Annotated in this window: 40 protein-coding genes (1 of these 40 cut by a window edge); 20 read left to right on the top strand and 20 right to left on the bottom strand. The window is 28.8% G+C overall.

The window, feature by feature from the left end; all coding sequences use genetic code 11:
* The first annotated feature begins 14 nt into the window (after positions 1-14).
* From J3U20_RS02070 to J3U20_RS02055, 4 genes are all read left to right on the top strand, one after another.
* Positions 15-3857, top strand: a complete 3843-nt coding sequence (locus J3U20_RS02070) for a dockerin type I domain-containing protein (protein ID WP_160542196.1) — start codon at positions 15-17, stop codon at positions 3855-3857.
* A gap of 14 nt (positions 3858-3871) precedes the next feature.
* The gene (locus J3U20_RS02065; protein WP_160542195.1) at positions 3872-12511 is read left to right on the top strand and encodes a CARDB domain-containing protein; all 8640 of its coding nucleotides are present in this window, start codon (positions 3872-3874) and stop codon (positions 12509-12511) included.
* 242 nt (positions 12512-12753) lie between these two features.
* Positions 12754-14148: a DHA2 family efflux MFS transporter permease subunit gene (locus J3U20_RS02060; RefSeq protein ID WP_160542194.1), complete on the top strand. Its 1395-nt coding sequence runs from the start codon at positions 12754-12756 to the stop codon at positions 14146-14148.
* A gap of 300 nt (positions 14149-14448) precedes the next feature.
* Positions 14449-15960, top strand: coding sequence for a YARHG domain-containing protein (locus J3U20_RS02055; RefSeq protein WP_160542193.1), 1512 nt, complete (start codon positions 14449-14451; stop codon positions 15958-15960).
* Positions 15961-16048: 88 nt separating this feature from the next.
* On the opposite strand, the gene J3U20_RS02050 is transcribed toward J3U20_RS02055, so the two are convergent.
* The 9 genes from J3U20_RS02050 to J3U20_RS02010 all read right to left on the bottom strand — a co-directional run bounded on the left by J3U20_RS02050 (position 16049) and on the right by J3U20_RS02010 (position 26372).
* Positions 16049-16843, bottom strand: a complete 795-nt coding sequence (locus tag J3U20_RS02050; protein ID WP_160542192.1) for a thymidylate synthase — start codon at positions 16841-16843, stop codon at positions 16049-16051.
* A gap of 16 nt (positions 16844-16859) precedes the next feature.
* Positions 16860-18329 (bottom strand): RNA polymerase factor sigma-54, encoded by a 1470-nt coding sequence (gene rpoN / locus J3U20_RS02045; protein WP_160542191.1) that lies wholly within the window; start codon positions 18327-18329, stop codon positions 16860-16862.
* A 440-nt stretch (positions 18330-18769) separates the two neighbouring features.
* Complete coding sequence (asnS, locus tag J3U20_RS02040; RefSeq protein ID WP_160542190.1) at positions 18770-20218, bottom strand: asparagine--tRNA ligase; 1449 nt, start codon at positions 20216-20218, stop codon at positions 18770-18772.
* Positions 20219-20331: 113 nt separating this feature from the next.
* The gene (locus J3U20_RS02035) at positions 20332-21546 is read right to left on the bottom strand and encodes a serine hydrolase domain-containing protein (RefSeq protein WP_160542189.1); all 1215 of its coding nucleotides are present in this window, start codon (positions 21544-21546) and stop codon (positions 20332-20334) included.
* A 125-nt stretch (positions 21547-21671) separates the two neighbouring features.
* Positions 21672-22847, bottom strand: a complete 1176-nt coding sequence (locus tag J3U20_RS02030) for a class I SAM-dependent methyltransferase (RefSeq protein ID WP_160542188.1) — start codon at positions 22845-22847, stop codon at positions 21672-21674.
* A 149-nt stretch (positions 22848-22996) separates the two neighbouring features.
* Positions 22997-24091 (bottom strand): AI-2E family transporter, encoded by a 1095-nt coding sequence (locus J3U20_RS02025; RefSeq protein WP_160542187.1) that lies wholly within the window; start codon positions 24089-24091, stop codon positions 22997-22999.
* A gap of 301 nt (positions 24092-24392) precedes the next feature.
* Complete coding sequence (locus tag J3U20_RS02020; RefSeq protein ID WP_160542186.1) at positions 24393-24746, bottom strand: FtsB family cell division protein; 354 nt, start codon at positions 24744-24746, stop codon at positions 24393-24395.
* Positions 24747-24749: 3 nt separating this feature from the next.
* Positions 24750-25370, bottom strand: a complete 621-nt coding sequence (gene udk / locus J3U20_RS02015) for a uridine kinase (protein WP_160542185.1) — start codon at positions 25368-25370, stop codon at positions 24750-24752.
* 72 nt (positions 25371-25442) lie between these two features.
* On the bottom strand, positions 25443-26372 hold the full coding sequence (locus J3U20_RS02010; protein WP_160542184.1) for a dihydroorotate oxidase: 930 nt from the start codon (positions 26370-26372) through the stop codon (positions 25443-25445).
* A 361-nt stretch (positions 26373-26733) separates the two neighbouring features.
* Between J3U20_RS02010 and J3U20_RS02005 the strand changes: the two genes are divergently transcribed.
* From J3U20_RS02005 to J3U20_RS01985, 5 genes are all read left to right on the top strand, one after another.
* Positions 26734-27108 carry a CD225/dispanin family protein gene (locus tag J3U20_RS02005; RefSeq protein WP_160542183.1) on the top strand — a complete coding sequence of 125 codons (375 nt, stop codon included), beginning with the start codon at positions 26734-26736 and terminating at the stop codon, positions 27106-27108.
* Positions 27109-27165: 57 nt separating this feature from the next.
* Positions 27166-27591 (top strand): DUF2752 domain-containing protein, encoded by a 426-nt coding sequence (locus J3U20_RS02000; protein WP_160542182.1) that lies wholly within the window; start codon positions 27166-27168, stop codon positions 27589-27591.
* Between the two features lie 123 nt (positions 27592-27714).
* On the top strand, positions 27715-29754 hold the full coding sequence (gene metG, locus J3U20_RS01995; protein ID WP_160542181.1) for a methionine--tRNA ligase: 2040 nt from the start codon (positions 27715-27717) through the stop codon (positions 29752-29754).
* A 168-nt stretch (positions 29755-29922) separates the two neighbouring features.
* Positions 29923-30483, top strand: coding sequence for a hypothetical protein (locus tag J3U20_RS01990; protein ID WP_160542180.1), 561 nt, complete (start codon positions 29923-29925; stop codon positions 30481-30483).
* A 381-nt stretch (positions 30484-30864) separates the two neighbouring features.
* Positions 30865-31815 (top strand): endonuclease, encoded by a 951-nt coding sequence (locus J3U20_RS01985; protein ID WP_160542179.1) that lies wholly within the window; start codon positions 30865-30867, stop codon positions 31813-31815.
* Between the two features lie 17 nt (positions 31816-31832).
* Here J3U20_RS01985 and J3U20_RS01980 read toward each other — a convergent pair whose 3' ends face one another.
* On the bottom strand, positions 31833-32183 hold the full coding sequence (locus J3U20_RS01980) for a hypothetical protein (protein WP_105297502.1): 351 nt from the start codon (positions 32181-32183) through the stop codon (positions 31833-31835).
* Between the two features lie 145 nt (positions 32184-32328).
* Here J3U20_RS01980 and J3U20_RS01975 point away from each other — a divergent pair, with 145 nt between their 5' ends.
* Positions 32329-33006: a hypothetical protein gene (locus J3U20_RS01975; protein ID WP_160542178.1), complete on the top strand. Its 678-nt coding sequence runs from the start codon at positions 32329-32331 to the stop codon at positions 33004-33006.
* A gap of 787 nt (positions 33007-33793) precedes the next feature.
* Here the strand turns inward: J3U20_RS01975 and tig are convergent.
* Positions 33794-35152, bottom strand: a complete 1359-nt coding sequence (gene tig / locus J3U20_RS01970; RefSeq protein WP_160542177.1) for a trigger factor — start codon at positions 35150-35152, stop codon at positions 33794-33796.
* Positions 35153-35612: 460 nt separating this feature from the next.
* Here tig and J3U20_RS01965 point away from each other — a divergent pair, with 460 nt between their 5' ends.
* Together J3U20_RS01965 and J3U20_RS01960 are read left to right on the top strand one after the other, a co-directional pair.
* Complete coding sequence (locus tag J3U20_RS01965; protein ID WP_160542176.1) at positions 35613-36374, top strand: DUF3822 family protein; 762 nt, start codon at positions 35613-35615, stop codon at positions 36372-36374.
* The gene (locus J3U20_RS01960; protein WP_160542175.1) at positions 36371-36925 is read left to right on the top strand and encodes an RsmD family RNA methyltransferase; all 555 of its coding nucleotides are present in this window, start codon (positions 36371-36373) and stop codon (positions 36923-36925) included. The genes J3U20_RS01965 and J3U20_RS01960 overlap by 4 nt, the downstream gene beginning before the upstream one ends.
* 108 nt (positions 36926-37033) lie before the next feature.
* Here the strand turns inward: J3U20_RS01960 and J3U20_RS01955 are convergent, their stop codons facing one another.
* Positions 37034-37816 (bottom strand): nitrilase-related carbon-nitrogen hydrolase, encoded by a 783-nt coding sequence (locus J3U20_RS01955; RefSeq protein WP_160542174.1) that lies wholly within the window; start codon positions 37814-37816, stop codon positions 37034-37036.
* 301 nt (positions 37817-38117) lie between these two features.
* Here J3U20_RS01955 and ahcY point away from each other — a divergent pair, with 301 nt between their 5' ends.
* Complete coding sequence (gene ahcY, locus J3U20_RS01950) at positions 38118-39431, top strand: adenosylhomocysteinase (protein WP_160542173.1); 1314 nt, start codon at positions 38118-38120, stop codon at positions 39429-39431.
* Positions 39432-39796: 365 nt separating this feature from the next.
* The gene (locus J3U20_RS01945; RefSeq protein ID WP_160542172.1) at positions 39797-41008 is read left to right on the top strand and encodes an acetate/propionate family kinase; all 1212 of its coding nucleotides are present in this window, start codon (positions 39797-39799) and stop codon (positions 41006-41008) included.
* A gap of 78 nt (positions 41009-41086) precedes the next feature.
* Here the strand turns inward: J3U20_RS01945 and J3U20_RS01940 are convergent, their stop codons facing one another.
* The 3 genes from J3U20_RS01940 to J3U20_RS01930 all read right to left on the bottom strand — a co-directional run bounded on the left by J3U20_RS01940 (position 41087) and on the right by J3U20_RS01930 (position 43624).
* On the bottom strand, positions 41087-41329 hold the full coding sequence (locus tag J3U20_RS01940; RefSeq protein ID WP_160542171.1) for a hypothetical protein: 243 nt from the start codon (positions 41327-41329) through the stop codon (positions 41087-41089).
* A gap of 97 nt (positions 41330-41426) precedes the next feature.
* Complete coding sequence (locus tag J3U20_RS01935) at positions 41427-42296, bottom strand: cupin-like domain-containing protein (RefSeq protein WP_160542170.1); 870 nt, start codon at positions 42294-42296, stop codon at positions 41427-41429.
* Positions 42297-42325: 29 nt separating this feature from the next.
* On the bottom strand, positions 42326-43624 hold the full coding sequence (locus tag J3U20_RS01930) for an aminopeptidase P family protein (protein ID WP_105297512.1): 1299 nt from the start codon (positions 43622-43624) through the stop codon (positions 42326-42328).
* A gap of 327 nt (positions 43625-43951) precedes the next feature.
* Between J3U20_RS01930 and J3U20_RS01925 the strand changes: the two genes are divergently transcribed.
* The 3 genes from J3U20_RS01925 to J3U20_RS01915 all read left to right on the top strand — a co-directional run bounded on the left by J3U20_RS01925 (position 43952) and on the right by J3U20_RS01915 (position 48301).
* Positions 43952-45412, top strand: coding sequence for an aminoacyl-histidine dipeptidase (locus J3U20_RS01925; RefSeq protein ID WP_160542169.1), 1461 nt, complete (start codon positions 43952-43954; stop codon positions 45410-45412).
* 253 nt (positions 45413-45665) lie between these two features.
* Positions 45666-46952: an adenylosuccinate synthase gene (locus J3U20_RS01920; protein WP_160542168.1), complete on the top strand. Its 1287-nt coding sequence runs from the start codon at positions 45666-45668 to the stop codon at positions 46950-46952.
* Positions 46953-47533: 581 nt separating this feature from the next.
* Positions 47534-48301 carry a hypothetical protein gene (locus J3U20_RS01915; protein ID WP_160542167.1) on the top strand — a complete coding sequence of 256 codons (768 nt, stop codon included), beginning with the start codon at positions 47534-47536 and terminating at the stop codon, positions 48299-48301.
* A 69-nt stretch (positions 48302-48370) separates the two neighbouring features.
* On the opposite strand, the gene J3U20_RS01910 is transcribed toward J3U20_RS01915, so the two are convergent.
* Positions 48371-48913, bottom strand: coding sequence for a plastocyanin/azurin family copper-binding protein (locus tag J3U20_RS01910; RefSeq protein ID WP_160542166.1), 543 nt, complete (start codon positions 48911-48913; stop codon positions 48371-48373).
* A 351-nt stretch (positions 48914-49264) separates the two neighbouring features.
* Here J3U20_RS01910 and J3U20_RS01905 point away from each other — a divergent pair, with 351 nt between their 5' ends.
* Positions 49265-50113, top strand: coding sequence for a fructosamine kinase family protein (locus tag J3U20_RS01905; protein WP_160542165.1), 849 nt, complete (start codon positions 49265-49267; stop codon positions 50111-50113).
* A 36-nt stretch (positions 50114-50149) separates the two neighbouring features.
* Here J3U20_RS01905 and tatC read toward each other — a convergent pair whose 3' ends face one another.
* Positions 50150-50971: a twin-arginine translocase subunit TatC gene (gene tatC / locus J3U20_RS01900; protein ID WP_160542164.1), complete on the bottom strand. Its 822-nt coding sequence runs from the start codon at positions 50969-50971 to the stop codon at positions 50150-50152.
* A gap of 39 nt (positions 50972-51010) precedes the next feature.
* Positions 51011-51973, bottom strand: a complete 963-nt coding sequence (locus J3U20_RS01895) for a KpsF/GutQ family sugar-phosphate isomerase (RefSeq protein WP_370457898.1) — start codon at positions 51971-51973, stop codon at positions 51011-51013.
* A gap of 84 nt (positions 51974-52057) precedes the next feature.
* Between J3U20_RS01895 and recQ the strand changes: the two genes are divergently transcribed.
* Positions 52058-54253: a DNA helicase RecQ gene (gene recQ / locus J3U20_RS01890; RefSeq protein WP_160542162.1), complete on the top strand. Its 2196-nt coding sequence runs from the start codon at positions 52058-52060 to the stop codon at positions 54251-54253.
* A gap of 131 nt (positions 54254-54384) precedes the next feature.
* On the opposite strand, the gene J3U20_RS01885 is transcribed toward recQ, so the two are convergent.
* Both J3U20_RS01885 and J3U20_RS01880 read right to left on the bottom strand, forming a co-directional pair.
* Entirely contained in the window at positions 54385-54999 is a 615-nt protein-coding gene (locus J3U20_RS01885) for a deoxynucleoside kinase (RefSeq protein ID WP_105297521.1), read from the bottom strand.
* Positions 55000-55010: 11 nt separating this feature from the next.
* The gene (locus J3U20_RS01880; RefSeq protein WP_160542161.1) at positions 55011-55844 is read right to left on the bottom strand and encodes a hypothetical protein; all 834 of its coding nucleotides are present in this window, start codon (positions 55842-55844) and stop codon (positions 55011-55013) included.
* A gap of 226 nt (positions 55845-56070) precedes the next feature.
* Between J3U20_RS01880 and prmA the strand changes: the two genes are divergently transcribed.
* A protein-coding gene (gene prmA / locus J3U20_RS01875; protein ID WP_160542160.1) for a 50S ribosomal protein L11 methyltransferase crosses the window boundary here: on the top strand, positions 56071-56892 show its 5' portion. The gene runs 9 nt beyond the window's last position; only the first 822 of its 831 coding nucleotides appear in the window; it begins with the start codon at positions 56071-56073; its stop codon lies off the right edge, out of view.

Raw genomic sequence — 56892 nt, 5'->3', positions numbered from 1 at the left:
AAAGTATAAAAAATTTGGAGTACTTAAATTATTTAAGTTTATCCTCATATTATATAGAAAAAGATTTTCAGGGAACGGATTGGAGTGTTTTATCGGGATTAAAGAATTTAGAAAGCTTATACTTATATGGAAGCAAAATAGGGGGACCAATCCCTGAAAGTTGGGGAGAATTACAGAAATTAAAATATCTTAATATAGGTTATTCAAGTGTATATCAAATGAATTCTACTATAGGAAATATGGAAAATTTAATAAGATTAGAATTAGATGGGAATCAAATACAAGAATTACCCCCATCAATTTCTAAATGTAAGTTGGAATATTTAGATCTTTCATATAATAATTTCAAAAAAGTACCCAAAGAACTGGAAGAGATCAAAAGCTTAAAGACAGTAAAATTTTATAGTAATCAAATTTCATCCATAGAGGGATTTTTACCTTATAGCATAACGGATTACAATTTAAGAAAGCAAACCATTACTTTACCTTTATTCACATATAAAGGGGAAGATGTAGAAATAAATTTACCCCAACTATTTTTATATAATAGATTAAAAAACGACTTCAGTCAAAAACCATTACTTCGTATTTATTTAAGAGGTAGTCAAATAGTAGAATACCTGCCGGTGTCAGAAAAAGGAATAGTAACTATACCCAAAGAATTATTATCAACAATTAAAAAAGGAGATGATCTATATTTATATCAAGAAACGTATACACAAAATAATACCTACATGGGAGACAATTATCTACGATTTTCCCAAGTAAATATAGAATTACCGAAAGTACCTGAAAAAGAATACCAAGCCTTGGTAGATATTTACAACCAATTGAACGGCTCGAATTGGAGTGGCTCATATCAATGGAAAAAATGGGATATATCGGAGAATAATTTACATGAGATACCATGGAGTGGAGTAACAGTAGAGAATGGACATGTCACCGGACTTAGTTTATATTATTTTTATAATGTAAAAGGCAAACTGCCGGAAAGTATTATAAACCTTGAATACATAAAAATTTTAAATTTTAATTCCTATTACTTGGATGCTATAGATATAAGCAATTCAAATTTGGAAGTACTATCGAAATTAAAGAATTTAGAATATTTAAATTTATCAAGATGTAAAATACAAGGAGTTTTACCTGAAAGTTGGGGAGAAATGGGGAAATTAAAAACATTGATTATAAGTAAGAATAATATAAGTCAATTATTTTCCACCATAGGAAATATGATCAGTTTAACAACCTTAGAAGTTGATGGAAATCAAATACAAGATATACCAAAATCATTAATTCAAGATCATTGGGCAATTTCAAATTTAAATTTTAAAAATCAAGCTATTAAAATTTCAGAATTAGAAACGGGCACTAATGAATTGATTATCGAACTTCCGCAAATTTGTGTTTTCTCCATAAGTAATGGATCTTCAAACCTTAATGGAAAATATATTTTTAATATATATATTAATAATGTAAGAAAGGGATCAACTTATTCTAATAACGGAATGTTATATTTTAAGGATATAGCTTCGTGGGGAGTAAAATATGGAGATAAGGTAAGAATTGAACAAACGGAAGGATATGCACAAGGCACAAACATATATTATGATAAATTAACTTTCGGTAGACAGGTGGAAGCTACTGAATTTGAAATTTTAAAAAAGTTTCATTCTTCTACATTAGGATTTCTATGGAAAAATAAATGGGATGTGTCGAAAAATAACCTACATATAGAAAATTGGTATGGTGTAGGAATTAAAGATGGACATATAATATCCATTTCTTTACCAAATAATTTGTTGATGGGAACTATTCCTGAGGAAATTTCAGGATTGAAATATCTTGAAGTTCTAAATTTAAACTCAAATGAAATCGAAGGGGAATTACCCATATCATTAGGTAATTTAAAAAAATTAAAGATTTTAAATGTTTTAAGTAATAAAATATCCGGAAACATTCCTGCCTCATTGTCGGAATCAAAAGAACTAAAAAAATTGATTTTATCTAATAATAATTTTTCCGGGAATATTCCTTCAATAGTGTTAAATGAATTAAAAGAAATAAATGAGCTTGATTTATCGAATAATTCTTTTACCGATATTGATCATCCATTAACTTTTAACAATGCAGATATACGAAATCAAGAGAGCAGCAAAGATGAATATTTAGAATTAAAAGATGATAAAATTATCGTTAAGCTAAATAAAATTAATTTATACGATACTAAAAATTCTGATTTCAAAGCTAAAAATACATTTTACTTACAGGCTAATAATTTAAATATTTCCAAAAGTACAGCTAAAGACAGTTTGATCATTTTCTCAGATATAAATATATCAGAAATACCCGATAATGCTTCCATAGCAATTTGGCAATCAGACGGTTCTGCGTCAGGTTCACATAACAGATATAAAGGCATTGTACGACAATCTACCACTCCGGTCTTTGACGAAGAATATCGAGCTTTGGTGAAGCTATACCAAAAAACAAACGGTGATCAATGGAAAGAAAAATGGGATATTTCATCAAATAATCTACATATACAATCTTGGAAAGGGATAATTCATAATGAAGGACATATCATTGAAATAAATCTTTCCGACAATAATTTAAACGGAATAATTCCGAAAGAAATAGCAGATTTACCTAAACTTAAATCGATAAATCTTTCTTCTAACCGTATAAATGGTATTGAAAAAATAATTCCATCAAATGTTACAGTCATTTTGGATCGTCAAACTATTGATTTAGGAAAATTACCATTATCTGATCAAACTGTGATAAAAGATACAAGCATAAATCGATACGATCATAAATCACAAAAATTTATTAATCAAAGTTATTCGATCACTATTGGTGATTTCAGTAAGAATATAACTATACCAGAGAAAGGTATAAAATTAGTAGACTTAATTCAACGATGGAATATTCCAACCAATCAAGAGTTAATCTTAAAACAGATATCAGGCACAACAAAATATAGTAATATAAGCTATATTTTGACATATAAAGACGGAGATTCAAATATGGATGGTGTAGTTAATGTTCTTGACATACAAACAATTTTAAATTATTTGCAATCTATTTATCCTAAATATTTTAATTATTCCGCTTCTGATATAAATAAGGATTCTGATATAAATTTACTGGATGTATTACTATTAGTAAATCAGATTCAGAGTAATACTTTAGAAAAAAATCCTCAAGTTAAAAATGAAGTTACTTCTCGAAACTTGACTAATAATTTAAGTATTGAAAACAATATTTTATATTTAGAAAATTTTGATCAAACGGTTTCAGCTTTTGATATTCGATTAAAAGGTGGATTAAATGAAAATATAATATCCTTACTAAATCCAAAAGATTTTACTTTACATGTTTCTAAGAATCATGAACTAATTAGTATACTATGCTTTAGCACTAAAGATGGACTTAAAGTTGGAAAACATCCCATAGCTCAAATTCCTTCAGGAAGTAATATAGTATCTGGACTATTGTCCAATGAAAAGGCCGAAGAAATTGTGTTCCAAATTAATGGTAAATTATTAAATATTGAGGATACTAATGAAGCTAATGATTTATCGAATAAAGTAACTAATACACCTAATCCTTTTTCAGAGAAAACTTTTATAAAGTATTATCTTCCGGATAATGCATTAGATGTTCAATTAACTTTATATGATCTTCAAGGAAGGGTAGTAAAGGTTGTAAAAAATTTGCCGGTAAACCAAGGAAATTGTGAGTATACTTTATTCAAAGGCAACCTCACGCCAGGTGTATATATCTATTTTTTAGAACAAAAATTTAGAAATTATAAGAAAACATATAAAAGAAAAATCTTAGTAACCGATTAATAAAAATAATGATTATGAAAATAAAAACGCTATTTAAAATCATTTTTACATTATGGATAACTATGTTATCTGCTCAGAATAGTTTACAAATTCCGAGTGTATCAGCAAGTATAGGTGAAAAAACGAAAATAAATATAGATTTAACTAATAGTGATCCTATTATTGGTGTAGAATTTACATTAGTTGTTCCGAAAGGTTTAATTGTATATGATAAAGAAAGTATTTTGAAGCAAGATCGTAAAGGAGAAGATCATGTACTATTTACTAATTTGGATAAAGATGGGAATTATCATTTCATGGTATTTTCCTATACTAATAAAGTCTTTAAAGGAAATAGAGGTACTCTTATTGAAATTCCTATTGAAATACCAATTACTTATAAAGACGGGCAATCTTTTGATATTTTATTAAAAAATGTTATAGTAAGTTCAACTAAAATTCAGGATGTAGGTTCTAACCATCAAGGAGGAAAATTGCTAATTAAAAAAGATTTTTCTCCCGATTTAGAAGTTTCTGAAGTTACAACTTTAGGGTCAGAAGCTGTACCCGATAAAACACTAACAGCTTCGTGGAAAGTTAAAAATTTAGGAAAAAAAATTGCCGTAGGAGGTTGGACAGAACAAGTGTATCTTGTTTCAGAGATAACCGATCAAAAATATTTATTAGGTTCAATTTTTTATAAAAATGATTTAAATCAAAATGATAATATTATAAGGCAAGGAGAATTTAAATTACCTAAAATTATCGGTTTTGATGGAAATTGTAAATTAGAAGTAAATATTATAGCTGAATCATCTGTAAAAGAACCTGATTCAGATAAAGAAAACAATAAAGCACTTTCTGCTAATTCAATATTTTTAAATAAAGTATTATTTATTGAAACTGATAAAAATAAAATTCTTGAAAATTCTGAAGATAAAATTAAAATATTGTTAAACCGAAGCGGAGATATATCAAAAGATCAAACTTTTACTATTCAAAGCTCTATAGAAAATCAGTTTGCACTTCCGGAATCCGTTACCATTAAAAATGGAGCATCTACAGCAGTTATCTATGCGAAACCCATAGATAATACGAATATTGACGGCGATAGAACAGTAAGGATTACATTTTCAGGGAATGATTATAAAGAGACTTTTTTTGATATAACAATTATAGATGATGAAATACCATCATTTAATATAACTGCTTCTTCTAATAATTTAAATCCGGGAGATAAAAGTAAAATTACCTTGCATTTTATGCAAGTTCCTTCTACTGATATTAAAGTTAATTTAGAAACAGATTACAATAAACGATTAAAAATCCCCGATGAACTGTTGGTAAAAGCAGGAATGAAAGAAGTTTCATTTGATGTTGAAGCAATTGAAACCAAAGTTCCAGAAGCCGAACTTTCAGCGAAAATCACAGCCCGTGCAGTTGGTTATAAACAAGAGAGTATTGATATAAAATTAAATAAAGCTAACATTCCAACTTTTGAATTTATCATATCTCCTACAACAATATCTGAAGGAGATGGGACTTACGCAACTACAGCAATTATTAGAAGGTTAGATAATACGGAAAGTAATGCTACCCTTTTAATAAATACAGATATAGCGGATGCTTTACTTATTCCTTCAAAACTAGTTTTTACACCCGGACAAACTCAAAAGAAATTTTCAATAGGAGTAGTAGATAATTCTATAGTTGACAGTACCAGAGTAGTTACCGTTACTGCATCCCTATATATTCCAGGTTGTGGATGTAGTGGTGCATCTAGTGGAATATCGGGGACAGAATATAAAAGTAAAGTAACAATTTTAGATAATGATGGCTTATCCTTAACAGTTAAAGCCAATCCATCTACAGTAAAAGCAGGAATTAAAAAAGCAGCAAAAATTATTATATCTCGAAATACGGTAAGAAATGAAGATCTTACTAAATCACTTTTAGTAAAACTTTCATCTGATTCGCCAACAATTTTGGAAATTCCACAAACGGTTGAGATACCTTCAGGAAAACAATCTGTTGAAGTAACAATTAATACATTAATTGACCCAACGATTAAAGGAGATCAAACGATTAGGATACAGGCAGAAGCGCAGGATTATAATTCCGGGTTCGGTTGGATATTAGTTACCGATCAAAATAAGCCTGATGCAATTATAAATTCAATTATTGCCCCGGAAACAGTAGAGGGAGGGCAAGTTACAGAGATATCAATCGAAATTAAAAATCAAGGATTTTCTGTGCTTCCTAAAGGAATGAAAATAGAATACTATTTATCAACAAATACATCGATAAAAGATTTAAAACCTTTTGATGAGGCGGTAATTGAAAATGAAATCAATCCCGGTAAAAGTATAGATTTTAAACATATAATTCAATTACCGGATCGGGCAGGTTCTTTTAACTTAGTGGCAGTTCTAAACTCAGATAAGAATATAGAAGAATTAACATATACTAATAATGAATCCTATAAAGAAATAGAGTTAAAACCTTCTTATACAGCGGATATACAGGTTGATAGAAAAGTTTATAAACCGGGGGAAATCATAACCATGAAAGGTTCGGCAAAATATATTAATGGAAGTTTAGCCGCTAATAAGCCTATTGAAATAAGCATAAATAACGGAGGTTTTGTAAGATCGTTTGCTATAAAAACCAATGCCACAGGAAATTTTGCCTATGATTTTGCTCCTCTCAAAGGAGAAAACGGATTTTATGAAATAGCCGCAGGCTATCCGGGAATGAAAGTTAAGGCACAAGATGATTTCAATTTGTTAGGAGTAGAGTGGGTTAATAAACCGTCGGACTATTTGAAATGGGAGGTCACCGAAGGACAAAGATTGGAAGGAGAGTTTAAATTGAAAAATAATACTCGAACAACACTCACTAATATACAAGTGAAATTACCAACTGCTGCTGATTTTAAACTGGAAACTAAATCACTAAATCTAAATGCCGGTGAGGAAGGCGTTTTAAAATACACCCTTATTCCTAATGCAGCATCGTCAGTAAGAAAATATTATGAAATAAGAGCAGAATTTATTTCAGATGAAGGGGCTAAAACTCCTTTTACCTCTTGGTATTATTGTCATACGGAAAAAGCTAAGCTCATAGTAGATCCTGTAACTATAAACACGAGTATGGTCAAAGGAAAATCGAGATTATATGAAGTAAAAGTTGTAAATATAGGTTCAACCGAAGCTAAAAATATAAAAATAGATGTTCCTAAATTGGAATGGTTAAAATTGAAATCTCCTGAGAAAATTGATAAATTAGGAGCCTCAGATACATTAAACATAGTATTAGAATTAAAACCAACGGATAAGCAACAAATAAATGTACCTTTAAAAGGAAGTATAGCTCTTAATTTATCTAATGGTAATGGGATTAGTATTCCTTTTACTATTGAAACTGTATCAGAAAATAAAGGAACTTTACAAATTGATGTTGTTGATGAGTATACCTACAATACAGAAAAAGCGCCTCATGTGCAAGGAGCTAAAGTGATTGTTCGTCATCCATATACAGGTGTCATAGTTGCACAAGGAATTACCGATAGTACCGGAATATTTTCTGCTGAAAATATTCCGGAAGGTTGGTATTCGGTCTTAGTATCCGCTAATAAGCATGATTCTTATCAAAATAATATTCAGATTGAATCTGGAAGAACTAAAAAGATATCAGCTTTTATAACTTATAAAGCAATATCATATTCATGGAATGTAAGTCCTATAGAATTAGGTGATAAATATCAAATAGATGTTGATGTTCAATTTGAAACTAATGTTCCGAAACCAGTAGTAATAATGAATTTACAAGATAAAATAGTTAATTTAGAAGAAGGACAATGTTTTGCAACTAATATTATTTTAACAAATCATGGATTAATACAGGCTGAAAATATTAAAATTAATGTTCCTGTAAAAAAAGGATATACATTTCAGATTCTTACAAGTTCAATAGATATTCTTAAAGCAAAATCAACAGTAACCATTCCTTTAATTGTTTGTAAAAAGAAACAAAATAATTCCGGTGGTAATGGCGGTAATGGTGGCAATGGTGGCAATGGCGGCAATGGCGGCAATGGCGGTAATGGCGGCAATGGTGGTAATGGCGGTAATGGTGGTAATGGTGGTAATGGCGGTAATGGCGGTAATGGCGGTAATGGTGGTAATAATGGCAATGGTGGAAACGGAAGTACGGAAAATGATGATTGTGTTATAACACTAATCGGAGGAGAATATGAATATAATTGTGATAAATATACAGGAATTAAAGAAGCTATAAATTCAATAAATGTTTTTGAGAAAACTTACCCATGTCCGGATCCTAAAAAAGAAGAATCATTAAATATAGGTGGTCCGAGTGGTAATGATTCTAGTCATTATCCTGGTGGAGGAAATGGAGGAAATTTATTAGAAGGTTTATATCATTATAATCCTTGTACGAATTGTATAAAGGAAATGAAAGAATTCGTAATCACTAGTTCGAAAATATATATTGATATTGTTAAACATATACTACATGTTCCTGATTTAGATGATGAGGATGAATCAATTAATCCACCTGTTTCACCAAATCCACCTGTTTCGCCAAATCCACCTATACCAAATCCAAATCCACTAAAGAATAAAATTAACTCAGAGAGCTTAACATCAATTTTTAAATGTTTAGTTAATTTTGATAAAAAGGAATTATCAATAAAGTTAAATGTTTGTAATTTAGATGCTTATGAGTGTTTGGTGAAAGAGATCAAACAAACTAAAGGTATAGTTAAATATCTAGAAGTTATAAAAAAAATCCACAAGATTTATGAGAAATTTAGTATTTATAAAGATTGTATGGATTCTAGAATAGTCAAAGATATTACTGAAACTAGCGAAACTTTGAGAGAAATAACTCAAACTGATACTACAGTAATTCAAAAAATATATAAACAATTTGAATTAAAGTTAAAAAATGGTTATGATTTAGCTCAGAATAAAATAACTGAAAAATGTAAAGAACTTAATTTAATTAGAAAATATGCTAATAAATCCGAAGGAGACCCAGGTAATATTGAGTTTGCTGATTTATGGATTAGAAGTATTGAGGCATATTATGAAAATAAATATGTTGATGAAGAACTTATTGATTTTAAAAAGTTGGAAAATACATTGATATCAATAAAAAAACTTTATGAATATGCATATGAAAAAGGTTATGGTGAAAGAGTAGATTTAGACAATCCTAATAATCCCGTAACTCAAATAATTGAAAGTACCTTAAATGAAATATTGAAAGAAAGGGACAAATTAGAAGAACAAAAAAATTCAGTATGCGCAACAATCAGTGTTCGTTTTTCGCAAAAAATGACCATGACCCGAGAAGCATTTGAAGGAACTTTAGAAATAAATAACAGTTCTTCTAAAGAAATAAAAGATATTAATTTAAATTTGGTAATCACTGATGAAAATAACAAAGATGTAACTCATTTATTCCAAATTAATAAGGACGAATTTTTAAACGGATCTGGAATAGTAGGAGCTAATTCAAATGGTATAGGAACAGTTATCTATATTCCGACCAAAGAAGCAGCGCCTACCGTATCAAAATCATATTCGTTTGGTGGAACCTTATCTTATTTGGATCCGGAGACCGGAGAAAAAGTATCAGCAAAATTATTTCCGGTAACCTTAGAAGTAAATCCAAGTCCCGATTTAGTATTGCATTATTTTATGCAACGAGATATTATCGGTGACGATCCATTAACGGAAAAAGTAGAGCCAATGGTGCCGGCAGAAATGTCTTTATTAATTAAAAATGAAGGCTATGGAACCGCAAAAAATGTTCAAGTACAATCCATGCAACCGGAAATAATCGAAAATAGAAAAGGCTTATTGATAGATTTTGAAATGATCGGCAGTAGAATGAACAATCAACCGAAGCAATTAGGATTGTTAAATATCGATTTCGGTTCAATTGCGCCGCAAAAAGCTATGGTTGGTCAATGGTGGTTTACCAGCACTTTATTAGGACATTTTGTAAAATACGATATTAAGGTAAAACATTTAAATAGTTATGGAAATAAAGATTTAAGTTTGATCAAGGAATACCATATACATGAATTAATTAAAAGTGTAAAAGCATACGGCAAATGTCAAGATGATATTTCTGATTTCTTGGTAAATGATATTCCAGATTTAAATGATACGCCGGATATGATTTATTATTCTAACGGTGAAAGTGAGGAAGTTTCTCAAGTTTCTGCCGCTAAAGTAACTAACGAAATATCACCATCGCAAGTTACTACACAGTTAAGCATTACACCTTCTTTCATTGGTTGGAATTATGGAAATATTACCGATCCGGGTAAAGATTTGTATAAGTTAATTAAAGTTATTCGTAATTCAGATAATTTAGAATTACCTATTGAAAATTTCTGGCAAACTTTTGTAACCTTAAGAGACGGAAAAGATCCTAAATATGAAAATAAACTTCATTTCGTAGATAAAGTAGAGAGAACCACTACCTATACACTATATTATACGCCCATAGACATGAATGTTCCGAAAGTAGTGTCATTTGCGAATATTCCTGAGCAAACCACTACACAACCCGTTGAGTATGTGGAAGTACATTTTAACAAACCCATACAGAAACAAACATTTAGTTATAAGAATCTACGTCTAATACATCAAGGAGCAGAAATTAAATTATCACAAGATAATGTTAAAATAGGTATAACTAATGATTCTGTATTTGTTGTGGATTTAAAAGCATTAACTCGTACTTCAGGATATTATGAATTAACGGTTCAATGTGCGGGAATTAAAGATCTTAAAGGAAATGAAGGAACAGAAGGAAAATCAGTTTCTTGGACTCAGGTCATCGGAGAATTGGGAATTATGCAGTTTACCTCAGATCAACTTAATTCACAACCCTTAAACAGTATAGAAATCATTTTCAATAAAAAAATAGCTTCGAAGCAATTTAATAAAGAAAAAATTTCTTTAAATGGAAAACCTTTGGAAAACATTACAATAACTAATCTAGCCGGAGGCATAAAATATACAATAAGTGGTTTGAATGAATATAATGTCGAAAACGGTAATTATGAATTAGAGGTAAATTTACCGGAAATGGTAGCAGAAGATGGATCAAAAGGTTTGATAGTACAAAAATTCTCATGGAAAGTAGATAAAAATCTTCCGGAAGTTGATCAATTTGAGCTTCAATATCAAGGTGCTGTACATGCGCAAAATGTAACGGATGTTCTTATAACCATTAACAAACCGATCACTTCTGAATTTTTGCCTGAATGGGTTCAGTTAATTAAAGGATCTGAAAATCAAAAAGCTTTAATTACGGTAACTAAACAAGATGAAATACATTATTTAATTTCAGGATTAGGTAACTATACTCAGTCAGAAGGATCTTATAAGCTACTAGTAAATCAAGAAGGATTTATAGATGAATTTGGAAATTATGGTACCGGTTCTGTAAATAAAAATTGGACGGTTCGTTTCGAAAAACCTCTGTCAGTAATTAATATGCACTTAACACCCGATAGAGGTATATCATTAACAGATAATATCACTTCCGGAGATGATGTTATGTTGCAGATGGAAACCGTTGAAGATCATAGAAAAGTTATTATATATATGGGTACTATATCCGATGAAACAATAATTCAAGAAATAGTTCAAGATAATAAAGGATTGATAGAGATACCCATAGGTAACATTAAAGGCAAAAATAAATTCATAGCGATAGTTTACGACTCATATGGAAATGCTAGTAGTCCTGTAGTATTAGATACTTACATTGACGGAAACGAACTTTCAGCTAATTTCTTGCAAATTACAAAAAGAACTGTTTCATGTTCAGAGATAGAACATATCAAATTAAATTTTACTGAAGATATAGTAAAATCGGATTTAAATGTTGATGCATTAGTGATCGAATCAGCAGGGATAAAAATATCAGGTAAAGATTTAATAATAAATTCAATATCTGACAGAGAGTTTGAAATTTCGAATTTGGAAAGTCTAAAAAATAACGGTGATATAAGTTTAGGCGTTAATTTGAATTATCTCCATAAAAAAATTAGCGGATTGCAAGGAAACGGTATAGCATCTATACAATTAGGTGAAATCCAATACTTTGAATCAGAAATTTCCGGTTCTGAAACCTCAACAGTCAATGCGGTTGAAAACTATGTAGCCGCTTCAGACATGAATTCATATAAATGGACAGTTACCGGAGGTGAGATTGTTAATGAAAATAAAAACGTACTATCAGTAAAATGGAAGGAAAAAGGAGATCAAACTATTACGTTGGAATATCAAACACCAACATTCTGCAACAAGTCAACATCAATAAAAGTAAAAGTAGATAATTCTTTATCCATTGATGAAATTGAAATAACTGATACTAAAACGTTAAAATTAGTACCGGTTCCTAATAAAGGGATTTTTACCTTGTTGATGAAAGGTAAAGAAGGAAATTTCAATTTGTCAATTTATGATTTAAGCGGACGAAAAATTTATAGTGAAGAAAAAATAAAAGTAACTGATAACTTTAAGAAACTAATTAATATAAGTCCAATTCAGAGTGGAGTATATTATCTGATTTTACATAATAGTAAAGAAGCATATAAACTTAAATTTACAGTAGAATAATTGATTTAATCTCACAAAAAAGCCCTTTTAAAAAAGGGCTTTTTTTATAGATTATAAATTATAAAAAATTAAACAGAGATAAAATTATGTGAAATATAAAAATGTAAACTTATTGTGATGTTTAACATATTTTTTATAAATGTATTTCCAGTACAAATTTTGTATAGTTAAAACTATAACTTTACCGAATACAATGTATATATAGAGAGGTTTGTAAAATTATTTTGTGATTTACATAAAAAATGACAGAAAGAAAAGTTTCAAAATATTTACCATGGATAGCTGCAATGGCTATATTTATGCAATTTCTGGATTCAACCATATTAAATACAGCCCTTCCTTCCATAGCAAAAGACTTACATAAATCTCCCCTCGAAATGCAATCGGTATTGATAGCTTATGTATTAACGTTAGCATTACTAATTCCTTTAAGCGGTTGGCTTTCAGATAAATTCGGATCTAAAAATATATTTATTATTGCTATTGCTGTTTTTACCATAGGATCTTTCTTATGTGTAGTTTCTGTATCTCTGAAAATGTTGGTTTGTATGAGAATTGTGCAAGCCATAGGAGGATCTATGATGGTTCCCGTTTCAAGATTAACGTTGATCTATTCCTATCCTAAACACCAACTTTTGAAAGTTATAAATTTTATTACTATTCCCGGATTAATAGGACCGGTTATTGGTCCAACTTTAGGAGGTTGGTTGGTTGAAATTGCTAGTTGGCATTGGATATTTTTAATTAATATCCCTATAGGTATCATAGGAATTTTGGTTGCCTGGAAAGCCTTTCCAAACTATAAAAAAAATACAGGCAAATTTGATTTTTTCGGATTTATTTTATTCAGTTTAGGTTTAGTATTGCTTTCGTTAAGTTTAGAATTTGCCGGAGAAGGAATGACCGATATAATTAATGTTTTGATTTTATTACTCATCGGTATTAGCTTATTAAGTGTATATGTGATGTATTCAAAAAAAATAGTTCGGCCTATTATCGATTTAAACTTATTTAAAATAAGGACGTTAAAAATTGGAATCATAGGAAATTTGATCACTCGATTAGGTATTGGAGGCGTTCCGTTGATGCTTCCACTTATGTTGCAAGTCGGGTTCGGTAAATCTCCTACTGTATCAGGAATGATGCTTATATTTTCTGCTATTTCAACCATTTTTGCTAAATCTTGGGTAATCCCGTTGGTAAAGAAATTTGGTTATAGAAATTTATTAATCTCGAATACGATAATTTTAGGTTTATCGATTTCATTATTTTCATTTCCGGATAAAAATACTTCATTGTTTTGGTTGATTCCTATTTTAGTTTTATATGGCTTTTTTAATTCAATTCAAATGACCTCAATGAATAGCATATCTCTGGCTGATTTAACTCCTGCTAATGCAAGTGGAGGTAATACGATACTTTCAGTTACACAACAGTTATCCGTGAGTTTTGGAATATCCTTAAGTTCCCTAATTTTAAGGGGATTCAATCAATCGGAAATATTTACCGAAGTAAGTTCAAGCTTTAAAGCAACTCTATTCATTTTGGGTATTATAACCATACTTTCATCCTTCACATTTAAATATCTAAATCCCGAAGATGGAGCAGAGATGTCAGGTATAAAAAAATTTAAGTAATTGAACAGTAAAAATTAAAAAAAAACTTATTCATTTTATTTTTGATAGCATTATTTAATATTGTAATAAATTAATTAAATTTTATATTATTATTAATATAGGTTAAATAAATATAATTCATGATAGGATTAATATTTAAATTTTTTTGATATTTATGGATGCAAATGTTTTATATACCCAACTTTTAGCTTAATTTGTTTTTTTAAAAAAACCATGATTATATAAAAATAGGCATAAATATATAAGGTAAATTTGAGGTTATACATATTTGTGTATTTTTGCATTAATAAACATTTTTATATGAAAAAAGTATTTTTAGATGTAATGGTATGTATACCTATTTTTTTTATGGCACAAAAAAAAACAATTTATTCGCAAAGTGGAATGAGAGTTGATCCTTCTTTAGTCGATGAGAAAGTGGGAGATAGTGTTACTAAAATAAATACCGTTTTTCATTTCAAGAATGATACAAAAAATTACTTCATTAAAATTTTAAATCTAGACGGTAAAACATATGCACAGGGAATAAGTGAGTTTATTAAACTAGATTTTAACAGCAGAAAAGGGGGCGATTTACACCGTAAAGTACAAAAATTAACCAACATCAAGATTGAAGACGGTAATTTTATTTCAGATCAGGTCAAAGCATCTTTTATATTTTTAAAAGAAAAGGATAAATCTCACAACGAAGGTAATTCGAAAATTAAATTAATGGTTTGTACCAAAGATAAAATCGGAAACAGGAATTGTCGTATTAATGATGATGAAGTTATCTTAACTCCTCAAGAATTTCCCGGAAAATATCCACAAACTGCTTTTACTCGTTTAGGTATTGAAGATTTAAAAGATAAAAAACCGAAAGAGTTGGAATTGATGAAAAATGAAATTTTTGCTAGATACGGATATCGTTTTTCAAATCCGGATGATGTAAAATATTTTTACAAACAAGATTGGTATGAACCGATTGTTGATAATAAAAATATTGAATTAAATGATTTGGAATCCGATAATGTAGCTATGATTGATTTATTCAAAAAATTGATTACTTATAAAGATATTAATAAGAAAGCGTACAGTCATATTATTCCCTTAGAAACTACCAGTAACACTTTATATGATCAAAAGGCTCTAAAAAGTATTCAATATATTGTTAAAGATAGTCTTTACGGTAAAAAATGTAAATTAACAGAATTCAATAAACAGGGTATTGCTTTGTTTCAGCACGATTGTGTGGATAAGAAAGATGTGTATGTAAATTATTTTTATAACGATTTTCTTATACAGCACATAGATGATTTAAATGATACCTTTTATTATTATAATGAAAATGGTTTACCTTATAAATCTGTGAAACTCGACTATGCTAATCAAACTACCGAAGAAGCCTATTTTGATTATGATGCAAATGAAAATATAACTAAAAAAAATATTTATCAAAATAATGATTTTAACAGCTCCGTTTTATATGAATACGATGAGGAAGGAAATCTAAAAAAAGAATATTATAAAGATGATGATGGATCGGAACACATGGTTACAGAATATATTTATGATGACGAAAATTTAATGACGGGATATATTAAGGATAAAGACCTTCATTGTGATTATACCTATAACAAATTTAATGATGTAATTGTGGAAACCAAATGTTATAAAATAGTTGATGATATAGAAAACATCAAACAACGAACGGATGTTAAGGTATTAGTGACTAACAGGGGCAAAGACAATCGATTGCTTTCGGTAATATTTAATGAAAAAGACAGCAGAAATTCATCATTAAATATGATTGAAGTTAAATATAACAACTAGCCGTTTACTGCTATTTAATTATAAGGTATAATTATACTATTAATTATATCTTATAATTGGCTTTATAAAAATAAAAAGTATCTGATTATTAAACAGCTACTTCTGCTTTAATATGAGGATGAGGATCATAGCCATCAATGGAAAAATCTTCGTATTGAAAGCTGAAAATATCCTTCCTATCGGGATTGAGTTTCAATGTTGGAAGCGGTCGAGGCTCACGCGTTAATTGAAGATTTACCTGATCAATATGGTTATTATAAATGTGAACGTCTCCGAAGGTATGTATAAATTCTCCCACCTTTAAATTACATACTTGAGCAACCATATGTAACAGCAAACAATATGAGGCAATATTAAAAGGCACGCCAAGAAAAACATCTGCACTTCTTTGATACAACTGTAAAGATAACTTTCCGTCAGCCACATAAAATTGAAAAAGTGCATGACAAGGTGCAAGGGCCATTTGAGGAATATCTGCTACATTCCAAGCGGAGACAATAATTCTACGAGAATCCGGATTATTTTTAATTTGATCGATGATTTCCGAGATCTGGTCGATATGTTTTCCATTCGGAGCCCCCCAGCTTCTCCATTGATGCCCGTAAACAGGACCTAAATCTCCATTTTCATCTGCCCACTCATTCCATATACGAACTTTATGATCGTTTAAATATTTAATATTGGTATCTCCTTTTAAAAACCAAAGTAATTCGTAAATGATGGATCGTAAATGGAGCTTTTTAGTCGTAACAAGAGGAAATCCTTTTTGTAAATCAAATCGCATTTGATATCCGAAAGTACTGATTGTACCCGTTCCGGTTCGATCTTGTTTACGAGTTCCTTTATCTAATATATGTTGTAAAAGTTCTAAATAGACCTGCATGGAAAATGAATTTAAATTATATTTTTTTTCTTAATCTTGCTACAGGAATATTGAGTTGATCTCTATATTTTGCAATGGTTCTTCTTGCTATATTATATCCTTTATCATTAAGTATTTTCATCAAGTTATCATCGGTTAGAGGTTTTTTAGTGTCCTCATTTTCAATGACTTCTTGTAAGATGGTTTTAATTTCGCGTGTGGAAACTTCATCGCCCTCAGAATTGGTAAGACTTTCAGAAAATAAATCTTTTATAAGCAAAGTTCCATACGGAGTATTCACATATTTACTGTTGGCAACCCTTGAGATAGTGGATATATCTAAACCGGTGATCTCGGCAATATCTTTCAAAATCATTGGTTTAATTTGCTCTTCATCTCCCGTCAAAAAATATTCTTTCTGATAATCCATAATTGATTTCATGGTAACATACAAGGTTTGTTGACGTTGTTTAACCGCATCGATGAACCATTTAGCAGAATCTAACTTTTGTTTAACAAACATTACCGCATCTTTTTGCTCTCTCGATTTATGTTCGGTATTTTTATATGTATCCAACATTTCAGAATATTCTCTGGAAATTTTTAATTCAGGAGCATTCCTACCATTGAGCGTTAATTCCAAATCTCCGTTTACAATTCTGATTGTAAAATCAGGAATAATTTGTTCCGTATTTTTTGAATTATTAGTAAAAGCCTTTCCCGGTTTAGGGTTCAAGCGTTCAATTTCATTCACTGCGCATTTAAGCTTTTCTTCAGAAATGGAAAATTTTTGCTGTATTTTGCTGTAATGCTTTTTTGTAAAAGCATCAAACATTTCATTAATAATCTTGTAAGCCAGTTCCGTGGATTCTGAAGGATTTTTTGCTCTGAGTTGCAATAACAGACATTCTCTGAGGTCTCTGGCTCCAATACCGGTAGGATCTAATCTTTGAATATAATTAGTTAACAGTTTTTCAATAGTCGGAACATCAGTATAAATTCCTTGGGTAAAAGCCAAATCATCCACGATGGATGATAAATCTCTTCGTAAATAGCCATCATCGTCTAGATTTCCGACGATAAAATCGGCTATTTCTTCTTCATTTTCCGTTAATCTAAATGTGTGTAATTGAGAGCATATATGTTCTTGAAATGATTCATATTGAGCATAGGGTAACTCTTTATCATCATCGTCATCGCTGTAATTATTGGATTGTACCCGATAGCTGGGTACTTCATCATCACTTAGATAATCATCGATATTTATATCCGGAGCTTCAATAATCTCATTGTCTGCGGAATCATCATATTCTTTTTCGGAATCAAAGGAATCAGCAGAATCATAATAATCTTCATTAGAATTATCTTCCAAGGCAGGATTTTCTTCGATTTCTTGTTTTACTACTTCCTCAAATGCAAGGGTGGGAAGCTGAACTAGTTTCATTAGCTGAATTTGCTGAGGAGATAGTTTTAAAAGTTGTTTTAGTCTTAAATCCTGTTTTAACATAAAATAGTTTCTTTATAAAAGTAGATTAAGTAAGGTTTATAAATTCAAATTTACATTATTAATATGTAAGATACAAATAAAGGCATAATTTTTGTAATGAATTTTTTTTTGCTAAAGCCTTAAATTTTTCAATTTATATTAAATTAAAACTTCACAATATTTTTTTTGGTGGTTTTATTTTTTTTAAAGCAATTTTTACTAGTTATTATATAGTAAACATATAATAAAAATATCGTTATCTAAGAGATGATTTAATTAAATTTTTTAGAAATTGCTTTTCATTTAATGGATTTTAGACTAGTAATGAATATATTTTATTCATCAACTCTTTAAGTAAATAGTAGAAGAGTTAATAAAATATAAATTTTAAGATGGTAATAAATAATAATAAAAAAGATGCTTACATATATAAGCATCTTTAAAATAATTATTAATCAATTTTAAAATTCAGCGTTTTTAGGGGTTCTAGGAAAAGGTATAACGTCTCTAATATTACTCATACCTGTAACAAATAAAACGAGGCGTTCTAATCCTAGTCCAAATCCTGAATGAGGCACTGTACCGAATTTACGTGTATCTAAATACCACCATAATTCCTTTTCGTCAACATTCATATCTTTCATTTTTTGTTTTAAAATATCAATTCTTTCTTCTCTTTGTGATCCTCCAATAATTTCACCAATACCCGGAAAGAGAACGTCCATAGCACGTACGGTTTTATGATCGTCATTTAAACGCATGTAGAAAGCTTTTATTTTTGCCGGATAATCATATAACACTACCGGACTTTTAAAATGTTTTTCAACTAAATATCTTTCATGTTCAGATTGTAAATCTGCTCCCCATTCATCAATAAGATATTTAAATTTTTTCTTTTGATTCGGTTTCGAATGTTTAAGAATATCAATAGCTTCCGTATAGCTAAGCCTGATAAATTTATTATTTAATACGAAATCTAATTTTTCAAGTAAAGTTTGATCCGATTTTTCTTCTTTCGGCTTTTGCTTTTGCTCTTCTTCAAATCGTTTGTTTAGAAAATCCAAATCTTCTTTACAATTATCAACAGCATATTGGATGCAATATTTTAGAAAATCTTCTGCAAGATCCATATCTTGATCCAAATCATAAAAAGCTACTTCCGGTTCAACCATCCAAAATTCTGCTAAATGTCGAGTAGTATTTGAATTTTCAGCCCGAAAAGTAGGACCGAATGTATAAACTTTTCCTAGACCCATAGCAGCAGTTTCTGCTTCCAATTGTCCTGAAACGGTCAGATTTGTCTTTTTTCCAAAGAAATCTTGAGAAAAATCTGTGTTTCCCTCGTCATTTTTAGGAAGATTATCTAAATTGAAATTGGTAACGGTAAACATTTCTCCCGCGCCTTCAGCATCTGATCCGGTAATTATAGGAGTATTGATATAGCAAAATCCATTTTTATTAAAATATTGGTGAATGGCAAAACTTAAAGCATTTCTAACCCTCATTACCGCAGCAAAGGTATTGGTGCGAAAACGAAGATGTGCTTGCTCTCTCAATTTTTCCAATGAATGTCTTTTAGGCTGTAAGATAGTTTCCTGAACATCTTCAGGATTAGCATATCCGTAAATTTTTATTGTATTGGCTACGACTTCAATTTCTTGTCCCGCTCCTTTGCTTTCAGTAATTTTTCCTTCAACATAAAGAGAAGATGCTGTTGTAATTTGTTTTAAAGTTTCAGTATCAAAATCGTTGTAATTGATTATAATTTGAATATTATTTTGCCCCGAACCATCATTAAGAGCAATAAATTGATTGGAACGAAAAGATCGCACCCATCCTCTAATTACTACTTCTTCCTGTAAAGCTTTTTTTCCTTTAGCTAACAATTCTTTAATACTGTAATCGTTCATTTAATATATTTTAATCGGTAAGCAAATATAAATAAATTTCAACGTATTTTATGGTATTACTCCATCCAAATATACTTAAGGTTGACTACTATACTGTTTATTAATAAGTAAATTTAATCGTACTTATATTTATTCATATTTGGTAAAGGGTAGTCGCCGAATAGAGGTGCTAATCGAATAGCCGAATAGATCATATTTGAATATTTATTTCCAATGGCTATAATAGTGACTTTCTCATCCACAAGATGAATAAATATGGCATTGCTTCCATGCCACCATCCGGTATGATAGATTAATTTTTTGCCGTTTTTAAATACCATTAATCGCATACCCAATCCGTAGTTTTTAATGTTCGGTATTTCATTACTGTACGGAGTGTACATTTGATCTAATAAATCTTTACGTAAAAAGTTTGAGGCAAACATGGCCTGACTTAATCGGAACAGATCTTCAGGAGTAGTATAAACGTTTTTATCTCCGTAAACTAAATCCAGGTGATTGAATTTATAGGGTCTGCCGTCAGGATAGTAGGATAGATTAGCTTTTTTTAAATCCTTTTCTTGAAGTATATACGAATGTTTCATTCCCAAAGGGGTAAATATCATTGTATTTATGACTTCCGGAAAAGACATGTTGGTTGTTTTCTCAACGATTAAGGCTAACAGAGCAAAATTAGAATTTGAGTATGAAAAATGAGTATTCGGTTTATATTGTAGTAATGGAGTATGAGTTGAAAATAAATCTAAAACATCTTCATTGGACATTTTCTTTCTTTTATCCCAAGTGTTAATCAAATCAACCAAATGAGTATATTCCGGAAGACCGCTTCGATGTGTCAATAAATCATGTATGGTTATATCCGAATAGGGAAAATCGGTAAGTATGGTATTTACTTTCTGATCTAAATTTATCTTGTGAGCTTCAACTAATTTCAATACAGCTAAAGAAGTTAAAATTTTGCTTACCGAAGCCACGTGCAGAGAGGTTTGGGCTGAAATTAATGTTTTATCTTCCCAATTGGAATATCCATTATATTTTTCTAACAGTATGGTGTTGCCTCTAGCGACTAAAATACCACCGCTTAAATTTTTTGATTTCCAGACATGAGTGAAATATTTATTCAACTGATATACAATGGTATCGTCTTCCGGAGAATAATTATCCTTTTTAGTAAATATAGAATCAAAATTTATATTGTAATATCCGGGAATTGAAGGTTTTTTATTCTGAACACTTTTATTTACTTCGTAATTTGATTTTTTGCAATTGGTAAAGGTTGTATTAAAAAGGCTTATTAATGATATAATATATATAATTTTTTTATACATTTTTTAATGAATGTTTGAATAATTAGTTCTTCTAAAATGATTTTGCAAGTTAAATTTAATAATCTTAATTATTTCTTAAATAAAATATAAAATGTTATAAAATTAAGTTATATTAAATTGGCAATCTAGATACTTTCTGCCAGCATGCAAATATTTCCTTGTAAAGAACGTGTAAAAATTAAATACTTAGTTCCGCCATCAACAAGCTTATATTTTTTCTTAATTTCTTCAGGTTTTAACGGATAATTTCTACTGATTATATTAAATTGTTTTTGACTAGTTTTTTTAGGATTAAAATTTTTGTCAATAAGTATGAAAGTACGGCCCGGAAAATTTTCAATTTTGCTTTCTGAAGTGTATATATGGGAATTAGAATGTAACTTATCTATAGAAAATTTAATACCTAATTGTTTAAAGGCTCCAGATTTTAATAGGGATGAATTGGGTATATATAGGTACGATTTCGGAATGGAATAGGAGGGAACAGGAGATATTTTTTCCTCTTGCCAAAAATAACAAAAATCAGGCTGTCCTGATTCCAGATTGATACAATGTACATAAGGATTGGATAGGTTTATTTTATCCTCAGGATTCAATTGCACTATTAATTCTTTGGTTTCATTTTTAATTGATACAATATAAATTTTTGAAATCGGTAATTGATCAATTGCTCTTTGAAGATCAAGAAGAGGAGAAAGCTTACTAAAAATGGATTTTGAAAATTTGAATAATGTATCTTTTAGGTTTAATATATTGGGGAATAGGTCTTTTAAATTGATTTTTTTATTTTTATTTTCATCACGTCTGGATGGATCTAAATAAATAAAATCGAAATGTGTAGAATTAGAAGAAATAAATTCCTCGGCGGTTTTGTTTATAAAGTTCACATTTTTTTTACCAAGTACTGTAAAATTATGTTTTACTATTTCCAGGAGATCAAGATTCGGCTCGACATAATAAAATTCATTGGTTTGCTCCGAGAGAAAAAAACTATCAATACCCGTACCGCCTGTTAAATCAATACCGGTTTTACCGTTTATAATTGATTGTTTAAATAATGCCGTACTTTGAGATGAAGCTTGTTCAAGGTTAATATGCGGAGGGTATATGATCTCATTATTCTCATAAAGAAATGGAAATTTTTTTTGAGAAATTTTCTTTCCTTGAATCTGTTGAATTAATTCAAGAGAAGAAATCCCCGTAAAAGGAGATTTTTTAAACCTTAATTCCGATATATTAAAATTTAGGTGGTTGGTTATATATTCTTGAACTTCTTTATGTAGTAAATGAGTATTTATCACAATTCTTGAATGGCTATATATTAGTTACAAAATTACATGATTGTAAATAAGTTAAATATTGATTTATAAAAAGTACATTATTTAATTTTAAAATAGATTTTTTACCAAAAGACATTAATAGAATCTTTGCAAGATTGAAAGTTTTTTAACTACAAATTTTTTGTAATGGCTTGTACAATTTTAAAACGGTTGAAGAAGCTTTTCATAACGACTCTTAATACCGTATAACCGGGAATTGCGAAAGTAACACCGATAGCACCAAATAAAATACCGAAGATTAGCATAACTAAAAAAATTTCCAATGGATGAGATTTGACACTTTTAGCATAAATTAAAGGTTGAAATATCGCATTATCAATTAATTGGGCAATTAAATATAAAATACTGATCCAAAATATGGTAGGTATAATTTGAGTATTAAAGTCCATACCTAAGGAAAACATACTGCTCATGCTGAGCAAATTGATAATAAAAAAACCAAGCAAAGGTCCTAAATAAGGTATAAGGTTACAAAACGCACAAAACATAGCTATAATTACCATATCTTTAATGTTAAAACCGCCCAAAATAGCTAAATAAAGTAAAAACATCGAACATATTTGTAAACACAATCCAAGAAAATACCTGGTTAATAAATCTTTAATATTAGAGAGCACCTGAATGACTTTTTTTATGTCATTGGTTGGAGCAGCACCAATGATCATTCTGTTAAATAAGTCTTTTTCTCTTAAAAAGAAAAAAGTAATAAATGTTACAGAAAATATGGAAATACCTAATTCAGCTAAAATCGAAAATCCACTTTGCAGCGTATCCATATGTATTTTAAAATTAAACTTTGAAGTAAATAATTGTGCATAATTATCTTCAAATAAATAGATATGCTTGCTTCGTAAGGCTTCATCAATTAATTTTACTTGTTCTGTTATTGAATTTTGTAATTTATCTGTATCCAACAAAGATAAATTTCCAGCTTGTTCGATGGCTAAAGGAATTACAAAGCTTAAAAAAGTAAGAAGAGTACCCACCATAATTAATAGAGTGATACAAGCAGAAATAGTGTTAGATATTCGAACTTTTTCACTTAGAAAATTCATTAAAGGTCTTCCCATTAAAGAAAAGGCAAATGCAACAAATATATATCCTAAGACAAATCGAATTTTCCATAATAAAAAAAATAAAAGAACTGTGAATGCAATAACGGATACAGCGCTAATTATACCTTTACTAATATCTTTGTAATTCATACATTATAAATATCTTTTATCTTATTAATCTTATTCTTACTATTTATCCCATAAACTGGTATTTTTATTTAATATATAGTATACCTTATATGATGCAGTTACTATAAAATTGTTGAAAGTAATAGAATCATATCTTTTTATATTATACTAATTTTTTTTAAAATTATAAAAATATACGTTGTTTTAAGACTTACTAATTAATTTAATAAAGTAATAACGAAATAAATGTTAAAATATGCATTTTAAATGTATTTATTTTAAAAAGCTAAAAAAATATGTAACTTTTTAATTAATCTAAGATTTAAGGGTTAGATTTTGGCGTTATAGAATCATCTTTCGTTACCATGATGAAAATATCTTCATTATTTTTTTTAAAAAAATAATTTTCTCGAGCATATTTTTCTCGAGCTTCTTTATTATTTTTTAAATTTTTATACTGAATATTTTCAGAATCTAGTTTACTTTTATAATATTCTTTTTCATGTTTTAATTTGGAAATTTCATTATTTAATTCTTTATGAGTTAAATAAGAATTTGTATCAAAAAAAAGCATCCAAATAATAAATATAATGGAGAGTATTAAATAAATACTGGAATACCAGTGTTTACCGAAGATAGATTTTTTATCTGACGATTTATTGCTTTTTTTTTCCATTCTTTAGTTAGAACGATTTTTTAAAGTATTTTGGATCACTGTACTTAATACATCAATTGCAACAGTATTTTTTTTCATTGTCGGAATTATAATGTCAGCATAAGCCATAGAGGGTTGTATAAATTCTTCATGCATCGGTTTTAAAGTAGATTGATACCTACTCAATACTTCTTCTAAATCTCTGCCTCTTTCCTGAATATCTCTTCTGATTCTTCTAATTAATCTTTCGTCAGAATCAACATTGACATATACTTTAACATCAAATTCTTTTCTTAATTCAGGATTTGTCAATACTAATATTCCTTCAACAATAAGGATTTCTTTAGGTTGAATAATCGTAACATCTTCCGTTCTGGAATGGGTTATAAAAGAATAAAGAGGCTCTTCAATAGCTTGCCCTGCTTTTAACTTTTTTACATGGTCGATTAATAAATCAAAATCAATAGCTCTCGGATGATCGTAATTTAACAGTTCACGCTCATCAAATGACAACTCAGGATTGTAATGATAATAATTGTCTTGAGTGAGTACATTTACACTGTTGGAATCCAATTGATTAAGGATGTTATTTACAACGGTTGTTTTTCCGGAACCAGTTCCTCCGGCAATACCAATGGTTAACATTTATTTTATTATATTTTTGAGTTTATTTTTTTAAGCAGAAAATAGTGTACCAAAATTTAGCTAAAGTAAATATTAAAGTTCTTTAAGCATACCTTTAAAATCGGATAATGTAGCGTAATTTTTGGTTTTCATAATTTCTTTTAATTCAGAAGATAATTTAGAAAAAATTTTAGTATCGTCTTTCATTAACTGTGTACCAACCTGAACCATGGAAGCCCCGCATAAGATGTGTTCAAAAACATCTCTACCGGTTTCAACCCCTCCACATCCGATAATATAAATATCTTTTCTTAATAATTTATAAAACATTCTAACATTAGCTAAAGCAGTAGGTTTTACATAAGCTCCTCCAATTCCTCCAAATCCTCCTTTAGGTTTTATAACAACGGATTCATCTTCAATATACAAGGCATTTCCGATACTATTGATACAAGTTACGAATTGAATCGGGTATTTATTTAAAATATCGGCAACCATTTCAAAATGTACCATATCAAAGTATGGAGGAAGCTTAACCCCTAAAGGTTTTGTATAAAATGAAAATACCTTATTCAAAACTTCTTCAGTTCTTTCAAAATCATAACCCGTTTGTGGTTTTCCCGGTATATTTGGGCAAGATAAATTTAATTCAACCAAACCTTGAAAATCAGACTTTTCAATTTGGTTCAACATTTCTATATTATCTTCTAACGTTAAACCGGCAACTGAAAAAAATAAGTTATCATTTCCTTCTTTGTGTTCATTAAGAACATAATCAAGATAAAATTCAAAACCTAAATTTGGTAATCCCATCGAATTAATACTTCCTAATTTTAAATCAACATATCTAGGAGACGGGTTACCTTCTCTAGGAGATAGGGTACAACTTTTAGTTATCCAAGTTCCTGATCCTGAATTTTTCATGTTCGATAGCTCTTCTAACGTCATACATTTTACACCCGATGCATTCATCAAACAGTTACTGAATTTTTTATTGGAAATGGTTGTTTCTAAAGATATCATTACTATATTTTTTGCAAATATCAGAATATTTATGGTGAATAGAAAGTTATTTACTATTCACTCTTTAAAAAAGTTATTACTTGCTTTATAATAGATGCTTAGAATATTTTATTTATAACTAAAATAATCTTTAGGATCATGGTTTAATTAATATAATTTATTTAAATTAACATTTTAAGATTATAAATTTATGATAAAAGGTATAATTTTTGTAATTATTGAGATTAATAAAAAATAATTTTTATTTTAATCATTTTTTTACTAAATATTGATTTATAAATTAAGAATATATTTCATAAATTAATAAATATTTAAAATTATTGGTTCAATAGAAAATTATATATGATAAAAAATTTTATTTATGGAAGATCAACATTCAAATTTGCAATATGAAAATTCAGCTGCTTCGACAGTTCCAACTGACGAAAAAAATGATAGATTACCCAATAATCATATGGTATTAGCGATTATTTCTACCATACTTAATATTTTTTCTTTTAGTTTAATAGGAATTATATTTGGAGTTTTATCTATAATATTTGCTAATGAGGTAAAAACTATTTACAATTCCGGAGATCATTTCGGAGCAATGCTAAAATCAAAAGACACTCGAATTTTATCAATAATTTCTTTAATTATCTTTTTTTTCAATATATTAATATACATTTTACTTATTCTCTTTATTATATTTTTTGGAAATATGTTTTATTACCAAGGATGGTTTAAGAATGGTTAATTTTTTGTTAAGCCACTTATAATATTAAAAATAAATTGATAACTATTTCTGTAATTTATGTTAATCAAAATTCTTAGAAATAGAGGTTTAGTGTGGTTTAGCTTACTAACTCTTATTACTTTCTTATGTATCTATTATTATGTTATAAATCCCAATAAAACAAATTTAGCATTACCATGTCTTTTTAAATTATTAACCGGACTAAATTGTACGGGTTGTGGCGGACAAAGGGCGTTTCATTTTTTATTACATGGAGAATTTTTACAAGCGTCACGTTATAATATTTTAATATATTTTCTACCTTTTCTTTTATATGTAGTATTTGCATCAATTCAGATGTATATTTTTAATAGTAAAAAGTATGTTATCAAATTTATATTTTCAAATGAAATTGGAATACTGATTTTAGTGTTTCTAATTATTTTTACTGTTTTAAGAAATATCCCTTATGAACCATTTATATATTTAGCTCCTCCTAAATAAAGACAATTTAATATAATAGGATAAAAACATAAAAATAAGATAATCCTTTTTTAGTATTTTGTTACTTTGTACCTTTGTTAAAGATTGCATACTGCATTTTTTAAACAAAAAACATAATATTAAATGAGTAGATATACTATAACTACAGCACTTCCCTATGCAAATGGCCCTTTACATATAGGTCATTTAGCAGGAGTATATATACCTGCGGACGTATATGCCCGATTTTTAAGAAGAAATGATCATGATGTTATATTAATAGGGGGGTCAGATGAACACGGAATTCCAATTACGATAAGAGCGAAAAAAGAAGGTGTTACTCCTCAAGATGTGGTAGATAGGTATCATGAATTAATGAAGCAAACATTTACGGAATTGGGAATTTCGTATGATAACTATTCGCGTACTACGGCTCCTATACACATTAAAACAGCTCAAGAATTTTTTTTAAAACTATACGAGGATGGAAAATTCATTGAAGAAGAAACAGAACAATATTTTGATGAAAAAGCAAATGAATTTTTAGCAGATCGATATATTGTTGGAACCTGTCCTAAATGTGGTAATACAAACGCATATGGAGATCAATGCGAAAAATGTGGTTCCACATTAAGTCCGGATGAACTAATCAATCCTCATTCCATGTTAAGTGGTGAGAAACCTATTTTAAAAAAGACGAAGCATTGGTATTTGCCTCTTAATGAATATCAAGAATTTATTTCCGATTGGATATTAAAAGGTCATAAAAAAGATTGGAAACCCAATGTTTACGGTCAAGTGAAATCATGGTTGGAAGAGGGACTTAAACCTCGTGCCATGACTCGAGATTTAGACTGGGGAGTGCCCGTGCCTTTAGAAGGAGAAAAAGGTAAAGTTCTATATGTTTGGTTTGATGCCCCGATAGGGTATATTTCCTCCACCAAAGAGTGGGCGGAAAGAACAGGAAAAGATTGGAAACCTTATTGGCAAGATAAAGAAACCAAGCTGGTTCATTTTATTGCAAAAGATAATATTGTTTTTCATTGCATAATTTTTCCGGCTATGTTGAAAGCTCATGGGGATTATATATTACCGGACAATGTACCGGCTAATGAGTTTTTAAATTTAGAAAATGATAAAATATCAACCTCAAGAAATTGGGCGGTTTGGGCGCATGAATATCTTGCCGATTTTCCGGGGAAACAAGATTCTTTACGATATACCTTAATAGCCAATGCACCTGAAACAAAAGATAATAATTTTACTTGGAAAGATTTTCAAACTAAAAATAATTCAGAATTAGTAGGAATTTTTGGTAATTTTATAAATAGGGTATCCGTTCTAATTAATAAATATTATGATGGAGAAATACCCGAAGTTGGAAATAACTTTCATTCCGAAGAATTAGAATATCTTTCTAAAATATCCAAAGAAATATCAACTTATTTATATAACTACGAATTTAGGAACGGTTTAAGTTCTTTAATGAATTTAGCTCGTTTAGGTAATAAATTTTTACAAGAGCAAGAGCCGTGGAAAAAAATTAAAGATGAACCGGAAAAAGTAAAAGAAACTTTATACGTATCAGCTCAAATTGCTGCTTATTTAGGGGAATTATCTGAGCCTTTTATACCTTTTTCTTCTCAAAAAATAATGAATGGATTAAATTTAACTTATCATTCATGGAAAGATCTTGAATCAGGTAAAATCTTGTTACCTTCCGGAAGTAAAATAAATCTTATACCCCTTCTTTTCGATAAAATTGAGGATAAACAAATTGATTATCAAATTGAAAAATTAGAAAATTCAAAAAAACAGAATGCTTCTGTAAATAATAACCGGGTCGAACCTCAAAAAGATAATATCACATTTGATGAATTTGATAAGATTGATTTAAGAATAGGTACCATATTGGAAGCTAAAAAGGTTGAAAAAGCTGATAAATTACTGCAATTTAAAGTAGATACAGGAATAGATGTACGAACCATTGTATCGGGAATTGCAGAAAGCTTTACTCCTGAAGAATTAGTTGGTAAGCAGGTTACCGTACTTGTTAATTTAGCTCCCAGAAAAATACGCGGCATTGAAAGTCAAGGGATGTTACTTTTATCAAAGAATATAGATGGAAAATTTTCATTTATAACCCCTGATGATGTCACTGAAAATGGTGTATCTGTAAAATAATTTCTGAATATTTAAATAATATAAAAACCCCTTTATTTTTGGGGTTTTTGTTTTATAATTAGTTAAATTATATGTAAATAAAATAATGATATTTATTTATATATTATAATAAACTATTAATTGGTATAGTTTTTGTATTCTTTATTTTAAATTTTAACACTAAAAATTATGGAATACTTATTTAATTCAATTTCTGAATTTATTACCCCTGAAGTAATAACCAATATTTCCAAAATTTCAAAGGAAAAAGAATCAAATATTATTCAAGCCCTTCATACTACAACAGCTAGTTTACTTGAATTAATTTTAGAGAAAGGAGAGCAAAAAAAGCTAGAATCCATGTGTAAAAGTATTGGAAAGATGAATATATTATTTAGTGTTTCAAATTTATTTTTGGATCCAACGAATTTAAAAAAGCAATGTGCAAGTTCTAAATTTTTGATTTTTTTACTTAAAGATCGATTAGAAGAATATTATTCCTTGATTGCCTCTTCTTCTCAAATATCTTTATTAAATTCTAAAATTATAGTAAACAAACTGGGCTTATTAATATCTGCTTTTCTGGGTGAAAAAATAATTTCTAATATTAGTTTTGTTACTATATTAAATCAACTGCAAGATGAAAGAAATGATTTTCAGATATATATACCTTTTGAAATGTCTAAAATTATAGAGGAATATAATTTTAAAGCCTATTTGCAACAAAAATTTTGGATGTCGTTTTTTTGATGATGTAATCTATAAATTAATTTATTGACTTTTCTAAATTATGATATAATTCTATAATTTAAAAAAGTTTTACATTATCTTATCCAATATCTATAGTGCAAATGCTCTTATTAAGCTTTGTTTAACTGTAAGAATTTAGTTTATGAATTATATAGTTTTATTGAACTAAATTACAGCTAAAAGCTTTTTATATACTAGATAAATTTATAAATATAATTCAGAGAATAATAGTATTAATAATAAATAAGACCATAGCTTTAAAACTTTCAATTGGTTAAGTAAGTTATACAATAAATGAAAAATTAGTTACTATTGCTTACGGTTGGGAATAAATATTGCATTATATAATAAATTAATACATTTGATATATAAAAAATATTTATGCATCATACCATTGCATTTTACAATGTTGAAAATTTATATGAATCCGGAAATAATAAAAATATTGGCGATTTACCTTTTCAAGGTAGTCGTTCCTGGAACCTTTCAAGATATAAAAATAAATTAGCTAAAATAGCCAAAACTATTAGTCGTATAGGAGAAGAAGAAACTCAAAAGTTACCAACGTTTTTTGGTTTATGTGAAATTGAAAATAAAAAGGTGATAGATGAACTTCTTGAAGAATTTCCTTTTAAAGCTAATTATGGGTATGTTCATAAAGACTCATTGGATGAAAGAGGTATAGATACTGCTTTTTTTTACAATAAAGAATTCTTTACTATTGAAGATTCAGAATTTATAAGAATTCCTATATTTAATAGTGATGGTAGTAGAGATTATACAAGAGATATTACGTATGCAAAGGGAAAGCTAGAAAATATTACCATTCATTTTTTTGTATTGCATTTACCCTCTAAACGAGAAAATAATATTAATGTATCTAAACGTATTCATATTCTTCACGAATTAAGAAAAAAAATTAATGAAATTTTTGATAAAGATATCTTAGCAAATATTATTATAATGGGTGATTTTAATGAAGATCCTACCACCACCTATTTATATCAACAACTTTGGAATAAAAAAACGATACAAGAATTAAAAGAACGCGAATTATATAATCCCTTTGAGAATTTATATAAAAGAGATTTATACAGTACTTTTCATGAAGGAAAAGGGATGCTTTTTGATCAAATTATTTTTTCTAAATCTTTTTTCGATGAAAACAGCAAACTCAGATATTCAAATTCCAATGTATTTAATCCTCCATTTCTTCAAAGTCCGGATAGGGAAAAATTAGGAACCCCTTGGCGGACCTATACAGGAAGTAGATATTTAGGGGGGTATAGTGACCACTTTCCTGTATATGCTATTATTGAAAATATAAAGTAAAAATAAGATTTTATATCTTAAACTTTAAAATATTTCTTTTTCAACATATAGATTATATCTTTTTGAGTAATGAATATTTCATCAATAAGGGTATCTGACTCATTCATTACCGGTTTGTCTTTAGGAATATCATTCGAATCTAATAACATAGATCCATTACCTGTAAGCAGCCAAGTAGGATTTAATTCCGGAAACGTATGTAAAATTTTTTCAATAGTATCTGTATGTAAACCCGACTTGTTCCTTCTAGCCCTTCCGATAAGTCCAACAGATAAATTTGCTAACTTAGTTAGTTTGTTATCATTTAGGTTTTTATAAACCATAAAATCTAGTAATCTGTCAATAGTAGTTTTATGTTTATTTTCCATAATTTAACGAATAAAATAATGAATATATAAAAAATAAGGTATGTTTATTAATAGTACAAAATTAAAAAAAAAGTTTTATATTGATAATTTTCAAGATTAAATATTTATATTTACAATTAAAATAGTTGTGTAACTGCTTCAATATATGATACAAAAAGATTTTTTAGAGAACATTATCGAAATTTTTAAACAGAATGATAAATTTGAATATGTTGACTTTAAAGTTGATATAAATCAAAATACTATTAAAATTATATATCTAATAGAACCCAAATATTATATTTTATTTAAAGATGAAAATTATTTCATTGAAAAAAAAGATAACGAAAAATACACTATTTCAGGAGAAGCAGTTCCCGGAAGATTTTCAATTCATGAAGATTTCATTATAGATTCAATTGCTAACGTATATATAAAAATAGAAAAATGGTTGGAAGTTATTTGGAATGAAATTTCATTAGCTTCACCATTAGGTCTTTTGGCTGAAGAACAAGAACAAATAGATAAAATTTGTGAAAAATTTGATGAATATGATGATTATTTCAATACGGAAGAAATTATAAGAATTAAACAAAAACTTAAACTTCTTAGAAAAAAGCTTGAAGAAGAAATAACATCTATTGTTGATGATGAAGAGATAAGCAGATTGGAAATTCAAAAAATGAATAAGAATTTTGATACATTGGAACAAATACTACCTTCACTAAAAAAGAAAGGGTGGGTGAGAAGCTTGACCGGTAGAGTATTCCATAATATGAAAAGGTTATTGGATCTTAGACAAAAATTAATATTGGATTCCTACAATAAGCATAAAGAAGAATAGAAAGTTAATTTATCTATTAGTAATTTTTATAATGCTATTATAAATTTCTATATGGAAAAAAATCTATTAAATAAAGATTCAAGGATAAAATATATAGTTAAAATTTTCTAAAATTTTATACATATAATTTTATAATAATTTTAACATTGCTCATTTTTTGTCTCTTTTTGTTGTATAATTGCTTAATAATCAAATAAATATTTTTTTTTCAGTATTGAAAATATATAGTTTTTTGTCAATAATTGATTAAATGAATTTAAGCGGTTTTGGATATTAGAAAAAAATCTATAACTTTGTAATCAAATAAATGAGGCTAAGGAAAATAAAGATTAACGTAAATAAATTAAAAACTAAATATAATATAACATAATATAAAGATAATAAACACTAAAAACTAAAAATTATTAATTTAACACTAAAGCTTAACACACTTTAACACTAATAACTTTATTAGAATTAATTAATTAACGCTTTTAACACTAAAATTATTAATTAACACTAAGACTTAACACACACACTTTAACACTAAAAGCTTAGAAGAATTATTAATTAATTAACACTAAAACTCAATTTTGAAATTGAAAGATCATAATTGATTGAGTATTTATTAGAAAAGTCATCTTTTTAACACAAAAAGGTGACTTTTTGCTTTGCAATATACATATAATAAATTAAATGATATTTATTTTTTTATAAAATTTATAAAAAAACAGACTATTAAAATAGCCTGTTTAAATATATTATTAAGAATGAGATTAATACATTATATATACTACAATGTTTTAACTTATTTTTTAGCTCCCTTTTCTTCTGATTCTTTTTTCAGTATTTCATCAAACTTTTCTAAAGTAACAGTTTTTTCTTTTTTCTGAATTTTTGAATCAAAAATTTTGAATAATTCTTGTTGAATTAAGTTACCGGACGATTGACGAACATGTTCTTCATTTTTCATTGCATTCGCAACATATTTGTCTAACTCTGAATCAGGAATATCTACATATCCATACATTGCAAATTGTTGTTTCATTTGATTTTTAGTGAATTCAACCAAATCATTATATTGTACGCTTACCTGATTATCTGAAAGAATTTGACCTTCAATTAATTGATAACGTAAAGCTTTTGCAGATTTTTCATATTCTACATCCGCTTCTTCGTCGGTCATTGGTTCTTTGGACTTGCTTTTAATGAATTTTTTCAAAAATTCTGTCGGTAAATCGAATTGTATAGTATCTAATAACCATTCAACAGAATCATTCATGAATTTAGTATCAGATTCCTTTTTATAGTAATTTTCGATTTCTTCTTTAATTTTAGCTCTTAATTCTTCTTCGCTCTTAATTTTATCTTTACCGTAAACTTTATCAAAAAGATCTTGATTTAACTCCGCTTTTGTTCTAATAGAAGTTTTTTCAACAGTAATTTTTAAATTGGCATTAAAGTGATGAGCATCTTCATGGGAAAGCCCAAAGAAATGTTGAAGTTGATGTACATCATTAAATAAATCTTGAGCATTGATAGTAATTACATCACCTTTTTTCTTACCTAAAAAAGAATCTTTATTCTTTAAATCGTCTACCATAAAAGTTATAGTAGTATTTACACCACCTTCTACAGGGTTTCCTTCAGCATCAATTTCTTCTACTTCTCCTACAAAATTTCCACCTTCTTCAATAGCGTCGGCATCTACAACTTCTCCAAATTGAGTTTGCATTCTAGCAACAGTGTCATCAATTTCTTTTTCAGTAGCCTCAATTTTATAATAAGAGATTTTAGCTTTAGAAAGATCAACTTTGAATTCAGGAGCTAATCCTAATTCAAATTCAAAGGTCATATCTTGAGCATTGGTATCCAATTCATTATTTTCTTTAGGTAAAGGTTGCCCTAAAATGGATAATTTATTTTCAGAAATGAAGTTACTTAAAGCATCATTTAAAACTTTGTTGATTTCTTCAAAAGTTACCGCACCTTCATATTGTTTTTTAACAATACTCATCGGAGCTTTTCCTTTTCTGAAGCCAGGCATATTCAGCTTTTTACGATAATCATTAAGTGATTTCTCAACGTTGGGTTTATAATCTTCCGGCTTAATGGTGATTTTAACAATAGTATTTAAATCATCTATTTTGTTTTGTGTAACGTTCATTTATATTCTAATTTATAAGCGGGCAAATTTACAAAAACTATTTAAAAAAAGGAAATATTTTAATACTAAGGATAAAATTGAAATCATATTTAATTCTCAATAAATCTGTCATTTATCAAAATTATACTTCCTAGATTTTATGTATTTCTTTAAGTAATTAATAAAAAATGTTTAATATGTTATTGTTTACTATTGTATAAATAAATGGTTCATAAAGACAAACATGAATATTAAATTATACAGTTTTATAAATGGTTTAATCAAATTTATTTAGATTAATAAAAAAAATCTGATCAATCACTTAATTTTAAAAAAGAAAATATAGTTTTACTATCAAAATATACAATTAGTTAATTAAATACCGGTCCATAGACTAATTTCATAAAGTTTATAATGTATATAAAAATTGTGTATGATGTTGATATGATTTATATTTGCTATTCATAATAATAATCAAGCTTTGAAAAAAAGTAAACGATTACATACCTCTAATCCATCATTATCTACTACAGTAAATTTTTTATTTGAAGATAAAAAAACTTCTTATATCATAAATAATGAAAAAAAAATTATACATTATGAAAATTTAGTGAACCAAGTAGATAAAGAAACCTTAACACATAAACTCTTAAAAAATAATTTTTTTAATACCAAGTGTAATTTTTTAGACATTACACTATTAAATGACAAATTTACCCTTATTCCCAATGAATTTTTTGAAGAAAGAACTGCAGAAAAGTTTTTAAATCTTAATGTTCCGCATTTAGAAAATTTAGGAATACGATTTAATTTAATCCCCAATTTTGATTTAGTTTTAGTTTTTTATTATCCCGAAATAATTGAAACTCTCTTTACCTCTTATTCCGAAAAAATAAGAATTTCTCATACGGGATTTAAATTTTTATCAAAAATTAACAAAAACCTTTACAGTAATGGTTTTTTTATACACATTTATGATCATTATTTTGAGATATCCTTCATAGAAAATCAAAAATTAATTTTATATAATATATATCCATACAAAAAAGTTGAGGATATAGAATATTTTTTGAAATTTATTGCAAACACTTTATCCCAAAATCTTTCAACCCATATATTATATTATTACCATATACCGCACCATCTGAATGCAATAAAAAAATTTGAAAAGCTTTTTCAAAAGGTAGTACCCGGTGATGAAGACACTTTTAAAAGAGAAAATTATACACTATTAGATATATGATACGAATTATATCAGGAAAATTAAAGGGAAAGAAGATCTCTGCCCCCAAACATTTTGATGTTAGACCCACAACTGATTTTGCGAAAGAAGCATTATTTAGCATTATTTCCAACAGATATATGATATCGGATATTTCAGTGCTCGATTTATTTTCCGGGATTGGTTCAATAGATTATGAATTTGCTTCGCGTGGTTGTAAAGATATAACCTCGGTAGAATTGAACGGAAAGCATGTTAAATTTATTCAAGATACCATTAAACTCTTAGGAATAAATGAAGTAAATGTGATAAAACAAAATGTTTTTAGTTTTTTAAAAAAACAAAGCTATAAAAAATATGATCTCATATTTGCAGATCCCCCTTTTGATTTAGAAGATAAACAATACGAAAATTTAATAAAATCTATATTTAAGAATCATTTTTTATCCGAACAAGGGGAATTTATTTTAGAACATAATACAAGAAAAGATTTTTCCGAATTTCCAAATTTTACCGAATCTAGAAAATACGGTAATGTTCGATTTTCTTTTTTTAGTTTATCTCAAGAATAACAAATAATACATGTTTATACGAATTATCTTAATTATAGAAGATATAAGTTTTATAATTAATAATAATTTTAAAAATTCATAAAGGATAAATTTGTTTCAATTTCTTTTCTAATCTTTTAAAATTTTAAAATGATCTCGTTCATCTAAAAAATTATACTGAGATCTCCATTTCTTTATTTCATCTAGTGATATAGTGTGATTATAAATTGCATTACGGTTATTTGTTAAATTTAACTTTTTACCAACGGGTGTGTAAATAGACGAATGACCAATATAATTGAGCCCGGTTGGTTCAGAACCGATTCTGTTTATTCCGCAAACATAACATAAATTTTCAATGGCACGAGCTTTCAATAATGTATCCCAAGTATCTATACGTGAATCCGGCCAATTAGCAACATTTATCAATAAATCATAATACTCCGTATTTCTGAACCAAACCGGAAAACGCAGATCAAAGCAAATCATTGGACAAATTTTCCATCCTCTATAGGAAAAAACAACGCGCTTATTTCCCGATGTATACGATTGATTTTCTCCTCCGTATGAAAATAAATGTCGCTTATCATAATACGTTACTATTTTTCCTTCAGCAACAAAGATAAATCGGTTATAAAAATTGCCATTATCTTCAATTACTAAACTTCCACAAATAGCAGTGTGTTTTTTTAAAGAAATTTCAATCATCCACTTTATTGTTCTACCGTCCATTTTTTCAGCGATTTTAGTAGGATTAAGACTGAAACCGGAATTAAACATTTCAGGTAAAATAATAAGATCCGATGAAGTTAAATCTTCTAAAAGTAATGATAAAAAAGAAAGATTTTCAGAACAATTTTCCCACTGAGGAGAATATTCGATTAAATTGACAAATAAATCATTCGTAATCATACTATAAATTTTACAAAAACGTATCTTTTTTAATACTAATAAATACTTTAACCCAATTTATAAAATATATTTAACATTAATATTTAAGAATCAAATTAGTAATATTAAAAAATAGTCTAAGCATAACCTAAAAAATTTATTGATCCTATATTCAATTACCGCGAAAATTTAATATCTAACTGCATGGATAATTAGATTTTATTCTTTTATAATACAAATCTACGAATTTATTAATTTTTAAAGATAAATTTAAGTTGTAAGTTGTGAATTAAATTAATAACTTTGAATAAATTTTATTAGTATGAGCACAAAAATTGATTATATCCCTTATAAAGTAAAGGATATCTCATTGGCCGATTGGGGAAGAATGGAAATTGAATTAGCGGAAGCAGAAATGCCCGGATTAATAGCCTTACGTAAAGAATATAAAGACGAACAGCCCTTGAAAGGCGCAAGGATAGCCGGTTGTCTTCATATGACTATACAAACCGCTGTTTTAATTGAAACCTTACAAGCATTAGGAGCTGAAGTTTCTTGGAGCTCATGTAATATTTTTTCTACTCAAGATCACGCAGCAGCCGCTATAGCAGCTAAAGGAACATCTGTATATGCTTGGAAGGGAATGAATGAAGACGAATTTAACTGGTGTATTGAACAAACACTTTTCTTTGGTGAAGATAAAAAACCGTTAAACATGATTTTAGATGATGGAGGAGATTTAACAAATATGGTTTTAGATAAATATCCCGAGTTAGTACCGGGAATTAAAGGTTTATCAGAAGAAACTACTACAGGGGTACATCGTTTGCACGAAAGAGTAAAAAACGGTACGTTGTTATTACCGGCCTTCAATATAAATGATTCCGTAACCAAGTCTAAATTTGATAATAAATACGGATGTAAAGAATCTGCTGTTGATGCAGTACGCAGGGCAACAGATTTAATGATTGCGGGAAAAGTAGTTGTAGTTGCAGGATATGGTGATGTAGGAAAAGGTTCAGCTGCTTCATTTAGAGGAGCAGGAGCCAGAGTTATAGTTACTGAAATCGACCCGATTTGTGCCTTACAAGCCGCAATGGATGGATATGAAGTTAAAAAGATGGATTATGCCATTACCAAAGCTGATATTGTAATTACTTGTACTGGAAATTGCGATATTATTCAAAGTAAGCATTTCGAGAAAATGAAAGATAAAACCGTAGTTTGTAATATAGGACATTTCGATAATGAAATTGATATGGCCTGGTTAAATGCCAACTATGGATCTACAAAGGTTACTATTAAGCCGCAAGTAGATAAATATACGATCAATGGTAAAGATATTATTGTTCTTGCCGAAGGTCGATTAGTAAATTTAGGTTGTGCAACCGGTCATCCAAGTTTTGTGATGAGTAATTCTTTCTGCAATCAAACGCTGGCTCAAATAGAATTATGGCACAATTCAAATAACTATGAAAATAAAGTTTATACCTTGCCTAAACATTTAGACGAAAAAGTTGCCATGCTTCACCTGGCTAAAATAGGGGTTGAATTGGATACTCTTTCAGAAAAACAGGCAAAATATATTGGAGTTCCTGTTAAAGGACCATTTAAATCGGATGAATATAGATATTAATAAATTCATTACTACACTAATTATGATCCGGAATTTTTCCGGATTTTTTTTGCTTTTACTAATTATGTTTAGGGTTTATGTAAAGCATTATTTTAATTTGATCAAGTGCTTATCAATCCTTAAAATTTGAAAAAATATTAAATTCTTTAATAAGAATACAAATTGTATTATTTAATTGGATATTTATCATTTTTAATTAAACTTTTTAAATGAATTATCTTTTAAACATACTAATTAGAAATACTAACTTTTATGAAGTAAAAAGATTAAAGTAAGATAAATAATAAAATTATTAATCTACAAGATTCATTTAATTTTTTGCATAAAAATTTAAAAGCTATACTTTTGCATTAAAAATTATAAGGATGTTAATATTAGTTATTAATGCGGGAAGTTCTTCTATTAAATATCAATTGCTTAACATGGATTCAAACTCCGTTATTGCTAAAGGATTGGTAGAAAGAATAGGTACGACTGGCGGAATTATTACACACAAATATCTGAAAAACGGTATTTCAGATAAAAAACAAATTCATCAAGAATTTCCTACACATGTTGAAGGAATGAAACTTATTGTTGAATTGTTAACAGCAAAAGATGTTGGAGTTATTAATGATCCATCAGAAATAAAAGGAGTAGGACACCGAATTGTACAAGGCGGGGGGAAATTTAACGTTCCGGTTTTAATTACTGATGAAGTAAAAAACGAAATTGATGAAATGAGTGCATTAGCACCCTTACATAATCCTGCTAACTTGTTAGGTATTGAAGTTGCGCAAAAATTTTTCCCAAATACCCCTCAAGTAGCTGTATTTGATACAGCATTCCATCTTACTATGCCACCTAAAGCATACAGATATGCAATTCCGAACCATTTTTACACTGATTACAAGATAAGATCTTACGGAGCGCATGGAACAAGTCATAAATACGTAAGACGGCAGGCCGTAAATTACTTAAATAATCAAGAAGCTAAAATCATAACTATTCATTTAGGAAATGGATCAAGCATTACCGCTATTAATGAAAAAGGGGAGAGTATTGATACCTCAATGGGCTTTACCCCGCTTAATGGTTTAGTTATGGGTACTAGAAGTGGAGATATAGATCCATCCGTTCTTTTTTACATGGTTAGAGAATGCGGAGTAAAATTCGAGGAATTGGATGATCTGCTAAATAAAAAGTCTGGAATGTTAGGTCTTACCGGAAAAAGCGATGCAAGAGATGTTGACGAGATGTATTTAAACGGTGATCCTAACGCTATTTTGTGTTTAGACTTGTATTCTTATAGAGTTAAAAAATATATTGGAGCATATATAGCCGCTTTAAATGGTGTGGATGCGATTGCTTTTACTGCCGGAATCGGTGAAAATGATGCGCAATTACGTTCATTAATTTGTAAAGACTTAGATTATTTAGGTATTAAATTGGATGAAAACAAGAATGTTGAATTGAGTGGGCCGGAAAAGGTAGAAGAAGTTCAGGCTTCCGATTCAAAAGTTAAAATAATGATAATACCTACTAATGAAGAATTAGAAATAGCTAATGAAACTTTGAACATTTTAAAGAAAATGTAAAAAGTAAAGATATAAGATAATAAAAAAACAAAAGCTGCAAATTATTGCAGCTTTTGTTTTTAATTGAGTATAATTTACCTATTTTGTATAAACAACTTCCACATTTTGTTGTTGAGGAAGAGTTTTAGATTTCACCTCATCAGGAGCTATATGAGCATTTATTTTACCTTTATTTTCTGCAATACCAAAAGTTAACCAATATGGAAGGATACATACTAAAAAAGTAAGACACCAAAAACCTATAAAGGCAATTAATAAAAATAAAATAAATCCTATAAATTTCACAAATGGCCAAGCGCCTATATAAAGCAATGTTACCATAATACAATTATTATATATTGTTTTGCTCAAATGTAATAATTAATTTTAATCAAAACAAAAAATAATTCAGGTTATTATAGCTCAACTTATCAAAAAATTATTTTGAAAGATGAATTGCTCTGTTAGTATCAAGTATGGCCTTATTATTTTTATAATTAATCCATTTTTGCCCCTGTCTTTTTCTCATAAAATTATCGTAATTCCTTTTAATGAAAATATTCAATACAGCATTAGCAAAATTTGCAGGTCTTTTAGCCAAAGATCGTAAACTCATTGAAAAACTCGGAGTTAAATATTGCATATAGTGCCACCAACCCTCAGGCATGTATAGCATTTCACCATGAGATAAATGAGCCTTATATGGAGTAACGTATTTTAATCCAGGCCATTTATCAAAATCCGGATTATCAAAATCTATGTCTTCTCTGCAAATAGTAGCATACGGTATTTTATACATATACTTCGTATCTTGAGGCTTCATCAATATGCATTGTTTTTCACCTGCAAAATGAAAATGTAAAATATTGGCTAAATCTATATCAAAATGCATAAAAACATTGGAACCCGCACCTCCGAAAAACAACATAGGTAAATTTTTAAATAAATTTAGACCTAAGTCCGGAAACTTAAAATCGTCTTGCATGGCCGGTACTTGTTTCAGTATATTAAATAAGAATATTCTTAAATCAGTCGGGCCTTTTTGAAGTAAATCAATATAGTCGGACATTTTCATTCTGGCGTCCGGTTCATTTACTTTTTTGTCAGCACTAACCGGATCATTATTATACAGAGGGACAATTTTATCACCTGCAACTTTTTTAATATAGTCAAAATTCCATTTTTTATAAGCAGGCCAATCTTCAGTCAGTTTTTCAATTACTACCGGTTTTTGTGGTTTATAATATTGATTATAAAAGTCTTCTTTGGATATTTTTTCAACTCGGTCAATAGGTTTATAAGTAAACATAGGTTTAAGGTTTATAGTTTTTTATGGTATCATGAATTCATAAGATCTTCTAATTCTTCAATTTCGATAGGTATATTTCTCATTAAATTGTGCGGATTTCCATTCGATTGAATCACTACATTATCTTCTATTCTAATCCCGAATCCTTCCTCCGGAATATAAATACCCGGTTCAACGGTAAACACCATATTAGGTACAAATGATTCCGTCAGTATACCATAATCGTGTGTATCAAGGCCCAAATGATGTGAGTTTCCATGCATAAAATATTTCTTATAAGCGGGCCATTTCGGGTCTTGATTTCTAACTTCTTCTGTTGTTAAGAGATTTAACTTTAACAATTCTTCCGTCATTATATTGCCCACTTCTTCATGGTAACTGTACCAATTATTACCCGTAATTAAAAGTTTAGTAGATTCATTTTTAACATTTAGTACCGATTGGTATACTTCTTTTTGTCGGGGTGTAAATTTTCCGTTCACGGGAAGAGTACGTGTCATATCAGAAGAATAATTGGCATATTCGGCCCCCACGTCCAACAAAACAACATCTCCGTCTTTACATTCTTTATTATTTAATATATAATGCAAAACATTGCTGTTTTTCCCGGAAGCTATAATTGGTGTATAAGCCCAGCCTTTAGAACGGTTTTTAATAAATTCATAAATTAACTCCGCTTCAATTTCATATTCCCAAACACCCGGTTTAATAAAAGGAAGAATCCTTCTAAACCCTTTTTCCGTTATATCACAGGCTTGTTGAATAGCGTTTATCTCTTCAGGTTCTTTAATTGAGCGTAGGTGTTGTAAGATGGGATTGCTTCGTAAATAACAATGACCTCTGTATTTATTTTGTAATTTTTTTATGAATCTGTCTTCTCGGGTTTCAACAACTTTTTCGGCTCTATAATGTTCATTTATATTTATATATATATTATCCATTTGAACAATAACCATTTCAAGAATTTTATCAAAATCTTGTAACCAATACACATTTTTAATTCCTGAAACCTCAGTTGCTTGCTCTTTAGAATATTTTTCTCCTTCCCAAATGGCAATATGTTCATTAGTTTCCCGTAAAAAAAGCATTTCTCTATGTTCCTCTAAATAAGCATAGGGACATAATACTAAAATTGATTCTTCTTGATCTATTCCCGAAAGATAAAATAAATCTCGTTGCTGTTGAAAAGGGAGAGTACTGTCTGCACTGATAGGATAAATATCATTACTGTTGAATATTGCAACTGATTTTGGGGCCATTCTTTGGACAAATTTTTTTCTATTTTTAATAAATAAATCTTTGTCTAAAGCATTATATCTGGTATTCATTTAACTAATTTTTATTTATCAAAAATAACAATAATACTTCAACTCTTTATAATTTTAGAAAAGTTAAAAGAGCTTTTTTAGATTATTTACTTTATTGTTATATAGATAAATTTATTATTTCAAAAGAGCATATAAATGCATTATTAATAAAATGAAAGGCTATTTTTCTAAATATTATCAATAATCATTAAATAGCCTAATTGTTAATTATTAAAAGTTAAATTAGGTTTTTCTTTTTTTCATGTATTTAAAGGCAAAAATTGCAGGTTTTTTTTATAAAAAAAAGCGAAATTTGTTCAATAAAAATTCCTCTTAATAAGATAAGATATGAATAACAACACTATTAAGAAATTGAAACCCGAGTCTATATGGAATCATTTTGCAGATTTGAACTCCGTACCAAGACCTTCTAAAAAAGAAGAAAAAGTTATCAAATTTATTAAAGACTTTGGAGCATCTTTACATTTAGAAACTATTGAAGATATCTGTGGAAATGTGGTAATAAAAAAACCGGCAACTCCGGGATATGAAAATAGAAAAAAGGTGGTTTTACAATCCCATTTGGACATGGTCTGCCAAAAAAATAATGATGTTGATTTTGATTTTGAAACCCAAGGAATACAAATGACTTATGAAGGAGATTGGGTTCATGCATTAGGTACAACCTTAGGGGCAGACAACGGAATAGGAGTCGCTGCCATAATGAGTGTTTTATCTTCAAAAGATATTGAACATCCGGCTATAGAAGCTTTATTTACTATTGACGAAGAAACCGGTTTAACCGGAGCATTTGAATTAAGTAAAGATATATTATCAGGAGATATTTTGCTTAATTTGGATACAGAAGAAGATGATGAAATTGACATAGGTTGTGCGGGAGGAATTGATGTTACAGCGAAAGCAAATTATGAAGAAAAAGAAATCAATAAAAATTCTAAAACTTACCGAATTAATTTGTCCGGTTTACATGGAGGTCATTCCGGAATGGAAATTCATAAAGGTTTAGGTAATTCTAATAAGTTATTAAACCGATTTTTATATGATTTTTTAAAATTTAATATTCAATTGATTTCTTTTGATGGAGGAGGGTTGAGAAATGCTATACCCAGAGAAGCTTCTGCAATATTTTCAATATCCTCTGAATTTGAAAGCAAATTACAAGAACAATTTAATCATCTATATTCAGAGATCAAATCAGAATTTAGTAGTATAGATAGTAATCTGACTATTCAGCTTTCTCAGATAGATCATGTAGAAAAAGGATTAAGCGTTGAAGACAGTAAAAAATTTATCTCAAGTTTACAAGCTGCTCCTAACGGAGTATTTCGAATGAGCCCGGATATTGAAGGATTAGTAGAAGCCTCAAATAATATTGCAAGAGTAAAATTGGAAAAAGGAAAGGCTGAAATACAATGTTTAACGCGATCATCAGTTGAAAGTTCTAAAATGTGGGTGGCAACGTCACTTGAAGCTGCATTAGAGTTAGGAGGAATGAAAGTTGAATTAACCGGTTCATATCCCGGATGGAAGCCAAATCCCTCTTCAGAAATATTAAAACTGGCGGAAAGTATTTATGAAAAAAAATACGGAGAGAAACCTTCTGTTCAGGCTTGTCATGCAGGGTTGGAATGTGGAATTATTGGTGAAAAATATCCATCAATGGATATGATTTCATTCGGGCCAACTATTAAAGGAGCCCACTCTCCTAAAGAAAGAGTTAGTATATCATCGGTTCAAAAATTTTGGGATTTCTTACTGGAAATTCTTAAAAACATTCCGGTAAAATAAAATTTTTTTTATGAGCTTGTTAAGAGAGGAGTAATTTTTTGCAGATATACCACAATTTAATAAATAATGATCTGTAAGATTCTTAAATAAATTAATTTTAATAAGCTCATATTTTAATATATGGTAATAAAATGTCAATTACTTTTTAAGTAAAATAGCAGCTATTAATAATAATCAATTAATTTTGCAAAAAGAGTTGCTATTTTTAAGTAATTTCTATAAAATAATAAAACTATTATAAATTAAACTATATATGTCAACATATGTTGTTGTCGGCTTACAATGGGGCGACGAAGGAAAAGGAAAAATTACAGACGTTTTAGCGGAAAAATCAGATTATGTAGTACGCTATCAAGGAGGAAATAATGCAGGACATACAGTATACGTAGGAGAAGATAAATTTGTATTACATCTTTTGCCTTCAGGAGTTCTTCAATGTAAAGGAAAATGTATCATAGGAAATGGGGTGGTAGTAAATCCTGAAGCTTTTTTCAATGAAATTGAACAAATTGAAAAAAGAGGTTTAAATACCGATCATGTTTTTATCAGCAGCAGGGCTCATATCATTATGCCGTATCATATTTTACTTGATACCTATAGAGAAGAATTTGCCGGAAGTTCTCAAATTGGAACAACCAAAAGAGGGATAGGACCTTGTTATGAAGATAAAATTTCAAGAACAGGGATCAGAGCTATTGATTTATTAAATCCTGAAGTTTTAAAAACTAAAATAAAGGAAAATCTTAATGTTAAAAATGTTTTATTTGAAAAGCTGTTTAACAAAGAACCATTAAAATTTGATGATATTTACACAAAATATCTTGAATTTGGAAAAAAACTTAAAAATCGTATTATAGATTCAGAATACGAAATTAATCATGCGATAAAAGAAGATAAAAACGTTCTGTTTGAAGGTGCTCAGGCACTTATGCTAGATATAGATTTCGGAACCTATCCTTATGTAACCTCGTCGTCTCCAACTACCGGTGGCACTACCGTAGGAGCAGGGGTTCCACCAACCAGTTTAAAAAATTTAATAGGAGTATCAAAAGCTTATTGTACACGGGTTGGTAACGGTGCTTTTCCAACAGAATTGGAAAACGAAACTGGAGAACTTATACGTAAAATAGGTAACGAGTATGGGGCATCAACCGGTCGTCCACGTCGTTGCGGTTGGTTAGACTTAGTAGCTTTACGCTATTCATGCATGATTAATGGGATTACACATTTAGTAATAACCAAATTGGATGTATTAAGTGATTTTGATAAAATTAAAGTGGGAACCGCCTATAAAACGCCTGAAGGTACTATAACAGATATTTTCCCGTCTACTATTGAAGAATTAGCAAACTATGAAGTTATTTATCAAGATTTAGACGGTTGGAAAGAAGATATTTCAAAAGTTACCTCTTATGAAGAATTACCTATTTTAGCTAAAAAATATTTAGAATTTATTGAAAATTTTCTTGGAGTTCAAATATATTTAGTTTCTGTAGGTCCTGAAAGATCGCAAAATATAATTAAAACTAATTTAAAATAATTTTTATTTTTCAAATACTCCGTTCAAGCCATTATATATAAAATTTAAATAATATATTGAACATTGTATTTTATTGAAGAATTAATAATTGAATCATAAATATATTCACTTAACATACTAAAAAGGAGAATGAAATCAAATATTATTGATATCATTCTCCTTTTTATGTTATTTACTTATTTTATTTGATATAGTTATATATTCTATATCAAATATTTAGTTTTTAAAATTTAAAAAAGAATTGTAGCAGTAAAAATCATTTTTATATATTATAAAATTTTGTAAATGATTTTTTTTATATAAAAAATATAAATTGAATATTTATATATTATTAATTTTTCATTTCAAAATGCTAATTATATGACAAATATTATTCTATTTTATGAAAATAAATTGCTATTTATGATAAATTATTGTTTATATTGCAAAGTATTTGAGAGAATAAATCAGTATCCATAAGATTTACTCTAAAACATTACTATTAAAAGCGAGTTTTTATATAAAATGTTTCGAGCGGTTTATATTGCTTTTTAATGTAATATTGATTACTATTATGAAATAAACTAATATTATATGCGCTTATGAGAGAAAAATTTTTACTTATTATTCTATTGATTTTTAATATTTATATTGCTCAAGAAACTGAAAATAACATTTCGATTGATTCAACTAATATAAAAAGTATAAATCAAGAAGAACGTTTAAAAAATTCAATACCATCTTATAATTTATCAAAAATTGAAAAGTTGATTTCAAAATTATCATCTATCAATGGTACTGAATCAAATGAATATAATGATAGGTACTTATCGGAAAAAGATTTTGATAAATTGACAATCAAAGAAAAATTTACCTATACTATGGTTTATCCCGAAATTAAATCTTCAAGCGAAGATATGGATTCCCTAGCGATCTATGAGGAAAATAAAATTTTCGGAAAGCTGCCTACTTCGGTTAATGATCCCAGATGGAGTGCAAGACAAAAAAAGTTTTTAAAACAATATCGAAAAAATATTCAAGAATTTATACGTGAAACCTCTTTAAAAAATCAATATATGGGTCTCAACTTTAAAAAAGCTTTATTGGAAATTAATGCTATTGAGTCCATACCATTTCTTGTTGATTTTTATAATTCAACAGATAAAAATGATAAAGATTTATTAACGGTGTTAATGCTATTAGTTAAAAAAGGAAAATATTATCCATTTGTTCGATCCAATGTGTATCGCCAATTATATAATGACGATGTAAATTCTCAAGTCAGCTGCATAGACTATTCGGATATAAATGAGGAATATATATTAAAAACGGCACATAATTTTTATTTACAAGCGCCAAAAATTAAATAGATTTAATTTTTATATAAAATAATAAAACAGGAAGTATATTCCTGTATTTTTATTTTAAAAGTTAAAAATTTATTCTACGATAAGTTTACCTCTCATTGTCGCACTATGCGCGGGAAATGTACATAAATATTCATAAGTTCCTTTTTCATTAATTGTAAAGGTTATCGTATCTTGTTCACCTCCTCCTAACAATTTGGTATGGGCAACAATTGACGGATCATTTTTAGGAATATAATCATCAGCCACATCCTTAGCTGCTCGATTTGCAAAATCATTAAAATTGGTACCCGGTTTTATAATTACTATATTATGTCCCATATCTTTAACACTTGCTTTGCCCACATGTTTAAGTGTAAGGGTTATAGGTTTTCCTGCTTTTGCTTTTAATTCGTGTATATTAAATTGCATTGCATCATCTCCCTCTACTATAAAAGTATTTTCAGGAAGATTAGCAATCTCTTCCTCTTTGGATTTTTGAATATCTTCTTTTGTCATAGAAGCGGCTGCAGATAAAGGATCAATTTTATGTGATGAATCCTTTTTATTACAAGAAGTATAAAGATTTAATGAGGTTATTAAAAATAGTGCTAATAGAATAATCTTTTTTTTCATGAATTCTTAAAATTTTAGGGTTGACTAAAAGTGTTCAGATTTTAAGGAAAAGTAAATGTAAAAGAGTATAAAATTAGTTTCTTCAAAATTAGTAATTTTTTATTAGAATAAAATTTAAAATTAGCTATTTATAATTAAAATATCGATATAAATCAATATTTACATATAAATTGATATAACAATTAAAATTAGTTAAGAATTAATTGTTGCATGTATCCAATTATTTTAAAGTTTTATTTGTTTTTTTATATTGATATATTAGTATGTTAAAATATTATAAAATAGTAATACAATTTTGTATATTTTTTGATATTATTAATAAACATTATTTTAAATTATAAAAAATCAAACATGAATCTACAAAATATACTGAAACGTTTACCGATTAAGATAACTAGTTATAAACCTATTTCGGGCGGAGACACAAATAAGTCATACGTTTTACAATCTGAGGAGGGAAATTTTTTTATGAAAACTAATAGTACAAAAGAATTTCCCGGAATGCTTAGAGAGGAAGCAAAAGGACTAAAATCTATAGAGGAAACCCATACGTTAAGAACCCCTAAGATTATTAAAATAGATGATAGTGGCAATGAGCAATATTTGATTCTAGAATTAATTTCCAAAGGGGAAGCCAATGAAGAAATATGGGAAAATTTTGGAAAATCTCTTGCATCGATGCATAAAATTCCTCAACCGTTTTTTGGATTCAGTAGCGATAATTATGTGGGACGTTTACCTCAAAAAAATACTAAAGCGTCTACATGGGGTGAATTCTATACTCAATATCATTTACAACCCTTAATAAAAAAATTGACTGATATGAATGCTTTAACTAATCAAGAAGTACGAGCGGCAGAAAATTTTTATCAACAAATTGATGATATTTTTCCTAAAGAAACTCCTTCACTAGTCCATGGAGATTTATGGAGTGGCAACTTCTTAATATCAGATACCGGTAATCCGGTGGTTTTAGATCCGGCCGTTTATTATGGACATAGAGAAATGGATTTGGGCATGACCCGCCTGTTTGGAGGATTTTCCGTCGATTTTTATGAAGGTTACAATTCTAAATACCCATTAGAAAAAGGATGGGAAGAACGTATACCCTTTACCCAATTATACCCTTTGCTGGTTCATTCTATTTTATTCGGCAATTATTATTTAGATGAAGTTAAAAGTATTTTAAGTGATTTTTAGATTATTAGAATCTCAAATGCTAACAATATTGCGTAATTAAGAAGCTTCACTTTTATTTCTTTTGTAAACTAAGGAAGAAACCAATATACTGGCTTCATATAGTAAATATAAAGGACAAGAGGCAACGAGCATTGAAGGAATATCACCGGGGGTGATAAATCCGGCAATTATTAAAATAATAACCAAGGCATGTCTTCTATATTTTTTTAAGAAATTTGGAGTTAAAATACCGATACTGGTAAGAACATATACAATAACAGGCAATAAAAAAATCAAGCCCATTCCTAATACGGTTTGTAATAGAATTCGTATATAACTGGACAGATCAATGTTAACTTTAATGGTTTCGGAAATATTAAAAAAATAACCAAAGTGCATCGTCAGGGGAGTAACAAAAAAATAACCGAAACAACATCCGAGAATAAAGAGAAAATAAGTTGATATGAAAAATGTCAAAGAATTTTTCTTTTCATTTGGTTTTAGTCCGGGAGAAATAAATTTCCATAATTCATAAATAACATAAGGAAATACCAATATAAAGCCTCCAACAATAGACACATAAAAGGCTGTATTTAATTGCTCAAAAATTTTACGCACTTGGATGGGAAATTCGTCGGGCATGTCAAATACATCACTAGAACCAAAGATCCGACCGAAAAAATTCATAAGTTTAAAGGTTAAAAAATTTTTATGAATCGGACCGAATATAATATGATCCATTACAAAATGAATTTTATATCCAACGAAACATGCCCCTAAACATATAGCCACTAAAGATCGTAAAATATGCTTTCTTAAAACGCCAATATGAGCAAGAAACGGCATATTTGCGTTATCATTCTCTTTTTTTTGAGCCATTGAATTTTTTTAGTTAATAAGATACTAATTTAAATAAAATTATTTAAATCCATTATCCAAAAGAGTATGCAGGTCTATAATACCTACATAATTTTCTCCATCTAGTACAACTAATTGACCTATTTGATTATTTTTAAGCTCTTCAAAAGCAACACTGGCTAATTCATTTTTTTGAATGGTTTTAGGTGTAACAGACATTATATCTTTAGCTGTAATTTGATTGTAATCCACATCTTTAGCTAACGTCCTTCTTACATCTCCATCGGTAATTACTCCTTTAACCTTATGATCCTCAATAACGACAGTGATACCATAAGATGAATACGTTAAGGAATTGATAATTTCTTTAAGATGAGCAGATAGTTGAACTTCTGGCCTTCGGTCAGGTTTTACCAATTGTTCGACTTTTAGAAGCAGTTTTTTACCTAAAGCACCTCCCGGATGATATTTAGCAAAATCGGAAGAAGTGAAATTTTTAGCCTGAAGTAAGGCAACTGCGAGAGCATCCCCCATAGCTAATTGTACTATAGTGGAAGTGGTAGGCGCCAGATTATTAGGATCAGCTTCTTTTTCCACTTGAGTATCTAAAACCACGTCAGCAAGTTCTGCCAACAAGCAATTTTTATTAGAGGTCATGGCTATTAATACCGAAGAATATTCTTTAAGAAAAGGTGCTACTTCTTGAATTTCTGAGGAAGTACCGCTGTTAGAAATGCAGATGACCACATCATTTTTAGAAATAATACCTAAATCGCCATGCTTCGCCTCGGCAGCGTGTAAAAATTGTGATGGTGTTCCGGTAGAATTAAAGGTGGCTACTAATTTATTGGCTATATGTGCACTTTTTCCGACTCCGCACAAAACAAGTTTACCCTTAGAATCAAGTATATAACGTACCGCTTTAACAAAATCATCACCTAAACGATTATATAAGGATTGTAATTCGGTTGTTTCAAATAAAATAGTATCTTTGCCTGCTTTTAAAATCATTTGATCATCCAAAATAAATAATTTTTTTTGTTTAAGAAATTTGTTGTATATTTAATTTAATAAACAGCAAATTTAATAAAAAACTAAAGTTTAAGAATGAAATCTTTGGAAAAAGACTTGCCTAAATTATTAAAAAAATTTTTTGGTTTTAATTCATTTAAGGGGCCGCAAGAAGAAGTAATTACGAATTTGTTGAGCGGCAACGATGTATTTGTATTGATGCCTACAGGTGGCGGAAAGTCCTTGTGTTACCAGTTACCTGCCTTATTATTAGAGGGTACAGCGATTGTTGTCTCTCCCTTAATAGCCTTAATGAAAAATCAGGTTGACGCTGTCAGAGGTATATCCTCAAGTGAAGGAATAGCACATGTCCTTAATTCTTCATTAAATAAAACAGAAATAAAAAGAGTTAAAGATGATATACTATCCGGGACAACCAAATTGCTTTATGTAGCTCCCGAATCTTTAACCAAAGAAGAATATATAGAGTTCTTAAAAACTATAAAATTATCATTTTTTGCGATTGATGAAGCGCATTGTATTTCTGAATGGGGACATGATTTTCGTCCTGAATACAGAAATTTACGATTCATAATTGAAAAAATCGGTAAAACACCTATAATAGCCCTGACGGCTACAGCAACGCCAAAGGTTCAGGATGATATCCAAAAAACCTTAGGAATGACAGATGCTAAAATTTTCAAATCTTCTTTTAACAGGCCGAATTTATATTATGAAATCAGACCTAAAATAAATCCTGAAAAACAAATTATAAAATATATAAAAGACAATCCGGGTAAATCCGGAATTATCTATTGTTTAAGCAGAAAAAAGGTAGAAGAATTAGCTGAATTATTAAAAGTCAATGGAATAAACGCTTTGCCTTATCATGCCGGATTAGACAGTAAATCCAGAGCAGCCCATCAAGACAAATTCTTAATGGAGGAAACGGATGTAATTTGTGCAACCATAGCTTTCGGAATGGGTATTGATAAGCCGGACGTGCGTTTTGTGATTCATTATGATATACCCAAAAGTTTAGAAAGTTATTATCAAGAAACCGGAAGAGCAGGAAGGGATGGAGGAGAAGGTTATTGTCTTGCTTTCTACGATTATAAAGACGTTGAGAAATTAGAAAAGTTTCTAGCTTCCAAGCCTGTTTCCGAAAGAGAAGTAGGCTTACAGCTTTTACAAGAAGTGGTAGGTTATGCGGAAACATCCATGTCCAGACGAAAATATTTACTTCATTATTTTGGAGAAGATTTTGACGAAAAAAATGGCTTGGGAGCAAAAATGGATGATAATTCCATGAATCCGAAAACAACGGTAAATGTTGCGGAAGAAATGAAACAAATCCTTACCGTAGTTGAAAAAACGAAAGAAAAATTAAAATTAAAAGATCTGGTTAATGTAGCTGTTGGAAAAGAAACAGCCATTACCAAATCCTATAAGTTGGGATTTGAAGATTATTTTGGTTTTGGTAAAAATAAATCGGATAATTTTTGGAAATCCATCATCAGACAGGCTATTGTCCATAATTTTCTTACTAAAGATATAGAAACTTACGGACTATTAAAATTATCTGAATTAGGTAAAACATTTATTAATGATCCCAAGGAAATTTTAATAGCCGAGGATGTTGATTTTGAAAAAGAAATGGAAACTCCAATTGTTACTCCTCAAGCGGCGGGTAGCAATGCATTAGATAAAAAATTATTTGATGATTTAAAAGATATCAGAAAAAGAGTTGCCAAGAAAAATGCAATTCCTCCGTTTGCTGTTTTTCAAGATCCAAGCTTGGAAGATATGGCTTTACATTATCCGACCACCCTTTCAGAACTTTCCAATGTGTTTGGTGTAGGAGAGGGTAAAGCAAAGAAATTTGGAAAAGATTTCGTTGAATATATTGCCAAATATGTTGAAGAAAATGAAATTGAACGACCTGATGATTTAGTCATTAAGCAAGTAGCCAATAAATCGTCCCATAAAGTATTCATAATTCAAAGTACGGATAGGAAATTGGATTTTGAAGATATTGCAAAAGCAAAAGATTTAACAATCAATGATTTACTTAATGAAATGGAAAGTATTGTTTATCAAGGAACTAAACTAAACATTGGTTACTATGTAGATGAATTATTGGATGAAGAGCAACAAGACGAAATAATAGATTTTTTGATGGAGTCTGAAAGTGATAAAATGTCCGTCTTGTTGGATGAATTTGGAGAAGATTATTCAGAAGATGAATTACGAATTATGAGGATTAAATTTATTAGCGAAGTTGCTAACTAAATTTAGTTGGATAAATAGTACAATTATTCACCCTATAAACTATAAATAGTAAATAATTTATTAAAATTATTTACTATTTTTTTTTAAAATTTTAGAGAGTATAATTTTAATCGTATAAAGATGGAAATCTTTTAAAATAAACCGTGAATATTAGCCTCTACTTTATCAATAATTTTTCCTAAATCTTCCTTATTGTCAACAAAATCCATATTATCAACATCGATGATCAATAATTTTCCTTCAGTATAATTTGAAATCCACTCTTCATATTTTTCATTTAATCTTTGAAGATAATCAATGCTAATGGACGTTTCGTATTCTCTTCCTCTTTTTTGAATTTGATTTACTAAAGTAGGAACGGTGGCGCGAAGATAGATCAGAAGATCCGGAGCTTGTATATACTCTTTCATTAAATTAAAAAGATTCAAATAATTGTCATAATCTCGAGTTTGCATCAATCCCATTTCATGAAGATTTGAAGCAAAAATATATACATCTTCATAAATAGTTCTATCCTGGATTGTATTTTTCTTATTTTCTCTAATTTCTTTTATTTGTTTAAAACGAGAACTTAAGAAATAGATTTGCAAATTAAATGACCATTTTGCCATATCATAATAAAAATCGTCTAGATATGGATTTTGTTCGGTGTCTTCAAATTGTGCAATCCAATTGTAATTATTTGATAATAATTTAGTTAATGTAGTTTTTCCTGCGCCGATATTTCCGGTTATAGCAATATGCATTCTTAATAAATTTATTTTTTAGTTTCTAATGTGTAAAGGTACATAACCTTAGATTTCCATAGAAATAAATGTTTATTTAAAATATAATATTTTTCACCTAAATTCGGCAAGGGTATTTGAACGGGTTTGTTTTCAAAATCATAGATATATAAATAACCTTTATGTATCCAATAAAAATTTTGTTCCATCCATCCATAGTCTTCCATTTCGGGTATTAGATAAGTATATATATTTTGATTATTTTGCTTACTAATTTTGTATTGATAAGCTTCGTTGGATTTGTTGTTACTTTTTAAAAGAAGAAATTTTGATTGTTTAGAACTGTAGATATCCTTTAGTTCAAAATTATCTGAAAGTTCTTTAGACAAAGTATTTGAAAAAAGGATTGTATTTTTTGATCTGTAATCGTATTGAATAAAGCTTTGAGAGTTCAACTCATCAAAATATAATAAAGAATGGTTATCTTGTACATAAATTAAGTCAGGATTTATAAGTTGATCGGTTAAAATAGAAACATTATCCTGAGTATTGATCAGCTTATCGTCATAAAATTCAAGAACTTGGTTCATCTTATCAAAAGTTACTAAAAATAAAGGATTTACGATAAACAGCTTTTTGGATGTATTAAAATTTTTAAGTATAAATGTTTTTTGTGAAGTTAGATCGTATTTTAATAAAGTGTTATCTTTTTGAGAAACGAAATATAAAGAATTGAAGATATCTGCTTGTTGAAAATTAAACGATTCGGGAACTTCAATTTTAATACTATCTTGTAAAACCAATTGTTGTCCCAATGAAATATTGATAAATAGTACTAAAAACAGCAAATTGATGAATCGTGACATTGAAATTTCAAAAAATATAAAGTAAAAGTAAAAAAATAATTTTACTTGTTTGATTCCAAAAAATCTTCTCAAAGAAAATAATTTTCAATAATTGGATAGGGATTTTCAGCTATAGATTATCAACCATTAACAAAGCGTAGCTATAATATATAACGTGGATGAATTTTATAGATCCTTAAGAAAATAAGCTATTAATTTTTTAAATTTGCGATACTTAAATGATTCCATGAAATATACAGAATACCATTTCAACGTAAAACCATTAGAACCTTGGAGAGACATTTTAATCGCGTTTTTATCAGAGTTGCCTTTTGAAAGTTTTGTTGAAACCGAACAGGGTTTTTTAACTTATATTAAGGTAGAAGAAGAAGATGAGCAATTAATTAAGGAATTACCTATTATGTCTTCTCCTGAAGTTGAAATATCTTACGAAAAAAAATTATCTCCCGATATCAATTGGAATGAAGAATGGGAAAAAAATTTTCCACCGGTAGTCATTGAAGATCAAATTTATTTACATGCAGATTTTCATCCTGTCAGAAACGATCTTCCTTTTTCTATTAAAATTGATCCGAAGATGTCTTTTGGTACGGGGCATCATGAAACCACTTATAACATGCTTCATGCAATGTTGACAATGAATTTCGAAGGTAAAGATGTTTTAGATATGGGCAGCGGAACCGGAGTGTTGGCAATTTTTGCAAAAAAGAGGGGAGCCCATTATGTTGAAGCTATAGATATTGATGAATGGTCTTACGGTAATGCTCTGGAAAATTCTAAAAAAAATGAAGTAGATATAGATATTAAATTGGGAGATGCCGATTTATTAGGAAATCACTCATTTGATATAATTTTAGCCAATATCAATAAAAATATTTTATTGAAAGATATGTCAAAATACGTTGAAAATCTGCGCCCCAATGGATACGTATTGGTAAGTGGTATCTTTGAACATGATTTTGATGACATTATTACAGAAGCTACCGGGAATGGCTTAAAATTTGTTCAGAAATTAAGTAAAAATAATTGGATTTCAATATTATTAAAC

It is taken from the genome of Apibacter sp. B3919, from assembly GCF_026537405.1.
GTDB lineage: Bacteria > Bacteroidota > Bacteroidia > Flavobacteriales > Weeksellaceae > Apibacter.
The sequence above is the reverse complement of the archived record's forward strand: the minus strand, read 5'-3'. Positions and strand labels throughout refer to the sequence as shown.

Excerpts from the sequence above, each read along its gene's own strand:
- J3U20_RS02065 (WP_160542195.1), top strand. The coding sequence starts at position 3,872 with ATGAAAATAAAAACGCTATTTAAAATCATTTTTACATTATGGATAACT.
- J3U20_RS02060 (WP_160542194.1), top strand. The coding sequence starts at position 12,754 with ATGACAGAAAGAAAAGTTTCAAAATATTTACCATGGATAGCTGCAATG.
- J3U20_RS02055 (WP_160542193.1), top strand. The coding sequence starts at position 14,449 with ATGAAAAAAGTATTTTTAGATGTAATGGTATGTATACCTATTTTTTTT.
- J3U20_RS02050 (WP_160542192.1), bottom strand. The coding sequence starts at position 16,843 with ATGCAGGTCTATTTAGAACTTTTACAACATATATTAGATAAAGGAACT.
- rpoN (WP_160542191.1), bottom strand. The coding sequence starts at position 18,329 with ATGTTAAAACAGGATTTAAGACTAAAACAACTTTTAAAACTATCTCCT.
- asnS (WP_160542190.1), bottom strand. The coding sequence starts at position 20,218 with ATGAACGATTACAGTATTAAAGAATTGTTAGCTAAAGGAAAAAAAGCT.
- J3U20_RS02035 (WP_160542189.1), bottom strand. The coding sequence starts at position 21,546 with ATGTATAAAAAAATTATATATATTATATCATTAATAAGCCTTTTTAAT.
- J3U20_RS02025 (WP_160542187.1), bottom strand. The coding sequence starts at position 24,091 with ATGAATTACAAAGATATTAGTAAAGGTATAATTAGCGCTGTATCCGTT.
- J3U20_RS02020 (WP_160542186.1), bottom strand. The coding sequence starts at position 24,746 with ATGGAAAAAAAAAGCAATAAATCGTCAGATAAAAAATCTATCTTCGGT.
- udk (WP_160542185.1), bottom strand. The coding sequence starts at position 25,370 with ATGTTAACCATTGGTATTGCCGGAGGAACTGGTTCCGGAAAAACAACC.
- J3U20_RS02010 (WP_160542184.1), bottom strand. The coding sequence starts at position 26,372 with ATGATATCTTTAGAAACAACCATTTCCAATAAAAAATTCAGTAACTGT.
- J3U20_RS02005 (WP_160542183.1), top strand. The coding sequence starts at position 26,734 with ATGGAAGATCAACATTCAAATTTGCAATATGAAAATTCAGCTGCTTCG.
- J3U20_RS02000 (WP_160542182.1), top strand. The coding sequence starts at position 27,166 with ATGTTAATCAAAATTCTTAGAAATAGAGGTTTAGTGTGGTTTAGCTTA.
- metG (WP_160542181.1), top strand. The coding sequence starts at position 27,715 with ATGAGTAGATATACTATAACTACAGCACTTCCCTATGCAAATGGCCCT.
- J3U20_RS01990 (WP_160542180.1), top strand. The coding sequence starts at position 29,923 with ATGGAATACTTATTTAATTCAATTTCTGAATTTATTACCCCTGAAGTA.
- J3U20_RS01985 (WP_160542179.1), top strand. The coding sequence starts at position 30,865 with ATGCATCATACCATTGCATTTTACAATGTTGAAAATTTATATGAATCC.
- J3U20_RS01980 (WP_105297502.1), bottom strand. The coding sequence starts at position 32,183 with ATGGAAAATAAACATAAAACTACTATTGACAGATTACTAGATTTTATG.
- J3U20_RS01975 (WP_160542178.1), top strand. The coding sequence starts at position 32,329 with ATGATACAAAAAGATTTTTTAGAGAACATTATCGAAATTTTTAAACAG.
- tig (WP_160542177.1), bottom strand. The coding sequence starts at position 35,152 with ATGAACGTTACACAAAACAAAATAGATGATTTAAATACTATTGTTAAA.
- J3U20_RS01960 (WP_160542175.1), top strand. The coding sequence starts at position 36,371 with ATGATACGAATTATATCAGGAAAATTAAAGGGAAAGAAGATCTCTGCC.
- J3U20_RS01955 (WP_160542174.1), bottom strand. The coding sequence starts at position 37,816 with ATGATTACGAATGATTTATTTGTCAATTTAATCGAATATTCTCCTCAG.
- ahcY (WP_160542173.1), top strand. The coding sequence starts at position 38,118 with ATGAGCACAAAAATTGATTATATCCCTTATAAAGTAAAGGATATCTCA.
- J3U20_RS01945 (WP_160542172.1), top strand. The coding sequence starts at position 39,797 with ATGTTAATATTAGTTATTAATGCGGGAAGTTCTTCTATTAAATATCAA.
- J3U20_RS01940 (WP_160542171.1), bottom strand. The coding sequence starts at position 41,329 with ATGGTAACATTGCTTTATATAGGCGCTTGGCCATTTGTGAAATTTATA.
- J3U20_RS01935 (WP_160542170.1), bottom strand. The coding sequence starts at position 42,296 with ATGTTTACTTATAAACCTATTGACCGAGTTGAAAAAATATCCAAAGAA.
- J3U20_RS01930 (WP_105297512.1), bottom strand. The coding sequence starts at position 43,624 with ATGAATACCAGATATAATGCTTTAGACAAAGATTTATTTATTAAAAAT.
- J3U20_RS01925 (WP_160542169.1), top strand. The coding sequence starts at position 43,952 with ATGAATAACAACACTATTAAGAAATTGAAACCCGAGTCTATATGGAAT.
- J3U20_RS01920 (WP_160542168.1), top strand. The coding sequence starts at position 45,666 with ATGTCAACATATGTTGTTGTCGGCTTACAATGGGGCGACGAAGGAAAA.
- J3U20_RS01915 (WP_160542167.1), top strand. The coding sequence starts at position 47,534 with ATGAGAGAAAAATTTTTACTTATTATTCTATTGATTTTTAATATTTAT.
- J3U20_RS01910 (WP_160542166.1), bottom strand. The coding sequence starts at position 48,913 with ATGAAAAAAAAGATTATTCTATTAGCACTATTTTTAATAACCTCATTA.
- J3U20_RS01905 (WP_160542165.1), top strand. The coding sequence starts at position 49,265 with ATGAATCTACAAAATATACTGAAACGTTTACCGATTAAGATAACTAGT.
- tatC (WP_160542164.1), bottom strand. The coding sequence starts at position 50,971 with ATGGCTCAAAAAAAAGAGAATGATAACGCAAATATGCCGTTTCTTGCT.
- recQ (WP_160542162.1), top strand. The coding sequence starts at position 52,058 with ATGAAATCTTTGGAAAAAGACTTGCCTAAATTATTAAAAAAATTTTTT.
- J3U20_RS01885 (WP_105297521.1), bottom strand. The coding sequence starts at position 54,999 with ATGCATATTGCTATAACCGGAAATATCGGCGCAGGAAAAACTACATTA.
- J3U20_RS01880 (WP_160542161.1), bottom strand. The coding sequence starts at position 55,844 with ATGTCACGATTCATCAATTTGCTGTTTTTAGTACTATTTATCAATATT.